The 56254-nt window shown below is 62.6% G+C and carries 53 protein-coding genes and 4 tRNA genes (2 of these 57 only partly in view); 38 read left to right on the top strand and 19 right to left on the bottom strand.

Annotated features, from left to right (window positions below; translation table 11 throughout):
• Together CAY82_RS20770 and CAY82_RS20765 are read left to right on the top strand one after the other, a co-directional pair.
• Window positions 1–1105: the 3' portion of an ATP-binding protein gene (locus CAY82_RS20770; RefSeq protein WP_087502855.1), read on the top strand. The gene continues 242 nt to the left of window position 1, outside the view; only the last 1105 of its 1347 coding nucleotides appear in the window; the start codon falls outside the window, past its left edge; it ends in the stop codon at window positions 1103–1105.
• A gap of 308 nt (window positions 1106–1413) precedes the next feature.
• The gene (locus CAY82_RS20765) at window positions 1414–2736 is read left to right on the top strand and encodes a dicarboxylate/amino acid:cation symporter (protein WP_087502854.1); all 1323 of its coding nucleotides are present in this window, start codon (window positions 1414–1416) and stop codon (window positions 2734–2736) included.
• A 103-nt stretch (window positions 2737–2839) separates the two neighbouring features.
• Here the strand turns inward: CAY82_RS20765 and tsaA are convergent, their stop codons facing one another.
• The 4 genes from tsaA to CAY82_RS20745 all read right to left on the bottom strand — a co-directional run bounded on the left by tsaA (window position 2840) and on the right by CAY82_RS20745 (window position 5290).
• Window positions 2840–3532: a tRNA (N6-threonylcarbamoyladenosine(37)-N6)-methyltransferase TrmO gene (gene tsaA / locus CAY82_RS20760; RefSeq protein ID WP_087502853.1), complete on the bottom strand. Its 693-nt coding sequence runs from the start codon at window positions 3530–3532 to the stop codon at window positions 2840–2842.
• 6 nt (window positions 3533–3538) lie between these two features.
• Window positions 3539–4000, bottom strand: coding sequence for a DUF1456 family protein (locus tag CAY82_RS20755; RefSeq protein WP_013973832.1), 462 nt, complete (start codon window positions 3998–4000; stop codon window positions 3539–3541).
• 49 nt (window positions 4001–4049) lie between these two features.
• Window positions 4050–4760, bottom strand: coding sequence for an rRNA pseudouridine synthase (locus CAY82_RS20750; RefSeq protein ID WP_087502852.1), 711 nt, complete (start codon window positions 4758–4760; stop codon window positions 4050–4052).
• Between the two features lie 77 nt (window positions 4761–4837).
• Entirely contained in the window at window positions 4838–5290 is a 453-nt protein-coding gene (locus CAY82_RS20745) for a GNAT family N-acetyltransferase (protein ID WP_087502851.1), read from the bottom strand.
• Between the two features lie 198 nt (window positions 5291–5488).
• Between CAY82_RS20745 and CAY82_RS27135 the strand changes: the two genes are divergently transcribed.
• From CAY82_RS27135 to CAY82_RS20720, 4 genes are all read left to right on the top strand, one after another.
• Complete coding sequence (locus CAY82_RS27135; protein ID WP_256576320.1) at window positions 5489–6190, top strand: hypothetical protein; 702 nt, start codon at window positions 5489–5491, stop codon at window positions 6188–6190.
• A gap of 199 nt (window positions 6191–6389) precedes the next feature.
• Window positions 6390–7235, top strand: coding sequence for a DUF6502 family protein (locus tag CAY82_RS20730; protein WP_087502849.1), 846 nt, complete (start codon window positions 6390–6392; stop codon window positions 7233–7235).
• Window positions 7232–8848: a DUF5666 domain-containing protein gene (locus tag CAY82_RS20725; RefSeq protein WP_087502848.1), complete on the top strand. Its 1617-nt coding sequence runs from the start codon at window positions 7232–7234 to the stop codon at window positions 8846–8848. The genes CAY82_RS20730 and CAY82_RS20725 overlap by 4 nt, the downstream gene beginning before the upstream one ends.
• 54 nt (window positions 8849–8902) lie before the next feature.
• Window positions 8903–9652 carry a hypothetical protein gene (locus CAY82_RS20720; protein ID WP_087502847.1) on the top strand — a complete coding sequence of 250 codons (750 nt, stop codon included), beginning with the start codon at window positions 8903–8905 and terminating at the stop codon, window positions 9650–9652.
• A 71-nt stretch (window positions 9653–9723) separates the two neighbouring features.
• Here the strand turns inward: CAY82_RS20720 and rimO are convergent, their stop codons facing one another.
• The gene (rimO, locus tag CAY82_RS20715; protein WP_087502846.1) at window positions 9724–11055 is read right to left on the bottom strand and encodes a 30S ribosomal protein S12 methylthiotransferase RimO; all 1332 of its coding nucleotides are present in this window, start codon (window positions 11053–11055) and stop codon (window positions 9724–9726) included.
• 236 nt (window positions 11056–11291) lie between these two features.
• Here rimO and CAY82_RS20710 point away from each other — a divergent pair, with 236 nt between their 5' ends.
• On the top strand, window positions 11292–13202 hold the full coding sequence (locus CAY82_RS20710) for a potassium transporter Kup (protein ID WP_087502845.1): 1911 nt from the start codon (window positions 11292–11294) through the stop codon (window positions 13200–13202).
• Between the two features lie 306 nt (window positions 13203–13508).
• On the opposite strand, the gene CAY82_RS20705 is transcribed toward CAY82_RS20710, so the two are convergent.
• The 4 genes from CAY82_RS20705 to CAY82_RS20690 all read right to left on the bottom strand — a co-directional run bounded on the left by CAY82_RS20705 (window position 13509) and on the right by CAY82_RS20690 (window position 17992).
• Window positions 13509–14801 carry a virulence factor family protein gene (locus CAY82_RS20705; protein WP_087502844.1) on the bottom strand — a complete coding sequence of 431 codons (1293 nt, stop codon included), beginning with the start codon at window positions 14799–14801 and terminating at the stop codon, window positions 13509–13511.
• A complete protein-coding gene (gene mprF, locus CAY82_RS20700) occupies window positions 14801–17443 on the bottom strand; it encodes a bifunctional lysylphosphatidylglycerol flippase/synthetase MprF (RefSeq protein ID WP_087502843.1) in 2643 nt (880 codons plus the stop codon). The genes CAY82_RS20705 and mprF overlap by 1 nt, the downstream gene beginning before the upstream one ends.
• A gap of 261 nt (window positions 17444–17704) precedes the next feature.
• Window positions 17705–17781: transfer RNA gene (locus CAY82_RS20695), tRNA-Met, on the bottom strand.
• 134 nt (window positions 17782–17915) lie between these two features.
• Window positions 17916–17992: transfer RNA gene (locus tag CAY82_RS20690), tRNA-Met, on the bottom strand.
• A 220-nt stretch (window positions 17993–18212) separates the two neighbouring features.
• Between CAY82_RS20690 and dinB the strand changes: the two genes are divergently transcribed.
• Window positions 18213–19271, top strand: coding sequence for a DNA polymerase IV (gene dinB / locus CAY82_RS20685; protein WP_170931111.1), 1059 nt, complete (start codon window positions 18213–18215; stop codon window positions 19269–19271).
• Window positions 19272–19438: 167 nt separating this feature from the next.
• Here dinB and CAY82_RS20680 read toward each other — a convergent pair whose 3' ends face one another.
• From CAY82_RS20680 to CAY82_RS20670, 3 genes are all read right to left on the bottom strand, one after another.
• Window positions 19439–20392, bottom strand: a complete 954-nt coding sequence (locus tag CAY82_RS20680) for a hypothetical protein (protein ID WP_087502841.1) — start codon at window positions 20390–20392, stop codon at window positions 19439–19441.
• Between the two features lie 20 nt (window positions 20393–20412).
• Window positions 20413–22128: a proline--tRNA ligase gene (locus CAY82_RS20675; RefSeq protein WP_087502840.1), complete on the bottom strand. Its 1716-nt coding sequence runs from the start codon at window positions 22126–22128 to the stop codon at window positions 20413–20415.
• A gap of 160 nt (window positions 22129–22288) precedes the next feature.
• Complete coding sequence (locus tag CAY82_RS20670; protein WP_087502839.1) at window positions 22289–23554, bottom strand: OprD family porin; 1266 nt, start codon at window positions 23552–23554, stop codon at window positions 22289–22291.
• 692 nt (window positions 23555–24246) lie between these two features.
• Between CAY82_RS20670 and CAY82_RS20665 the strand changes: the two genes are divergently transcribed.
• Together CAY82_RS20665 and CAY82_RS20660 are read left to right on the top strand one after the other, a co-directional pair.
• Complete coding sequence (locus CAY82_RS20665) at window positions 24247–24666, top strand: HIT domain-containing protein (RefSeq protein WP_087502838.1); 420 nt, start codon at window positions 24247–24249, stop codon at window positions 24664–24666.
• Window positions 24667–24873: a SlyX family protein gene (locus CAY82_RS20660; RefSeq protein ID WP_087502837.1), complete on the top strand. Its 207-nt coding sequence runs from the start codon at window positions 24667–24669 to the stop codon at window positions 24871–24873.
• A gap of 255 nt (window positions 24874–25128) precedes the next feature.
• Here CAY82_RS20660 and CAY82_RS27215 read toward each other — a convergent pair whose 3' ends face one another.
• On the bottom strand, window positions 25129–25722 hold the full coding sequence (locus CAY82_RS27215) for a cold shock domain-containing protein (RefSeq protein ID WP_087502836.1): 594 nt from the start codon (window positions 25720–25722) through the stop codon (window positions 25129–25131).
• 279 nt (window positions 25723–26001) lie between these two features.
• Between CAY82_RS27215 and CAY82_RS20650 the strand changes: the two genes are divergently transcribed.
• The 18 genes from CAY82_RS20650 to CAY82_RS20565 all read left to right on the top strand — a co-directional run bounded on the left by CAY82_RS20650 (window position 26002) and on the right by CAY82_RS20565 (window position 39649).
• A complete protein-coding gene (locus CAY82_RS20650) occupies window positions 26002–26475 on the top strand; it encodes a Dps family protein (protein ID WP_003254783.1) in 474 nt (157 codons plus the stop codon).
• A 163-nt stretch (window positions 26476–26638) separates the two neighbouring features.
• Window positions 26639–26968, top strand: coding sequence for a ribbon-helix-helix domain-containing protein (locus CAY82_RS20645; RefSeq protein ID WP_087502835.1), 330 nt, complete (start codon window positions 26639–26641; stop codon window positions 26966–26968).
• A gap of 94 nt (window positions 26969–27062) precedes the next feature.
• On the top strand, window positions 27063–27284 hold the full coding sequence (locus CAY82_RS20640; RefSeq protein ID WP_003254776.1) for an FmdB family zinc ribbon protein: 222 nt from the start codon (window positions 27063–27065) through the stop codon (window positions 27282–27284).
• A 93-nt stretch (window positions 27285–27377) separates the two neighbouring features.
• Complete coding sequence (aspS, locus tag CAY82_RS20635) at window positions 27378–29153, top strand: aspartate--tRNA ligase (RefSeq protein WP_015271474.1); 1776 nt, start codon at window positions 27378–27380, stop codon at window positions 29151–29153.
• A 114-nt stretch (window positions 29154–29267) separates the two neighbouring features.
• A complete protein-coding gene (locus tag CAY82_RS20630) occupies window positions 29268–30014 on the top strand; it encodes a YebC/PmpR family DNA-binding transcriptional regulator (protein ID WP_013973810.1) in 747 nt (248 codons plus the stop codon).
• 185 nt (window positions 30015–30199) lie between these two features.
• Entirely contained in the window at window positions 30200–30724 is a 525-nt protein-coding gene (gene ruvC / locus CAY82_RS20625) for a crossover junction endodeoxyribonuclease RuvC (RefSeq protein WP_004375291.1), read from the top strand.
• A gap of 109 nt (window positions 30725–30833) precedes the next feature.
• Window positions 30834–31451, top strand: coding sequence for a Holliday junction branch migration protein RuvA (gene ruvA / locus CAY82_RS20620; RefSeq protein WP_015271473.1), 618 nt, complete (start codon window positions 30834–30836; stop codon window positions 31449–31451).
• Complete coding sequence (gene ruvB / locus CAY82_RS20615; RefSeq protein WP_087502834.1) at window positions 31448–32494, top strand: Holliday junction branch migration DNA helicase RuvB; 1047 nt, start codon at window positions 31448–31450, stop codon at window positions 32492–32494. Before ruvA ends, ruvB begins: the two co-directional genes overlap by 4 nt.
• 125 nt (window positions 32495–32619) lie before the next feature.
• Window positions 32620–33072, top strand: coding sequence for a tol-pal system-associated acyl-CoA thioesterase (ybgC, locus tag CAY82_RS20610; protein ID WP_015271472.1), 453 nt, complete (start codon window positions 32620–32622; stop codon window positions 33070–33072).
• A 2-nt stretch (window positions 33073–33074) separates the two neighbouring features.
• The gene (tolQ, locus tag CAY82_RS20605; protein ID WP_087502833.1) at window positions 33075–33770 is read left to right on the top strand and encodes a protein TolQ; all 696 of its coding nucleotides are present in this window, start codon (window positions 33075–33077) and stop codon (window positions 33768–33770) included.
• Between the two features lie 14 nt (window positions 33771–33784).
• Window positions 33785–34237 carry a protein TolR gene (gene tolR / locus CAY82_RS20600; protein ID WP_003254760.1) on the top strand — a complete coding sequence of 151 codons (453 nt, stop codon included), beginning with the start codon at window positions 33785–33787 and terminating at the stop codon, window positions 34235–34237.
• Entirely contained in the window at window positions 34237–35346 is a 1110-nt protein-coding gene (tolA, locus tag CAY82_RS20595) for a cell envelope integrity protein TolA (RefSeq protein WP_063913018.1), read from the top strand. The genes tolR and tolA overlap by 1 nt, the downstream gene beginning before the upstream one ends.
• A gap of 26 nt (window positions 35347–35372) precedes the next feature.
• Window positions 35373–36644, top strand: coding sequence for a Tol-Pal system beta propeller repeat protein TolB (gene tolB / locus CAY82_RS20590; RefSeq protein WP_043935851.1), 1272 nt, complete (start codon window positions 35373–35375; stop codon window positions 36642–36644).
• A 55-nt stretch (window positions 36645–36699) separates the two neighbouring features.
• The gene (gene pal / locus CAY82_RS20585) at window positions 36700–37200 is read left to right on the top strand and encodes a peptidoglycan-associated lipoprotein Pal (protein WP_015271469.1); all 501 of its coding nucleotides are present in this window, start codon (window positions 36700–36702) and stop codon (window positions 37198–37200) included.
• Window positions 37201–37206: 6 nt separating this feature from the next.
• Window positions 37207–38013, top strand: coding sequence for a tol-pal system protein YbgF (gene ybgF, locus CAY82_RS20580; protein WP_061304911.1), 807 nt, complete (start codon window positions 37207–37209; stop codon window positions 38011–38013).
• 160 nt (window positions 38014–38173) lie between these two features.
• On the top strand, window positions 38174–38821 hold the full coding sequence (queE, locus tag CAY82_RS20575) for a 7-carboxy-7-deazaguanine synthase QueE (RefSeq protein ID WP_087502876.1): 648 nt from the start codon (window positions 38174–38176) through the stop codon (window positions 38819–38821).
• A gap of 17 nt (window positions 38822–38838) precedes the next feature.
• Complete coding sequence (gene queC, locus CAY82_RS20570) at window positions 38839–39513, top strand: 7-cyano-7-deazaguanine synthase QueC (RefSeq protein ID WP_087502832.1); 675 nt, start codon at window positions 38839–38841, stop codon at window positions 39511–39513.
• 60 nt (window positions 39514–39573) lie between these two features.
• Window positions 39574–39649: transfer RNA gene (locus tag CAY82_RS20565), tRNA-Lys, on the top strand.
• A gap of 103 nt (window positions 39650–39752) precedes the next feature.
• On the opposite strand, the gene CAY82_RS20560 is transcribed toward CAY82_RS20565, so the two are convergent.
• The 3 genes from CAY82_RS20560 to CAY82_RS20550 form a co-directional block, all read right to left on the bottom strand.
• On the bottom strand, window positions 39753–40712 hold the full coding sequence (locus tag CAY82_RS20560; protein ID WP_087502831.1) for a cation diffusion facilitator family transporter: 960 nt from the start codon (window positions 40710–40712) through the stop codon (window positions 39753–39755).
• A 155-nt stretch (window positions 40713–40867) separates the two neighbouring features.
• Window positions 40868–42931 (bottom strand): methyl-accepting chemotaxis protein, encoded by a 2064-nt coding sequence (locus CAY82_RS20555; protein WP_087502830.1) that lies wholly within the window; start codon window positions 42929–42931, stop codon window positions 40868–40870.
• Between the two features lie 66 nt (window positions 42932–42997).
• Window positions 42998–44350, bottom strand: coding sequence for an APC family permease (locus tag CAY82_RS20550; RefSeq protein WP_087502829.1), 1353 nt, complete (start codon window positions 44348–44350; stop codon window positions 42998–43000).
• Window positions 44351–44796: 446 nt separating this feature from the next.
• Between CAY82_RS20550 and CAY82_RS20545 the strand changes: the two genes are divergently transcribed.
• Together CAY82_RS20545 and nadA are read left to right on the top strand one after the other, a co-directional pair.
• On the top strand, window positions 44797–46305 hold the full coding sequence (locus CAY82_RS20545) for a YdgA family protein (RefSeq protein ID WP_087502828.1): 1509 nt from the start codon (window positions 44797–44799) through the stop codon (window positions 46303–46305).
• A gap of 276 nt (window positions 46306–46581) precedes the next feature.
• Window positions 46582–47640, top strand: a complete 1059-nt coding sequence (gene nadA / locus CAY82_RS20540) for a quinolinate synthase NadA (protein ID WP_019472564.1) — start codon at window positions 46582–46584, stop codon at window positions 47638–47640.
• A 109-nt stretch (window positions 47641–47749) separates the two neighbouring features.
• On the opposite strand, the gene CAY82_RS20535 is transcribed toward nadA, so the two are convergent.
• Entirely contained in the window at window positions 47750–49186 is a 1437-nt protein-coding gene (locus CAY82_RS20535) for a M48 family metalloprotease (protein ID WP_063913009.1), read from the bottom strand.
• A gap of 122 nt (window positions 49187–49308) precedes the next feature.
• Between CAY82_RS20535 and CAY82_RS20530 the strand changes: the two genes are divergently transcribed.
• The gene (locus CAY82_RS20530) at window positions 49309–49548 is read left to right on the top strand and encodes a sulfurtransferase TusA family protein (protein ID WP_008097503.1); all 240 of its coding nucleotides are present in this window, start codon (window positions 49309–49311) and stop codon (window positions 49546–49548) included.
• Between the two features lie 19 nt (window positions 49549–49567).
• Window positions 49568–50638 (top strand): AI-2E family transporter, encoded by a 1071-nt coding sequence (locus CAY82_RS20525; RefSeq protein WP_015271461.1) that lies wholly within the window; start codon window positions 49568–49570, stop codon window positions 50636–50638.
• A 120-nt stretch (window positions 50639–50758) separates the two neighbouring features.
• Here CAY82_RS20525 and CAY82_RS20520 read toward each other — a convergent pair whose 3' ends face one another.
• Together CAY82_RS20520 and CAY82_RS20515 are read right to left on the bottom strand one after the other, a co-directional pair.
• Window positions 50759–51232 (bottom strand): peroxiredoxin, encoded by a 474-nt coding sequence (locus CAY82_RS20520; RefSeq protein ID WP_003254742.1) that lies wholly within the window; start codon window positions 51230–51232, stop codon window positions 50759–50761.
• A gap of 11 nt (window positions 51233–51243) precedes the next feature.
• Window positions 51244–51804, bottom strand: coding sequence for a glycine cleavage system protein R (locus CAY82_RS20515; RefSeq protein ID WP_013973793.1), 561 nt, complete (start codon window positions 51802–51804; stop codon window positions 51244–51246).
• Between the two features lie 259 nt (window positions 51805–52063).
• Here CAY82_RS20515 and dapA point away from each other — a divergent pair, with 259 nt between their 5' ends.
• The 6 genes from dapA to CAY82_RS20485 form a co-directional block, all read left to right on the top strand.
• A complete protein-coding gene (dapA, locus tag CAY82_RS20510) occupies window positions 52064–52951 on the top strand; it encodes a 4-hydroxy-tetrahydrodipicolinate synthase (RefSeq protein ID WP_087502827.1) in 888 nt (295 codons plus the stop codon).
• Between the two features lie 15 nt (window positions 52952–52966).
• Window positions 52967–54088 carry an outer membrane protein assembly factor BamC gene (gene bamC / locus CAY82_RS20505; protein WP_004375223.1) on the top strand — a complete coding sequence of 374 codons (1122 nt, stop codon included), beginning with the start codon at window positions 52967–52969 and terminating at the stop codon, window positions 54086–54088.
• Window positions 54089–54847: an MBL fold metallo-hydrolase gene (locus CAY82_RS20500; protein ID WP_087502826.1), complete on the top strand. Its 759-nt coding sequence runs from the start codon at window positions 54089–54091 to the stop codon at window positions 54845–54847.
• A gap of 30 nt (window positions 54848–54877) precedes the next feature.
• Window positions 54878–55588 (top strand): phosphoribosylaminoimidazolesuccinocarboxamide synthase, encoded by a 711-nt coding sequence (purC, locus tag CAY82_RS20495; protein ID WP_004375217.1) that lies wholly within the window; start codon window positions 54878–54880, stop codon window positions 55586–55588.
• Between the two features lie 91 nt (window positions 55589–55679).
• Window positions 55680–55769: transfer RNA gene (locus tag CAY82_RS20490), tRNA-Ser, on the top strand.
• 258 nt (window positions 55770–56027) lie between these two features.
• A protein-coding gene (locus CAY82_RS20485) for an Abi family protein (RefSeq protein WP_087502825.1) crosses the window boundary here: on the top strand, window positions 56028–56254 show its 5' portion. The gene runs 697 nt beyond the window's last position; 227 of the gene's 924 nt are visible here — the first part of the coding sequence; the start codon lies at window positions 56028–56030; its stop codon lies beyond the right edge, outside the window.

Here is a 56254-nt window from a genome sequence, read left to right as displayed (position 1 = left end):
CGGCTATATCTTCGACCGCGATGGCAAGCTGGTCTGGCAGTCGCGGGCCACCGCCGCGCAGAACATCAACTACCGCCCGCGCTACGACGGCCGCGGCAACGAATTCGCCCGTATTCACCAGGCCGATGGCGAAGAGTTCTTCGTCTATGACGTCGAGATCAAGCTGCTGGGTGGTCAGAGCGCCGCCTATAGCATTGTTGCCCTGCAACCGGTGCGCGAGTACCAGCACACCCTCGACGGCCTGCGCGAAAAGCTCTACCTCGGCTTTGGTGCGGCCTTGCTGGCGCTGCTGGTGCTGCTGTGGGCCGGCCTGACCTGGGGCCTGCGCTCGTTGCGCCAGCTGAGCCTCGAGCTGGACGATGTGGAGTCGGGCGCGCGGGATGGCCTGAGCCGCGAACACCCACGTGAGCTGCTGCGCCTGACGGGCTCGCTGAACCGCCTGTTGCGCAGCGAGCGCGAGCAGCGTCAGCGCTACCGTGATTCGCTCGATGACCTGGCGCACAGCCTGAAGACGCCGCTGGCAGTGTTGCAGGGGGTGGGCGAAAGCCTGCAGCAGCGTAGCGACGAGCGTGAGCAGGCGCGCGTGCTACAGAGCCAGATCGAGCGCATGAGCCAGCAGATCGACTACCAGCTGCAGCGCGCCAGCCTGCGCAAGAGTGGCCTGGTACGCCACAGCGTGTTGCTGCGGCCGTTGCTCGACAGCCTGTGCAGCACCCTGGCCAAGGTATACCGGGACAAGCGGGTGGACGTGACCCTGCAACTGCCCGATGCGGCGCAGGTGCCGATGGAGCAGGGCGCGTTGCTGGAGCTGCTGGGCAACCTGCTGGAGAACGCCTACCGTCTGAGCCTGGGCCAGGTGCGCGTGAGCCTGGAGCAGGCGCCTGGGCGGTTGACCTTGTGCATCGAGGACGACGGGCCGGGGGTGCCGGCGGACCAGCGTGAACGCATTCTCGAGAGGGGCGAACGGCTGGACAGCCAGCACCCGGGGCAGGGGATCGGCCTGGCGGTGGTCAAGGATATCGTCGACAGCTATGACGCCGAGCTGAGCCTGGGGGATTCGCCCTTGGGCGGCGCGGCGTTCAGAATCACTTTCAAACTGGATTGATTTGTAGCCTGTGCCGGCCCAGGGTGGGCGGATTCCCGCCAACACCCCTGTACAAATCCCGCCACCGGGCGGAAATCCGCCAGCCTTTCTCCGCAGAATCGCCCCGTCGTTGGGCGTTTATCCCCCGCAAATACGCCCCTTGCACCCTTCATGGGCATTTTGGCACCCCCCTTGCTATTGATCCTCGCAGAGGCCTGCCCAGGCAGCTCGAACACAACGACAAATCCCTCCATGTGCAGGAGGGTTAGCGATTCAGGTGCCCCATCGCCCTGGGAAGGGTGAACCGGCACACTTGAGGAAAATTAGCCATGACGACACGTCAGCCGCTTTACAAATCCCTGTATGTCCAGGTGTTGGTCGCCATCACCATCGGCATCCTGCTCGGTCACTACTACCCGGAGACGGGCGTCGCCCTCAAACCCTTGGGAGACGGCTTCGTCAAACTGATCAAGATGGTCATCGCCCCGATCATCTTCTGCACCGTGGTCAGCGGCATCGCCGGCATGCAGAGCATGAAATCGGTCGGCAAGACCGGCGGCTACGCGCTGTTGTACTTTGAAATCGTCTCCACCATCGCCCTGATTATCGGCCTCGTCGTGGTAAACGTGGTCAAGCCGGGCGCTGGCATGCACATTGACGTGAGTACCCTGAACGCCAGCAGCGTGGCTGCCTACGCCGCCGCCGGCGCGCAGCAGACCACCGTCGGTTTCCTGCTCAACGTCATCCCCAACACTGTGGTCGGCGCCTTCGCCAACGGTGACATCCTGCAAGTGCTGATGTTCTCCGTGCTGTTCGGCTTCGCCCTGCACCGCCTGGGCAGCTATGGCAAGCCAGTGCTGGACATGATCGACCGTTTCGCCCACGTCATGTTCAACATCATCAACATGATCATGAAGCTGGCCCCGGTCGGTGCCTTCGGTGCAATGGCCTTCACCATCGGCCAGTACGGCGTTGGCTCGCTGGTGCAACTGGGCTACCTGATGGCCTGCTTCTACATTACCTGCCTGCTGTTCGTGCTGGTGGTACTGGGCGGTATCTGCCGCGCCCACGGTTTCAGTGTCCTCAAGCTGATCCGCTACATCCGTGAAGAACTGCTGATCGTACTGGGTACTTCCTCCTCGGAGTCGGCCCTGCCGCGCATGCTGGCCAAGATGGAGCGCCTGGGTGCGAAGAAATCGGTGGTTGGCCTGGTCATCCCGACCGGTTACTCGTTCAACCTCGACGGCACCTCGATCTACCTGACCATGGCTGCGGTGTTCATCGCTCAGGCCACCGACACCACCATGGACATCACCCACCAGATCACCCTGCTGCTGGTGCTGCTGGTCGCTTCCAAGGGGGCTGCCGGCGTTACCGGTTCGGGCTTCATCGTCCTGGCCGCCACCCTGTCGGCCGTCGGCCACCTGCCGGTTGCCGGCCTGGCGCTGATCCTCGGTATCGACCGCTTCATGTCCGAAGCCCGTGCCCTGACCAACCTGGTGGGTAACGCCGTTGCCACTGTGGTTGTGGCCAAGTGGGTGAAGGAAATGGACAACGACAAGCTGGCATCGGAGCTGGCATCCGGTGGTGCGCCGCTGATCGATACCCGTCCGACCGACGACCTGGGCGTGGCTGAAGGCCCGGCTCGCTGATCGCGGGATGATGCAATGAAAAAAGGCGACCTCTGGGTCGCCTTTTTTCATGTCCACGCGTTGCGCGCACCCACAAGGTCTGTGCACAGCCTTCAGGCCAAATTCAGGCCTGCACCACCTCCAGCACCCGGATCACCTCCGGCTGCGGGTAATGCCAGCGCACCTGCACATCCCAGAACTTCACCCCGTACACCCGCTCTGCCGGTGGTACCTGGTAGGCTGGCCGTGGGTCCTGTGCCAGGCATTGCTCGATCAGTTCCACCAGCGGTTCACCCAGGCGCAGCGCATGTTCGCGGGCCTGGGGCAGGGCGTTGTCGCCCCACTGCACGGCGATCGCGGCGGGCGCTTCACTGGCCATCTGGTTGCTGGCGCCAGCGATGCTATCGGCGTACGGCACATACGGCTTGATGTCCAGCACGGGCGTACCGTCGAGCAGGTCGATACCAGACAGCAGCAGGCGCCCTGGCTCCACGCCTTCCAGACGCACAACCGACTGGCCGATACCATTGGGCCGGTGAGTGGCGCGGGTGGCGAACACGCCCATGCTCTTGTTGCCGCCCAGGCGCGGTGGCCGCACTTTCAGGCGGGGTTTGTCTTCCAGTGCCTGGTGGAACAGGAACAGGAGCCAGACATGGCTGACCTGCTCCAGGCCCTCGACCGCATCACCCTGGTCGAACGGCGGCAGCAGCTCGAGCACACCGCGTGCGGCGGGTGCCAGTTGCGGTTGGCGCGGGATGGCGAACTTCTCCTTGAAACAGGAGCGGATGATGCCGACCGGGGTAACGGTATGCTGCATGGTCACTCAGCCACGCACGCGCAGGGTCAGGCCCTTGAGGAAGTTGCGCAGCAACTGGTCGCCGCACGGGCGGTAGTTGTCGTGGCCGGCCTTGCGGAACAGCGCACTGAGCTCGGGCTTGCTGACCGGGAAGTTGACCGACTTGAGGATCGCATGCAGGTCGTCTTCCTTGAGCTCGAAGGCCACCCGCAGCTTCTTGAGAATGAGGTTGTTGGTTACCGGCAGCTCGATCGGCTGCGGCGGGCGACTGTCATCCTTGCCGCGGCGATGGATCACCAGGCCGTCGAGAAAGTGCGCCATGACCCGTTCCGGGCAACGCACGAAGCCTTCTTCGTCTTCCTTCTTCAGGTAGGTGGCCAGCACCAGGGGGTGCACGTCGAGGCCGGATAGCCCGATGATCTCGGCCATCTTGGCGTCATTCACCTTGAGCATGTAGCGCAGGCTGCGCAGGACGTCGTTGTGGTTCATTGCTGCAGAATCCTGTTCAGGTGCCGCGCCTGCGGGCGCGGCGTATTGCTTAGAAACGTTCGGTAGTGGCCAGGTAGCGCCACTGGCCCAAGGGCAGTTTGCCCATCGACACGCCACCCAGGCGGATGCGGCGCATGCCTACCAGTTCCAGGCGCAGGTAGGCGCACAGCTCGGCAATCTGCCCTGGCTGCGGGTTTTTCAGGACCATGCGCAGGTGGGTCTCGTTCTGCCAGCTGGCCTTGGTCCTGGGCAGCTCACGGTCATTGCGGGTGGCTCCACGTGCCAGGCGTTCCAGCGCCTGGGGCGTGGTCTCGCCGCGCACTTCAACGATGAATTCCTGTTCCAGGCGGCGCAGGTCGGCGTCGATCTTGCGGGTTACCCGCCAGTCCTGGGTGAATACCTGCAGGCCGCTGGCACCGCGCTCCAGCGGCGCCACGCAGGCCTGCCGGGCAAAATGCCCGTGCAGGGCGCGTACACCTTCGCGGTGGGCCTCGCTGAGGCTGCCCATGTTCATGCTGGCGCGGGCGATTTCGCTGTCCATGTTGGCCGGCTGGTTCAGCAGCAGGGTTACCGGTTCCAGCGTTTCGGCACGAGCACCCGGCAGCAGTGCGACGCGCTGCTGCCCGACCTTGAACTGCGGCTGCTCGACCACCACGCCATCGACCGTGACCCAGCCGCCTTCGATATACAGCTCGGCCTCGCGGCGTGAGCAGCCAAGCTGCTCGATAAGGCGTTTGGACAGGCGGACGGGTTCGGACATGACGGCAATTCGCAAAGGCAGGAGAAGACCTGCATTGTACCTGCCCGCGCGACAGAGGGGCTGGGAATCTGTGTCATTTACGCCGTTTTGCGCAGGCGCATGTGCAGTAACGGGTAGGGCTGCCCCAGGCCGTCGGTTTCCGAACGACCGATCACCTCGAAGCCTTCATGCAGGTAGAAGCCCAACGCTTGCGGGTTCTGTTCGTTGACGTCCAGGCGCTCGGCATTCAGCTCGTCGATCGCATAGTGGAGCAGGCGCTTGCCAACCCCTTTGCCCCGGTAGGCAGGTGCCACGAACAGCATGTCCACACGTCCGTTGGCGACCCCGGCGAAGCCGCAGATGTGTTGGCGGTCCTTGCAGCAGATCAGCATGACTGCGTCGAGGTAGCGACGCAGCACATGTTCGCGCAGCAAGACGATGTAGCCATCCGGTAGGAAATCGTGGGTGGCGCGTACCGAGTCCTCCCATACCTGTACCAGCTCGCCGTAGTCGCTCAAGCGTGGGGTTTGCAGCGTCAGTACCGAATGCATGCCGGTGTTCCTCCATGACGATAAGGAAAACATAGCAGGCCAACCACCGGTCGGCTTTTCCCCGCGGTGCTTGAACCTCGGGATGTAGAGGTCTATTACTTTTTTGTGGGAAAAAATCCCACGCAAAAAAGCAAACACCGAACACAGGATTCCCGGCTTGATTTGGCGTTTCTCATGGCGACGACCTGGAGACGAAATATGCAAATCCATGTGCTTTTCAAAAAGGCGCTCTTGGCGGCTGCCGTTGCTGGCGTGCTGTCGACTTCCATCGTTCTGATCCCTGACTCGATATCCAATGGCTCCAGCGCCTACGCCAAGGATGGTGGAGGCGGCGGTGGCCACGGTGGCGGCGGAGGTGGTCACGGTGGTGGCGGTGGCGGTCATGGTGGCGGCGGCGGTGGTCACGGTGGTGGCGGTGGCGGTCATGGTGGTGGCGGCGGTGGTCACGGTGGTGGCGGTGGCGGCCATGGCGGCGGCGGCGGTGGTCACGGTGGTGGTGGCGGCCATGGTGGTGAAGGCGGCGGCCACGGCGGTGACGGCGATGGAGAGGGCCATGCCGGCAACAGTGGTCGCGGCCATGACGGTCCCTCTAACTCTGGGCGTAGCGGCAACCACGCTGAAGCAGGTGATGATCATGGCAATCACGTTGGCGGTGAGCCTGGGGACGATCACGGCAATCACGTTGGCGGTGAGCCCGGTGACGATCATGGCAATCACGTTGGCGGTGAGCCCGGGGACGATCATGGCAATCATGTTGGCGGTGAGCCTGGCGATGACCACGGCAATCACGTTGGTGGTGAACCTGGTGATGATCGTGGCGACCATCTGGGTGGCGAACCGGGTGATGACCGCGGTGAGCATGCCGCAGGCGAACCGGGTGATGACAACAGCAGGAGCTGACTGGCTCTGAACGGTCTCATGCAGCGCCCTTGGGGGCGGGCCTGCATGAGGCCAGGTTCGGATACACAGGCAACCCCATTCAACACGAATGCAATGAGCGCTGATGACCATTCTGCATCTCGTCCGGGACATGGTTACAGCCCGTGTGGGATGTTTTCCCGCGTCGTATACTGGGTTCATCTGTCAAGGAATGCGCTCAATGCAATCGCCTACCATCCCCCCTTCGATGTTAAGCGCACTGCGGCGTGTCATGCGTCCTCTGGTGCGCCTGATGCTGCGCAAAGGGGTCACCTATACGATGTTCGCCGACTTGCTCAAGGACGTGTTCGTCGATGTGGCACATCGCGAGTTTCGCCTGGACGGCACAGTGCCGACCGACAGCCGCGTCAGCCTGCTCACAGGCGTGCATCGCAAGGATGTCCGGCGGTTGCGCAGCGAAAGTGACCCGACGCTCGCGGCGTTGCCGGAAAACATCACGTTAGGTGCACAGTTGGTCAATATGTGGACCACTAGCAAGCCGTTCTGCTCCGAGCCTGGCCAGGCGCTGCCGTTGCCGCGCCTGGCGAGGGTCGGCGGTGATTGCTCCTTCGATGCCCTGGTGGCGAGAATCAGCACCGACATCCGCGGGCGAGTGGTGCTGGATGAGTGGTTGCGCCTGGGTATCGTCCGGCTTGACGAGCAGGACTATGTCCACCTGGAAGCCCAGGCATTCGTGCCGCAGAAGGGCTTCGATGAAAAGGCCGCGTACTTCGGTCACAACCTGCATGACCATGCCTGCGCAGCAGTGCACAACCTGAGTGGGGAGGGCCAGCCGTTCTTTGAACGCAGCGTGCACTACGATGCCTTGAGCCTGGCCAGCGTCGATCATCTGCGTGAAGTGGTGGACAAGGAGGGCATGCAAACGCTGCTTGCCTTTAGCCGGCTCGCATCAGATCTGGAAGATGCCGATGTGCCCAGCGCCGGGCAACGTCAGCGCATCACTGTCGGGCTTTATTTCTACACTGAACCCACCGACCCCGATTTGTCGAAGACACCAGACCCATGACTTTCCTCGCGCGCTGCCTCAGTGTCGTCACACTGGCCCTGGGTTTCGGGCTGAACCTGGTGGCGCCTGCCGAGGTGGTCGCAGCACCGGTGTGTGTCAGCCGTGACGAAATGGGCATGGCGGGTGCAGCGGGCTTGCAGTTTCCTGGCGGTATCGGGACCGGGGCCAGGACGGGCGGTGTCGGCGGTACTGGAGTACGCAGTGAGAACGGTGGTGTGGGTGGCACTGGTGCGCCGCTGCCGCAGCGTCCCGGCGGTACAGGCGGAACCGGTGCGGTGGCCGACGGTATGGACGGCGGGGTAGGCGGTACTGGTGCGCCGATCCTGCGCCCGGGCGGCACCGGTGGCACGGGCATCGTCGGCACTATAACCGGGTTCGCCTCGATATGCGTCAATGGCCTGGAAGTGCACTTTGGCAAAGACGTACCAGTGAGTGAAAACGGTGCGCCTGCCAGTAGCGCGCACCTGGCAATCGGGCAGGTTGTCGCGGTGGAGGCATTTGCCAGCAAGCGCGGCCTGCAAGCAGGGCGTATCTCGATCCTCAACGTTTACGAAGGGCCGCTGACGGCACTGCCCAATGCTTCGGCACCCCTGCGGGTCATGGGCCAACCTGTGCGGCTTGCGGCAGGGGCGCGGGTGGCTGAAGGGCTGCGCCCGGGCGAGCCGGTCAGGGTCAGTGGCCTGCGCGATGCCAAGGGCGAAGTGGTAGCCAGCCGTATCGAACGGGCACCGGGGCTCAGGGAAGCCAGTGCCATCGGTGCGGTTGATCGTACCGGCAGCCTCCAGGGGCTGAAGCTGGGAACCCGTGTGGCACCCGCGCGGGAAGTGCTGGTGCGTGGGCAGTGGACCGGGCGTCAGTTGGAAGTGGCGCAAACCCGTCCAGACCCAAGCCTGCCTTTTGCGGGCCGAGTGCAGACGGCGGTGATCGAGGGGCTGGTACAGCGCAGCCACGCACAACAGCTGGTGGTCGCAGGCATCGAGGTGACACTGGGGCAGGGCACCGTGATCGTCGGCAAGCGGCCCGCGGCATTGGCACTCGATCAACGTGTGCGGGTCAGTGGGGTGTTCAGTGGCAAGCACGAGCTGCGGGCCACCCGTGTGGAGTTCCATGACGACCCCATCGACAACCCGGACAGAGGGCAGTCTGGGCATGGCCGTGACCACGACACAAGTGACTCTGAAGGCTCCGGCAATAGCGGGCATGGCGGGCGCGATGCGGCCAGCGTTCGCATTGAAAGCAGTGATGATCACAGTGGACACGGCGGCGTTGACGATTCTAGTGGTCGTGACAGTACTGAAAGAGTGGACAAGTCCGGAAAGTCAGAGCATGTCGACACCGTGGAGCAACCGGAGAGCAGCAATAGTGGAAGCTCTGACCGGGTAGAGAAGGTCGAGCTTGAAAAGGTGGAAAGAGTTGAAAAAGTAGAGAAGGTTGAAAAGGCAGAAAAAGTCGAGAAGCCCGAAAAAGTCGAGAAGGTGGAGAAGGTCGAAAAAGTCGAGAAGATCGAAAAGCCCGAGAAGGTCGAAAAAGTAGAGAAAGTCGAAAAGGTCGAAAGACCCGAGACGGTAGAGAAAACCGAAAAAGTGGAGCATCCAGAGCGATCGGGGCATTAGGCAACTAGGCTGGGTAAGTGCGATCACACTTCCCGACGGGATACCGAGGTGCAGATGAGACCCACGCTCCCTCTTTTCGCCTGCTTGCTGTCATGCACCAGCGCATCGGTCCTGGGCGATACCTTCAGCGCCGCCATAGGTATGGACTATTCAAGTGGCGACTATGGCACGGGCACCACCTCGGAAATCTGGTACGTCCCCGTGGTCGGCAAGTATGAAACCGGCCCCATGACCTATAAAGTCACCGTGCCCTGGCTGCGTATCACCAACCCCGAAGTGGGTCCAAGTGGTGACCCTTTGCCCGGTGGCTGCCGGGACGTGGAAAGCGGGCTGGGAGACACGGTTACCAGTGCCGGTTATGCCCTGCTCGATGGTAGTGACGGCGGCTTGATGCTGGACCTGATCGGCAAGGTCAAATTCCCCACCGCCGATGAAGACCAATGCCTGGGCACTGGTGAATACGACTACACCGGCCAGGTCGACATCGCCAAGGCCTTTGGCCCGGTGACCGGCTTCGCGACCCTGGGCTGGAAGAAGTTCGGCGACCCGCCCGACAGCGATTTCGACGACCCGGTATTTGCCAGCCTCGGCTTCGCCATGCCTGTGGCGGTAGGCACTTCGGCGGGTGCTTCCTACGACTGGCGGCAGAAGGTCGTGTCGACGGGCGCGCAGATCAAGGAACTTACCCTGTTCCTGACACACAAGCTCAACCAGCAGTGGAAAGTGCAGCTCTACGCAGTCAAAGGCTTCTCGGATGCCAGCCCGGATGCAGAGGGCGGCCTGATGCTTTTTCATACATTCTGACGAAAAAGCCCCTGCCCCGGTGGTTCCTTGTGCGGAATACCGGGACAGGGGCTTTTCAGGTTTCACCTGCGTTAGATGGGTTCAGCCCACATGTCGTATTCGTCGGCATCCACCACGCGGCAACGCACCTTGTCACCCGGTTTGAAACCGTGGTCACCATCGATGAACACGCTGCCGTCGATCTCCGGAGCATCGAAGAAGCTGCGGCCAACCGAACCTTGCTCTTCCACCTCATCGATCAGCACGTCGATTTCCTTGCCGATGCGCAATTGCAGGCGGGCGGCGCTGATGGCCTGCTGGTGGGCCATGAAGCGGTCCCAGCGGTCCTGCTTGACGTCGTCCGGCACTTCTTCCAGGCCCAGGTCGTTGGCCGGGGCGCCTTCCACCGGTGAGTACTGGAAGCAGCCCACGCGGTCCAGCTGGGCTTCGGTCAGCCAGTCCAGCAGGTACTGGAAATCTTCCTCGGTCTCGCCCGGGAAGCCGACGATGAAGGTGGAACGAATTACCAGATCCGGGCACTGCTCGCGCCAGTTCTTGATACGCGCCAGGGTGCGGTCTTCGAAGGCCGGTCGTTTCATGGCCTTGAGCACTTTCGGGCTGGCGTGCTGGAACGGGATGTCCAGGTACGGCAGGATCTTGCCGGCGGCCATCAGCGGGATCACGTCGTCAACATTCGGGTACGGGTACACGTAGTGCAGGCGGACCCAGGCGCCCAGGCTGCTCAGTGCTTCGCACAATTCGAGCATACGGGTCTTGACCGGGCGACCGTTCCAGAAGTCGGTCTTGTACTTGACGTCGACGCCATAGGCGCTGGTGTCCTGGGAAATCACCAGGATCTCCTTGACCCCGGCCTTGACCAGGCGCTCGGCCTCGCTCAGCACTTCGCCGACCGGGCGGCTGACCAGCTTGCCGCGCATCGACGGGATGATGCAGAAGCTGCAACTGTGGTTGCAGCCTTCGGAAATCTTCAGGTAAGCATAGTGGCGCGGGGTCAGCTTGACGCCCTGCGGCGGCACCAGATCGATCAGCGGGTTGTGGTCCTGGCGTGGCGGCACCACTTCGTGCACGGCGCTGACTACCTGCTCGTACTGCTGCGGGCCGGTGACCGACAGCACGCTCGGGTGCACGTCACGGATGCTGCCTTCCTCGACACCCATGCAGCCTGTGACGATGACCTTGCCGTTTTCCTTGATCGCTTCGCCGATCACTTCCAGCGACTCGGCCTTGGCGCTGTCGATGAAGCCGCAGGTGTTGACCACCACCACGTCGGCGTCCTCGTAGGTGGGCACGACTTCATAGCCTTCCATGCGCAGCTGGGTCAGGATGCGCTCGGAATCGACCAAGGCTTTTGGGCAACCCAGGCTTACGAAACCTACCTTGGGGGTGGCGGGCGTGGTGGACATGACTAACCTCGGTATTGAATGCAGGTCGCCCGGCCGGAATCGGGGGCGATCTTGGCGGGCGCTTTTGGCGCCTCTGATCAAAAAGTGCGCAATTCTAGCGAGCGCAGTGTCGCTTGACCAGCAGAAATACGACGAACGCTGCGCTATGCTTCGCGCCATTGCGCCAGGGGTAACAGTAGCCTCTGGGCGCAGGTGGGAATTCTTCTGGTCTAACAGGCCGTCTGCGGGAGTGGTCGATGGTTCAGGCAAGCAGTCACGCCGAGGGCGGGCACGAGGGAAAGCAGGGGGCGACGCGATCGGTGAGCCTGCTCGTAGCGGCGGTCGGGGTGGTTTATGGCGATATCGGTACCAGCCCGTTGTATACCCTCAAGGAGGTCTTCAGCGGTGGATACGGGGTGCCTGTCAACCATGATGGCGTGCTGGGGATCCTGTCTCTGATCCTGTGGTCGCTGCTGTGGGTGGTGTCGTTCAAGTACGTGATGTTCATCCTGCGCGCCGACAACCAGGGCGAGGGCGGCACCATGGCGCTGACTGCGCTGGCACGGCGGGCCACGGCGGCCTACCCGAGGTTGCGTACGCTGATGGTGGTGTGCGGGTTGATTGGCGCTTCGCTGTTCTATGGCGACAGCATGATCACCCCGGCGGTGTCGGTGCTGTCGGCGGTGGAGGGCATGGGCCTGGCCTTTGACGGCATCGACCACTGGGTGGTGCCGATTTCGCTGGTGATACTGGTGGCGCTATTCCTGGTGCAGAAGCACGGCACCGAGAAGATCGGCAAGCTGTTTGGCCCGATCATGGTCACCTGGTTCGTGGCGCTGGGCGCGCTAGGGGTGCATGGCATCTCGCAGAGCCCGGAAGTGCTCAAGGCGTTCAACCCGGCCTGGGCGGTGAACTTCTTCGTGGTTCACCCCGGCATGGGAGTCGCCATTCTCGGTGCGGTGGTGCTGGCGCTGACCGGTGCCGAGGCGTTGTACGCCGACATGGGCCACTTTGGCCGCAAGCCGATCGCTCGGGCCTGGTTCGCCCTGGTACTGCCGGCGCTGGTGCTCAACTACTTTGGCCAGGGCGCGTTACTGCTGCAAAACCCTGAGGCGGCACGTAACCCGTTCTACCTGTTGGCGCCGGGCTGGGCGCTGCTGCCGATGGTCGGCTTGGCTACCTTGGCCACGGTGATCGCTTCGCAGGCGGTGATCTCGGGGGCGTTCTCCCTGACCCGCCAGGCCATTCAGCTGGGCTACATTCCACGTATGCAGATCCAGCACACCTCCAGTGACGAACAGGGGCAGATCTACATCGGCGCAATCAACTGGTCGCTGATGGTCGGCGTGGTACTGCTGGTGGTCGGTTTCGAGTCGTCCGGCGCCCTTGCGGCGGCCTACGGCGTGGCGGTGACCGGTACCATGCTGATGACCACCATCCTGGTCTCGGCTGTGATGCTGCTGCTGTGGAAATGGCCGCCCGTGCTGGCCGTGCCGATTCTGCTGGGTTTCCTGTTGGTCGACGGGCTGTTCTTTGCCGCCAACGTGCCGAAGATAGCCCAGGGCGGTGCCTTTCCGGTGCTGGCGGGGGGCGTGCTGTACCTGTTGATGAGCACCTGGAAGCGCGGCAAGCAGATCCTGATGGAGCGTATCGACGAAGGCGCGCTGCCGCTGCAGTTGTTCATCAGCAGTATCCGCATTCAACCGCCGCACCGGGTCGAAGGCACGGCAGTGTTTCTTACGGCGCGCTCCGATGCGGTGCCCCATGCGCTGTTGCACAACATGTTGCACAACCAGGTGTTGCACAGCCAGGTGGTGCTCCTGACTGTGGTCAGTGAGGACCGGCCACGGGTGCCGGAACAGGAGCGCTTTGAAGTTGAGGCCTATGGCGACGGGTTCTTCCGTGTGTTGCTGCACTTCGGCTTCATGGACGAACCGGATGTGCCGGCGGCATTGAAGCTGTGCCACCTGGAAGACCTGGACTTCAGCCCGATGCGCACCACCTACTTCCTCAGCCGCGAGACCGTGATCGCCTCACGGCTGGAGGGGATGACGCGCTGGCGGGGCAACCTGTTCGCGTTCCTGCTGAAGAATGCCAACGGCAACTTGCGCTTCTTCAACCTGCCGCTGAACCGGGTGATCGAGCTGGGGACCCAGGTCGAGATCTGAGGGGCAACACAGATTTCAAGGCAGTACTCGCTCGCTCCCGCTTGGACCGCATGGCTTGCAAGGCTTGCGCTGTACCTGTGGGAGATTGCCCGGCCCCTTTGGGCAGCGCTGTCGCGCAGAGAACAAATATCGCTCGTTTGAAGCGTCCGTTGTAGGAGCAGCCTTGTGCTGCGAAGAGGCCGGCACAAGCAATAGACAGGCTTTGTCAGTGCCGGCCTCTTCGCAGCACAAGGCTGCTCCTACAGAACCTCGCTGAACCAATGATTCATGTGTGCGGGTTTACCCGCGAATGGGCCTCAAGGGCTATCAGTTCTGTACAGCCACGCTCGACTTGCCCTGGCGCGTCTCGATCTCGCCGATCAGGCGCTTGGCCAGTGCCGGGTAGTTCTCATCGAAGTGGTGCCCCCCGGGCAGCTTCAGGCGTTCGCCCACCGCAGTCTTGTCGGTGCAACCGCTCTCGTCGGCCTCTTCAACGCCATACACACACACCACCTTGGACGCCGGCAGCCTGGCCATTTCCGGCCCGGTCGGCGCTTCCTGGCCTTCCTTGCCCAGCCAGCCCTCGACTTCGATCTCGAAGCTGCCGCTGCGGGCAAAGGCCAGCAGCATCACCGCGTCGATACGCTGCTGGTCCTCTGCCGGCAGGCGGTTGTAGATCGCCGGCAGCACGTCGGCACCGAACGAATAGCCGGTCAGCACGAAGCGCTTGGTGCCCCACTTCTGCCGGTAGTGCTGCATCAGCTCGGACAGGTCGGCGGCGCTTTGTTCCGGGGTCTTGTGCTGCCAGTAGTAGCGCAGTGTGTCGATGCCCACCACCGGGTAGCCAAGCTTGGCCATTTCCCCGGCTACATCGCGGTCCAGGTCACGCCAGCCGCCATCACCGGAAAGGAACAAGGTGACAGTGTCTTTTGTCTGGCCGGCTGGCACCTCGACCACCGGGATGGCCAGGGCGTTGCCATCGTGGCCGACCAGGGCCTGGGTGAGCTGGGCCTTGAGCACTTGCGGCAGGTGGATGTCGTAGTCACTGATGCTGGTTTCGGCGTTTGCCTGGTCGCGCACGAAGGCAGCGCTGGCGTCATCGGGGTTGTCGTTCCAGGCGACGCTCCAGTGACCGTGGGCGGCAGATTTTGGTAGCGGTGCCTGGCAGCCGGGTTGTTCCAGGCTGAAGTCCACGGAAATCGCCCGCGCCTTGTCGTTGTTCTGGGTCGCCAGCCAGCGCCAGGCCTGGGCGGCGCCAGGGCCGATACCGGCGACCAGGGTCGGCTTCTCCGGCAACTGGCCCAGGGCCTGGTCCAGGGCCTGTTGCTGCTTGCTGCAGTCGTTGGGCGGCAGAATCACTTGCACCAGTTGCGCTTCGCCGGCCTGGGCCAGGTCCAGCAGTTGTCTGTCGGTCAGCGCCTGGTCCTGGGGTACACCGATCGCCACCCGGGCCTTGGGGTGCACGCCCGGCGTCACGCGGGTGATGCGGGTGTCATTGATGCTCAGTAGCTCCAGGTGCGCCTCGGGGGCCGGGCGCGTCCACAGCCAGAATGCCAGCACCCCACCCAGGGCAGCCAACAGCAGGGGAACCAGTAGGTACAGCCAAAAGCGTCGGGTCATCAACGTTTCACCAATCCAGTCAGGCCGCCTGCAATCAGGGCGGCGGTGTCGGCCAGTGCCACCAGCGGGTCGAGCCCTGCCGGCACGGCCATGTAGCGGGGTTCCCAGTCCGGTTGGAATTTGTCCTTGAAGCGTCTAAGCCCCTGGAAGTTGTACAACTGCTCGCCACGGCGGAACACCATCGAGCCCAGGCGCTGGGTCAAGGGCGCGCCACGCCGCGGCTGCAGGCCGGAAAGCGGCACCATGCCCAAGCTGAAGCGGGCGTAGTCATGGCTTTTGTAGTGCAATATCAGGCCGATCATCATGAATTCCATGGTCAGCTTCGGGGCCTCCGGGTGCGCACGCATCAGGTCGAGGCTGGCCAGTTCGTTGCCATGGGTCTCCAGCAGGTTGGCGAAAGCCACCGGGCGGCCCTGGAAGCGGATCAGGGCAATGCGGAAGTGCTGCAGATACTCAGGGCTGAAGCGCCCCAGCGAGAAGCCCTTCTCGCGTACGTTCTTGCCGCCTAGCCAGGCATCGGAAATTTCCTTCAGCTCTGCCAGCGGGGCATGGCCGGGTTCGTGGATTTCCAGGCTCAAACCGTCACGGCCGCCACGGTTCCAGGTGTAGCGCAGGTCCTTCATCTCCTTGCCCTTGGCTTCGAGGTCGAAGCGGCGCAAGTCGACCCGGGCTTCCTCGCCCAGCTTCAGCGCGGTCAGGCCGATGTCCATGTAGAACGGCAGGTTCTCGGCGCGCACCTGATAGAACACTGGGCGGGCATGGTGCAGGTCGCACAGGTCGCGGAATTGCCAGATCATCTCGGCGCGCTCCTGGGCCGGGCCTATCGGGTCGTACAGGGCCACCAGGCTGCGGCCGCGACGGGCGTACATGAGGAAGGCGTTGTCGCGTGGGTGGAACAGCAACGCCTTGTCGCCGGTCAGGGCCAGGCCACCATCGGGCTGGTCGGAGGCCAGCAGAATACGGTGGGCACGTAGCAGCTCTTCTTCGTCGGGCAAGTGGATCACTGGCGGCGCGGTGCGCAGCAGCCAGGTAAGGGCCACGGCTGCCAGCAGCAAGGCGCTGCCCATGGCGGCGCGCAGGCCACGCGGGGCGTCGGCATCGAGGGTGAACTGCCACCACAGCTGATGGCTGTAGGGCACATCCTGGTAGGCAAACAGCAACAGCCACACAGATGCGCCGACCACACAGGCGCTGGCCACCAGAAACACCGGCGAGAACGGCAACTCGAGCAAGCGGCTGGGCCGGTAGAAGGAGCGACGGAACAGAGCGAGCAGGGCGGCAGTGAGGGTCAGCAGGCAGGCTTCTTCCCAATCGAAGCCTTTGAGCAGCGACAGCAGGGCGCCGACCAGCAACAGCACGGTGGTCAGCAGCCAGGCGGCGGACAGGCGACGGCGCAGGCCCTGGGCCAGCAGCAAACACAGCACACCGATCAGGCTGGCGCCGAAGTGCGAGGCATCGATCAGGCGGTGCGGCACCAGAAAGCCCATATGCTCCAGGCGTGTGTCGATCTCGGGCGTGGCGCCGGAGAACAGCAGCACCACCCCCGACAGAAATACCAGGATCGACAGGATCGGCGCGGCCAGCCCGGAGGCGGCCTTTATAGCCTGTTGTGCAAACAGCAGGCGCCGGGCTTCGTTGGCCAGCAGCAACACACAGGCCAGCAGCAGCGGCAGCACCACATAGATCAGCCGATACAGCAGCAGGGCCGCTGCCAACGGTGCCGCGCCGAGCTGGTCGGCAAAAGCCGCCAGCAGTATCGCTTCGAACACCCCTACGCCGCCCGGTACGTGGCTGAGCACACCTGCAGCCAGCGCCAGCAGGTACACCAGGACAAAGGCACCGAATGGCGGTGCTTCGGGCAGCAGCAGATACAGCACGGTGGCGGCAGCGGCGACATCCAGTGCGGTGATCAGCAATTGCAGGGCGGCCAGGCGTGCACCCGGCAGGCGCAGTGTGCGGCGGCCCAGTTGTACCAGCAGGCTATTGGCCAGTGGTTGTTCAGGCAGACGCCGGCGGTACAAGCCGAACACCAGCAAGCTGCACACCAGCAGCACGGCTGTGGCGATACCCGCCAGCAAGCCAGGCGCCAGACCCAGTGCGGCCGAGGCTGCTGGCAGGTCGCTCAAGGTCGCCAAGGCGGCCAGGGGCGGCAGTGCACAACCCAGTGACAGGCTGGCAAAAACGGTCATTCGTGCAACTTCACCTGCGCCAACCCCTTCGCGTGCATAAAGGCGGTAGCGCACCGAACCGCCCGAAAGCATCGACAGGCCGATGGCGTTGCCGATAGCAAAGGCGCTGAAGCCGCCCAGTACCAGGCTGTGCGCCGGCAGTTTCACTCCGGCATAGCGGCTGGCCGACCACTCGTAACCCAGCAGGATCACGAAACCGAGCACGGTTGCCAGCAAGGCGCCAAGTAGCGACTGGGCAGGCACGCTGAGCATGGCATCGTGCAAGGCATAGATGTCCAGCTCGCTCAGCAGGTGGCGGCAGGCGATCAAGGCCATGGTGAACAATACGAGGGTCACCACCAGGCTTATGGGCTGGCGGTAGCGGCTCAAGCGTTCGAGCAAGGGCAGGCGTTGTACGGCGCCGGGCAGCGCCGAGGCAAGCGGCACCGGGGGTTCGGGGGTGTGCGAAGTCATGGATTGCCCCGGGCATGCAGCGCGAGGTGAGGGGAAGGTGTGGCCAAGTGAGAGTCCCTTAGGAAAACGTATCCAATGTTACTCCGGCCTAAGGCGCTTTCAGCGGCCTGGCAGGGTTAAAGATAGTTCATCCTGGGCGCGACCTCTCAAGCCTGCGGGTTGGCTGGAGGGTGGGGGAATTTGGGGCGACGAAAAGCTGGGGGGGGAGAAGCAACAAACCCCGCGCTGCTGTTACACAGGCGGGGTTTGTTCTGACGAATATGGTTGCGGGAGCCGGATTTGAACCGACGACCTTCGGGTTATGAGCCCGACGAGCTACCAGGCTGCTCCATCCCGCGTCAGTGGTGCGAATTCTACAGTTTTTAGAATGAGTGTCAAGCGCTAGTCATTGATTTTTTTAATATTTATACGAGCGCATTATTTGACGCAAAAGAAAAAGGCCACTGTGTGAACAGTGGCCTTTTCTCGAATCTGGTTGCGGGAGCCGGATTTGAACCGACGACCTTCGGGTTATGAGCCCGACGAGCTACCAGGCTGCTCCATCCCGCGCCTGTGAGATCGAATTCTACGGATTTACCCGTGGGTGTCAAGCTTTTTTTCAAAAAAACCTTTCCTGTTCAAACTCTTAGCGTTTGAATATAGCGCGCAGCTCAGGCGCGACGGGGCTTACAGGCCGATTATCGAGCAATGCCGCGTACGGGCTGCATAGCCCGGGGGCGCATGCGATACTATCTGTATGAATTTACAGTGCTGACGATCATCCATGTCCTTGCGCAAGATCATCCACGTCGACTGCGATTGCTTTTATGCCGCGATCGAAATGCGTGACGACCCGCGCCTGGCCGGGCGGCCCATGGCGGTGGGGGGCTCGCCTGACCACCGCGGGGTGATCGCCACCTGCAACTATGAAGCGCGTGCCTACGGCGTGCGTTCGGCCATGTCGTCGCGACACGCGCTGAAACTGTGCCCGGACCTGCTGATCGTCAAACCGCGCTTCGAGGCCTACCGTGAGGCCTCGCGGGAAATCCACACCATCTTCCGCGACTACACCGAGCTGATCGAGCCGCTGTCGCTGGACGAGGCCTACCTGGATGTGAGCGACAGCCAGTGGTATTCGGGCAGCGCCACGCGCATTGCCGAGGATATCCGACGGCGCGTTGCCCGCACCTTGCATATCACCGTCTCGGCCGGTGTGGCACCGAACAAGTTCCTGGCCAAGATCGCCAGTGACTGGCGCAAGCCCAATGGCCTGTTCGTGATTACCCCGGGCGAAGTGGAGGCATTCGTCGCCGCCTTGCCGGTGGCCAGGCTGCATGGGGTGGGCAAGGTAACGGCAGACAAGCTGGCGCGCCTGGGTATCGAAACCTGCCTGGAGCTGCGCGACTGGTCGCGTTTGGCGCTGGTGCGCGAATTCGGCAGTTTTGGCGAGCGTTTGTGGGGGCTGGCGCGGGGTATCGATGAGCGTGCAGTGCACAATGACAGCCGCCGGCAGTCGGTCAGCGTGGAAAACACCTACGACACCGACTTGCCGGACCTGGCCAGTTGCCTGGCACGGCTGCCCGAACTGCTGGAAAGCCTGAACGAGCGTATCGCCCGCATGGACAGCAGTTACCGGCCGGAAAAACCCTTCGTCAAGGTCAAGTTCCATGACTTCAGCCAGACCACCATGGAGCAGGCGGGGGCGGGCAGGGACCTGGAGAGTTATCGACAGTTGCTGGGGCAGGCATTTGCCCGTGGTGGCAAGCCGGTGCGCTTGCTGGGGGTAGGCGTGAGGTTGCGCGACTTGCGCGGGGCACATGAGCAGCTGGAGCTGTTCCCGCCTAAATGAAAGGCCTGGGCCTGGCTGCATGGCCCCCTGTGGGAGCGGCCTTGTGTCGCGAAAGGGTCGCGCAGCGGCCCCAGGATTTCAGCAGTGATGCATCAATTGTTGGGGCTGCTCTGCAGCCCTTTCGCGACGCAAGGCCGCTCCCACAGGGGGATGCGTTGCCGCAGCAGTTATTGCACGCCCGGATCAGCCACCAACCGGCCAGTGGCCTTGGTCAGCGACTGCAGAAACTCCTGCTGCAACTCCGGATCGTTGCGGGTCAGTTCGATCAGGCTCTGTTCCATTTCACTGGCTTCCTCTTCCAGGCCCAGTTCGGACAAGCGTTTGACCCGGTGTACCCATTGGCCGACATCGTCATCTTCGAGGTCATCGAAGATCAGTTCATGGGCTTCGAGCAGCTTGTTGCGCAGGCTGGCGCTGACCAGCAGGCTGGCATCGCCACGTACCGCGTTGTCCTCGTCCAGCACTTGCAGATGCAGGGTACCGATGTGGTTGAGGTTCTGTTCAGAGAACGGGGTGTCGAGCAGGTTCAGGCGCAGCACGCCGTTCCTGTCGGTTGTCAGCTCGTGGGTCATCTTGCCGGCCTTGACTTCGACCAGGCGCTCGCTCCAGGGCACGCTGGTAGATTCCTCGCGCTTGCCTTTCTGCACTTCGCTGATCCCGGCCAGGTTCTGCTGGGCACGGCCGTTGGACGGCACGTTCATGAACGGGTTGAGCCCGTCCACGCCGTAGCTGAGCCAGTCGTGGGTGATGCTTTCCGGCAGATTACCCAACGCGAAGACGTTGACCACGTTGGCACCGACGCCCGCCACCACGGCCACCGCACCCAGCGGGATCTCGTAGATCTCCCGCCAGGGCTGGTAAGGCGTGTAACGGTCATAGCTGCGGGTGACTTCGAACTCGGTGACTTCGAAGCGCTTCTGCTCATGCACGCGCACACGTCGTTGCGGAAGCTCCATCACCTTCGGCTCGCCGACATCGATCTGCAGGGTGTGCTCGAGCAGTTTGCGCTCGACGCGCTCCTCATGGTCGCTGCGCTGGGACATCTGGTTGGCGCAGCCGCTGACGAGCAGGGCGCCGCACAGTGCGGCGCCCCCCAGGGGAAAGGTACTTCGCTTGAACATGATCACTCGTGCATTGGTTATCAGCGGCGAACGCGGGCCTGCAGGAAGGTCAGCACTTCATTGAGCGGCAACGGCTGGGCGTCCTGCTCGGTGCGGTGCTTGTACTCCAGGTTGCCTTCGGCCAGGCCGCGATCGCTGACGACGATGCGGTGTGGGATACCGATCAGTTCCATGTCGGCAAACTTGATGCCAGGGCTGGTCTTCTTGTCACGGTCGTCCAGCAGCACTTCATAGCCGGCAGCAGTCAGCTCGGCGTATAGCTTGTCGGTCGCCTCGCGGACCACATCGGTTTCATAGCGCAGCGGTACCAGGGCGATCTGGAACGGAGCCAGGGCGTCGTTCCAGATGATGCCCTTGTCGTCGTAACTCTGCTCGATGGCAGCGGCGACCACGCGGGACACGCCGATGCCGTAGCAGCCCATGGACAGGGTTACCGGCTTGCCGTTCTCGCCCAGCACCTGGCACTTCAGCGCCTCGCTGTACTTGGTGCCGAGCTGGAAGATGTGGCCCACTTCGATACCGCGCTTGATCACCAGGGTGCCCTGGCCGTCCGGGCTCGGGTCACCTTCGACCACGTTACGCAGGTCGGCGACTTGTGGGACCGGCAGGTCGCGCTCCCAGTTCACGCCGAAGTAGTGCTTGTCGTCGATGTTGGCGCCGATGCCGAAGTCGCTCATCAGGGCAACCGAACGGTCGATCACGACTTCCAGCGGCAGGTTCAGCGGGCCGAGCGAGCCGGCACCGGCACCGATGGCCTCGCGCAGTTCAGCGTCGGTTGCCATGACCAGTGGGTCGGCAACCTGTTCCAGCTTGGCCGCCTTGATTTCGTTCAGCTCATGGTCGCCACGTACCACCAGGGCAACCAGCTTGCCTTCCTCGGCGCCGCGCACGATCAGGGTCTTGACGGTTTTCTCGATCGGCAGGCCGTAGTTTTCCACCAGTTGGGCGATGGTCTTGGCGTTTGGCGTATCGACCAGGCGCAGTTCCTCGGTAGGGGCTGGGCGCACGGTTTCACGCGGGATGGCCTCGGCCTTCTCGATGTTGGCGGCGTAGTCGGAGCTGTCGCTGAAGATCACGTCGTCTTCGCCGGACTCGGCCAGTACATGGAACTCGTGCGAGTAGCTGCCACCGATAGAGCCGGTGTCCGCCTGCACGGGACGGAAGTCCAGGCCCAGGCGGGTGAACACGTTGCTGTACGCCTGGTGCATGCGGTCGTAGGTTTCCTGCAGGGAAGCCTGGTCGGCATGGAACGAGTAGGCGTCCTTCATGATGAACTCGCGGCCGCGCATCAGGCCGAAGCGCGGGCGGATCTCGTCACGGAACTTGGTCTGGATCTGGTACATGTTGAGCGGCAGCTGTTTATAGCTGGACAGCTCGTTGCGGGCCAGGTCGGTGATGACTTCTTCGTGGGTCGGGCCGACGCAGAAGTCGCGCTGGTGGCGGTCCTTCAGGCGCAGCAGCTCGGGGCCGTACTGTTCCCAGCGGCCGGACTCCTGCCACAGTTCGGCGGGCTGGATGCTGGGCATCAGCACTTCCAGGGCGCCGGCGGCGTTCATTTCCTCACGCACCACGGCCTCGACCTTGCGCATCACCCGCAAGCCCATCGGCAGCCAGGTGTACAGGCCGGAGGCCAGTTTGCGGATCATGCCGGCACGCAGCATGAGCTGATGGCTGATGACCACTGCGTCGGCAGGGGTTTCTTTCTGGGTGGCGAGCAAATATTGACTGGTGCGCATGGTGAGCCGTGTCGATTGCCTAAGACATTGAAATGACCCCGCATTGTACGGGGGCGAAACGAAGGCGTACAGGATGCCCCAGGGCGTGACACTTGTCAGCCAAGAAAAAGCCCGGCGTTATTGCCGGGCTTTTTCAGGTGCGGGGCACTGCAAGCCAGGCTTACAGGATGCTCAGCGGGTACTCCACGATCAGGCGCAGTTCGTCGATCGATGGGGAATCGTAGTAAACGCCATCGGAAGAGCGGTAGGTGGCCTGACGTACGCGGAAGCTCAGGTCTTTCGCCGGGCCGCTCTGCAGTACGTACTTGATATCGACGTCGCGTTCCCATTCCTTGCCGTTGCTGGTGCCGGCGACGTTGGCGTCGGTACCGCGTACATAACGGGTCATGAAGGTCAGGCCCGGGATGCCGTATTCGGCGAAGTTCAGGTCGTAGCGAGCCTGCCAGGATTTCTCGTCTTCGGCGTTGAAGTCGGAACGGGCAATGGAGTTGGCCAGGAAGATGGTGCCGCCACCGTCGATGCCATAGCCATAGTCGCCGTCGCCGGTGACTTTCTGGTAGGCCAGGGTGAAGGTGTGTGCGCCGATGTTGTAAGCGCCCGACAGGCTGAACGCGCGGTTGTCCAGCTTGTCGCCGTCGAATGCGCGGTACTCGGCCGAGCCTTCGCTCTTGGTGTCATAAATGTTGAAGTCGAACACCAGGCCCTGCTTGTCGGAGATCGGCAGCGCCCAGTTGACGTTGGCGTAGTACTTGCGCCAGTAGTCTTCGACCTTCGAGTAGTACAGGCTGGTGCTGAGGTTGTCGGTGAAGGCGTAGGTACCACCGACCACGTTGGCTTCCTTCAGGCCGAAGCTGTCGCGGTTGGTCTGCTCCTGGGCGGTCAGGCTGGTGAAATGGCCAGCATGCAGGGTCAGGCCCTCGATCTCGTTGCTGGTGATCAGGGTGCCCTGAGCGATTTCTGGCAGCAGGCGGCTGTCGTCGGTAGCGAAGACCGGCAGTGCGGTGAACTGGTCACCCACTTTCAGCACGGTGTCGGAGATACGGAACTTAACCGCACCACCGCCCTTGGAGTAATCATCCTGCGAACGGCCGTCGGAGCCGGTCGGGAACAGGCCGGTACCGGCGCGGCCCTTGCCGCTGTCCAGTTTCAGGCCGAGCATGCCGATGGCATCGACACCCACACCCACGGTGCCCTGGGTGAAGCCGGACTCGAAGGTGCCGAGGAAGCCCAGGCCGGTTTCTTCGCGACGGCTCTGGCCGCCTTCGTTGTTACGGAAGTCACGGCTGAAGTACAGCATGCGGGTCTTGACGTTCAGCTTGCTGTCTTCGATGAAACCTTTGGACTCGTCCTGGGACGAGGCCACTGCCAACTGCGAGGTCCCTGCCGCAACGGCCAGGGCGATCATGCTCCACTTCATCACGCGCATCGTGATTTGCTCCTTTGGTTTTTAGGAAGAGTACCGCTGCGTCCAAGTCTTTTAGTTATATGGGGCAGCTCTTTCTTGTTATGTCGGCGAAAATGTATAGCACGCTGACTGTTGTTGGCGATATGGCTATAAACATCCTTTACGGAACTTTTTTACCATGTCGCTTCTGGCTATTTCCATGTCGCAAATCACGCCCCGGGTCATGGGCCGTACAACGCCAGCGCTGTTCCTGTCACCGTAATGAATCTGTAACTGACGATTCCGGTTGGGGAAACTCCCTGGTAACCAATGCCGCTGTTGTTATTTGTCGCGTACACCTGTCACTGCAGATGTCGTGCCGACTTGGCGTGAAAGGAATGCAACAAGCGTGCTCAAAATTCGCAACGCTTCATGAAATTTTCACAAAACCCGCTACCGGGGGTCGGAAAGTGCCGGAAACACGGGGGTGGGAGCCATCTGGCGGGGTGTCGCGGACGAGAATCATTGAAATTTGAAAAGCTGTCATGAAAGTCAATGTGTTACCGCAACTTGTTCATGCAGCGTCACTTGTGGGGTCGCAAGTGTGGTGCGAGGTGTACGGAGGGCCTCATTTTGGTGCGAAAAGTAGCGCTGTGTTACCGGGAATGTGCAAGGTATCCTTGCAGGCCTGTTTCCGCGTGAAGCGGGTTGGTTCTGCCTGAAGGAGATTTGCCGTGTTCGTCCTCGATTCGCGTTTGCAGCAGGATTCCCTGGTGCTGGGGGAGTTTGCGCTGTGCCAGTTGCTACTGAGCAAGGACGCCAACTATCCGTGGTTCATCCTGGTGCCCAAGCGCGCCGGCATCACCGAACTGTTCGAGCTCGATGCTGCGGAGCAGCAGCAGTTGTGGCAGGAAACCACGGGTCTGGCCGAAGCACTCAAGACCAGCTACAGCGCCGACAAGATGAACGTGGCTACCCTGGGCAATGTGGTGAGCCAGTTGCACATGCACGTGATCGTGCGCCAGCGCGACGACGCCGCCTGGCCGGCACCGGTGTGGGGCAAGTGCCCGGCGGTGACCTACACCGACGACCAGGTGCGAGCCATTCGCCAGCGCCTGCGCGGGCTGCAGCTTGCCGGCTACCAGGAGGCCTGAATGTCGCTTGAATTACGAGTGGTCGAGCTGGAAACCCGCCAGGCGTTCCAGGATGACACCATCCACGCGCTGAATGACGTGGTGGTCGAGCAGGGGCGGGTGATCGAACGGCTGCAGTTGCAGATGGCCGAGCTGATCAAGCGTTACGAAGAGATGGTTGGCCAGTACGGCAGCGAAGGGGACGAGGCGCCGCCGCCTCATTATTGATACCTTTCAGGGCCCTGTCGCCGGCAAGCCAGCTCTCATGGAGCTGCGCATGACTCATTGAATTAGCAGGGCCCCTGTGGGAGCGGCTTTAGCCGCGAACACCGGCGCAGCCGGTGCCATGACCGCGTTGGATTCTTCGCGGCTAAAGCCGCTCCCACAGGATGTGCGGACCGCTTGCGAATTCAGTTCGCTGCGCGACAGCGCAGCCCGAAGGGCTGGGCTGTCCCCCACAAGGGATGGTTTCTGCAAATGGAATCAGCGGCGGGTTACCGCAACCACATCCTCGGCCTGCAGGCCCTTGTCGCGGTGCATCACGGAAAACTCCACGCGCTGGCCTTCCACCAGGATACGGTGGCCTTCACCGCGAATGGCGCGAAAGTGCACGAAGATATCATCGCCCGAGTCACGGGAGATGAAGCCAAAGCCTTTGGATGTGTTGAACCACTTCACGGTACCGGTATCACGATTGCCGGCATCCTGCGCCGCGTGCTGGCTGGAGCGTGCCTTGCGCGGGCTGCGGGCAAAGCCCGCGGCCAGGTGCACGGCCACGGCCAGCGCCGCGCAGACCAGTGCGGCCAGGTTGCCCATTTCCGGGCGGGCCAGCAGCGTCAGGGTCTGCAGCACCACGGCCACCACCAGCAGGGCGCAGGCCAGGTGCTGCAGCTGCTGCCGCGCGCCGCGGTAGTACAGTGGCACGACCGGGGCTAGCACCAGGTTGAGCAGGCCGAGCAGGGCCAGGTAGACCGCGTCGGGTTGTTGCAGGAAAGGGGCCGCATCGGTTTTCAGGCTGGGTATGAGCGATAGCAGCAAGGCTGCCACGCCCGTCACCAGATGGACGATCTTGAACATGGGGTTGGCTCACAGTTGATAAGGCAGATCACAGGAAGAGCTGGCGGCACGGTGCGCATGAGGTGTAGAGCGCGAACACGTGACAGGCCAGCCTATGCACCCGGCAATGACAATCCGCACGGGTGGCACCATGCCTATTTAACAGTAAAGCCGCAGGCTACTCAAACCGCAGGCCTTGGCGGGCGATGTGTTACGCCATGTCACATGCGGCATGCATCAAGAGTTGCTACAGTGTTCGGCGCCCGCTTGGGTCTCAAGCCTTATGGAAAGGGGAACTTCATGGCAATCGATATCGGTATCAGTGAAGAAGATCGCAAGTCCATCGTCGATGGGCTGTCCCGCCTGTTGTCGGATACCTATGTGCTGTATCTGAAAACCCATAACTTTCACTGGAATGTCACCGGTCCGTCGTTCCGCACCCTGCACCTGATGTTCGAAGAGCAGTACAACGAGCTGGCGCTGGCGGTCGACTCGATCGCCGAGCGCATCCGCGCCCTGGGCTTCCCGGCACCGGGGTCCTATGCATTCTATGCGCGGCACTCCTCGATCAAGGAGGAGGAAGGGGTTCCGCCTGCGGACGAGATGATCCGCCAGTTGGTCCAGGGGCAGGAAGCCGTGGTGCGTACCGCACGCAGCATCTTCCCGGTGGTGGACAAGGTCAGTGACGAGCCGACCGCCGACCTGCTGACCCAGCGCATGCAGGTGCATGAAAAAACCGCCTGGATGCTGCGGGTGCTGCTCGACGGCAAGTAGATACCCTGCGCTGTACCCGCCCTTGTAGGAGCGGCCTTGTGTCGCGATGGGCTGCTCCCACAGGTCCTGCGCAATTTTGTGCAGGAAGATTTTGCCACTGCTTTAAGCTCGCCCATCAGCGCTTCATAGGCCACCTGGTACCTGTGACGAGGAAGTGTGGCGCATGATGCAAGCAAGCAAACGTGTGGCTGGCCAGGGGCGTTGGCCAGGTAAACAGTGCATCGACCCGTTCAAGGCGGATTTCGACATGTTGCAGACCCAGCCGGTGTCACGCTCGGTGCGGCTCAACGGTTTTTCCACCTGCCTGCGGCTGGAGGCCGTCTACTGGGGTATCCTGGAGCGCATCGCCGCGGCCAACCGCTGCTCGGTCAGCGCGGTGCTGTCCTATGTGGACCGCGAAGTGCACCTGCGCCAGGGTGGGGTGCGCAACTTCAGCGGCCTGATCCGGGTGATCTGCGTCGCCTGGCTGCAGGACCCGCCAACTGTGCGCTGATCGCCTGGCGGGCTGCGCAGTGCTTGCTAACCATATATAATCCCGCTTTTTGCTGCCCCCCGGCAGCCAGCGTTGTGGTTGACGAGAGACACCCATGCCCCTTTATGACTATCAATGTGCATCCTGCGAGCACCGCATGGAAGTGCTGCAGAAGATCAGCGCCGCGCCGCTGACCGATTGCCCGGCCTGCCAGGCGCCGGCGCTGAAGAAGCTGCTGTCGGTGCCAGGCTTCCGCCTGAGCGGTAATGGTTGGTACGAAACCGACTTCAAGACCGGGGCGAAAAAGAATCTGGCAGGCGGCGACAAGGCCGACTGAGTTGAATGCTGTGACCGGGTCTTGCAGTATTAGCCCTCCGGGCGGCCAAGGCCTCCACCGAATACACGAATCACGAGAAGCGAAACCACCATCATGATGCGCAGCCATTATTGCGGCCAACTGAACGAGAGCCTGGACGGCCAGGAAGTCACCCTTTGCGGCTGGGTCCATCGTCGCCGCGACCACGGCGGGGTGATCTTCCTCGACATCCGTGACCGCGAAGGCATGGCCCAGGTCGTGTTCGACCCGGATCGCGCCGAAACCTTCGCCGCTGCCGATCGCGTGCGCAGCGAATACGTCGTGCAGATCACCGGCAAGGTCCGCAAGCGCCCTGAAGGTGCGGTAAATGCCAACATGGCCTCCGGCGCCATCGAGATCCTCGGCTACCAGCTGAACGTGCTCAACGAAGCGGAAACCCCGCCGTTCCCGCTGAATGAATACTCCGACGTCGGCGAGGAAACCCGCCTGCGCTACCGTTTCATCGACCTGCGTCGCCCGGAAATGGCCGACAAGCTGCGCCTGCGCTCGCGCATCACCAGCAGCATTCGTCGCTTCCTCGACGAAAACGGCTTCCTCGACGTCGAAACGCCGATCCTGACCCGTGCCACCCCGGAAGGCGCGCGCGACTACCTGGTGCCCAGCCGTACCCACGCCGGTAGCTTCTTCGCCCTGCCGCAGTCGCCACAGCTGTTCAAGCAGCTGCTGATGGTCGCCGGCTTCGACCGCTACTACCAGATCGCCAAGTGCTTCCGTGACGAAGACCTGCGTGCAGACCGCCAGCCGGAATTCACCCAGATCGACATCGAGACCAGCTTCCTCGATGAAAGCGAGATCATGGGCCTGACCGAGAGCATGATCCGCAAGCTGTTCAAGGAAGTGCTGGATCTGGAATTCGGTGAATTCCCGCACATGACCTTTGAAGAGGCCATGCGCCGCTACGGCTCCGACAAGCCGGACCTGCGTATTCCGCTGGAACTGGTCGACGTTGCCGACCAGCTCAAGGACGTCGACTTCAAGGTGTTCGCCGGCCCGGCCAACGATCCGAAGTGCCGCGTTACCGCCCTGCGCCTGCCGGGCGGTGCCAGCATGCCACGCAGCAAGATCGACGAGTACACCAAGTTCGTCGGCATCTACGGTGCCAAGGGCCTGGCCTACATCAAGGTCAACGAGCGTGCCAAGGGCGTCGAAGGCCTGCAGTCGCCGATCGTCAAGAACATCCCCGAGGCCAACCTCAACACCATCCTCGACCGCGTTGGCGCCGTTGACGGTGACATCGTGTTCTTCGGTGCCGACAAGTTCAAGGTGGTCAGCGAAGCCTTGGGCGCGCTGCGTATCCGCCTGGGCCATGACTTCGAGTTGCTGACCTGCGAGTGGGCGCCGATGTGGGTGGTCGACTTCCCGATGTTCGAAGAGAACGAGGACGGCAGCTTCACCGCGCTGCACCACCCGTTCACCGCGCCGAAGTGCACCCCGGAAGAGCTCGAGGCCAACCCGGCCGCGGCCCTGTCCCGTGCCTACGACATGGTTCTGAACGGTACCGAGCTGGGTGGCGGTTCGATCCGTATCCACCGTAAAGAGATGCAACAGGCCGTGTTCCGCCTGCTGGGCATCGAAGCGGCGGAACAGGAAGAGAAGTTCGGCTTCCTGCTCGACGCCCTGAAGTTCGGTGCACCGCCTCACGGTGGTCTGGCCTTTGGCCTGGACCGTCTGGTCATGCTGATGACCGGCGCCCAGTCGATCCGTGAAGTGATCGCCTTCCCGAAAACCCAGAGCGCCGCGTGCGTCATGACCCAGGCTCCTGGCATGGTCGACGCCAAGGCCCTGCGCGAGCTGCACATCCGACTGCGCGAACAGACCAAGGTCGAGTAAGCAGTCCCCGGGCGCATCCACATGGATGCGCCTTTGCGTTTCGGCGCAGGCAATTTCCCGTCCCGCCCCGTACAGGGGCGGGGCTGTTTGTGATTCAAAGGATTCGGAGTCGTTATGGCTGGTCATTCCAAGTGGGCGAACATCAAGCACCGCAAAGAGCGCCAGGATGCCAAAAGAGGCAAGATCTTCACCAAGTGGATCCGTGAGCTGACGGTCGCCGCCAAGCAGGGCGGTGCTGACCCGGCATCCAACCCGCGCCTGCGCCTGGCGTTGGACAAGGCCTTGGGCGCCAACATGAGCCGCGACATCATCGATCGTGCCGTGGCCCGTGGTGCCGGCACCAACGAAAGCGATAACGTCGAAGAGCTCAGCTACGAAGGTTACGGTCCGGGTGGCGTGGCGATCATGGTCGAGGCCATGACCGACAATCGCAACCGTACCGCCGCTGCGGTACGTCACGCCTTCACCAAGTGTGGTGGCAACCTGGGTACCGACGGTTCGGTGGCCTACCTGTTCGAGCGCAAGGGGCAGATCAGCTTTGCCCCGGGCGTGGAAGAAGACGCGTTGATGGAAGCGGCGATGGAAGCCGATGCCGATGACGTGGTGGCCAACGACGACGGCTCGTTCGACGTGTTCACCTCGTTCAACAGCTTCTACGCCGTGCGCAATGCCCTGGAAGAGGCTGGCTTCAAGGCCGCTGACGCGGAAATCGTCATGCAGCCGACCACCAGCGCCGAACTCGACCAGGACGGTGCCGAGAAAGTACTCAAGCTGATCGACATGCTCGAAGACCTGGATGACGTGCAGAACGTCTACTCCAATGCCCAGATTTCCGACGAGATCATGGAAAACCTCGGCTAAGGTGTCCTGGCTATCCATGCCAGTTCTTCAAGTTTGTCAGCGCCTGTACCGGCCCTTTCGCGGGTAAACCCGCTCCCACAGGTACTGCACCACATTCAGAGTCGGTGCAGTACCTGTGGGAGCGGGTTTACCCGTGAAAGGGCCGGTACAGTTTGCAGAGATGCATCAATTTTTTGACAGGCACTATGACTCTGATTCTTGGTATCGACCCCGGCTCGCGCATCACCGGATATGGCGTGGTACGCCAGACCGCCCGTGGTTGCGAATACGTGGCGTCGGGCTGCATTCGCACCGGCAGCGGCGAGCTGCACGAGCGGCTGCAGATCGTCTTTCGTGGCGTGGGTGAAATCATCGCCCAGCACGGCCCGGTAACCATGGGCATCGAGCGAGTGTTCATGGCCCGCAACGCCGACTCGGCGCTCAAGCTCGGCCAGGCCCGTGGTGCGGCCATCGTCGCCGCCGCCGAAGCCGGCCTGGAAATCGCCGAATACAGCGCCACCCAGGTCAAGCAGGCGGTAGCCGGTACCGGAGGGGCCAACAAGGAGCAGGTGATGATGATGGTCATGCACCTGCTGAAACTGACGCAGAAGCCGCAGATCGACGCCTCCGACGCCCTGGCCATCGCCTTGTGCCACGCCCATACCCGCTCCAGCCTGGTGCCGCATGGCCTGGCCACGGCGCGGCGGCGCGGAGGGCGCTTGCGTCTGTAGGCGCTTCATGCGCTGATACATATTTTGTTCGGGTGATGCGTTCACCCGCTGCATTTGCTGATAGGGTTGAGCGGTCTTTGACCGGCTCCCCGAGAGGAAGGATCGGAACGTGATTGGACGTTTGCGCGGCACCCTGGCGGAAAAACAGCCGCCGCACCTGATTATCGACGTCAACGGCGTGGGTTACGAACTGGAAGTTCCCATGACCACGCTGTACCGTCTGCCCAAGGTGGGCGAACCCGTAACCGTGCACACCCACCTGGTGGTGCGCGAGGACGCTCACCTGCTCTACGGTTTTGCCGAAAAGCGCGAGCGCGAGCTGTTCCGCGAGCTCATCCGCCTGAACGGCGTAGGGCCGAAGCTGGCCCTGGCGCTGATGTCCGGGCTGGAAGTGGACGAGTTGGTGCGCTGCGTGCAGGCCCAGGACACCTCGGCCCTGGTGCGCGTGCCCGGTGTCGGCAAGAAGACCGCCGAACGCCTGCTGGTAGAGCTCAAGGACCGCTTCAAGGCTTGGGAAACTTCCCCGGCCATGTTCACCCTGGTCTCCGACGGGCCGCTGCCGGTCGCCAGCGCATCCACAGCCGAAGCTGACGCAGTCAGCGCCCTGGTTTCGCTCGGCTACAAGCCGCAGGAAGCCAGCAAGGCGATCGCCGCGATCAAGGACAAGGCCGGCCTGAGCAGTGAAGAACTGATCCGCCGCAGCCTGAAAGGGATGATTACCAAGTGATCGAAGCCGACCGCCTGATCGCCGCCAGTGGCCGCGACCGTGAGGAAGTCCAGGACCGTGCGATCCGCCCGCTGCGGCTGGACGAGTACATCGGCCAACCGGTGGTGCGCGAGCAGATGGCGCTGTTCATCCAGGCCGCCCGTGGCCGCAGCGAATCGCTCGACCATACGCTGATCTTCGGCCCGCCCGGCCTTGGCAAGACCACCCTGGCCAACATCATCGCCCATGAAATGGGCGTGTCGGTCAAAAGTACCTCGGGGCCGATTCTCGAGCGCCCGGGCGACCTCGCGGCCATGCTGACCAATCTCGAACCGCATGACGTGCTGTTCATCGACGAGATCCACCGGCTGTCACCGGTCGTCGAAGAGGTGCTGTACCCGGCGATGGAGGACTTCCAGCTCGACATCATGATCGGCGAAGGGCCTGCGGCCCGTTCTATCAAGCTCGACCTGCCGCCATTCACCCTGGTCGGTGCCACCACCCGTGCCGGCATGCTCACCAACCCGCTACGGGACCGCTTCGGTATCGTCCAGCGCCTGGAGTTCTACAGCGACAAGGACCTGGCCACCATCGTCAGCCGTTCGGCCGGCATCCTCGGCCTGGCCATCGAAGACCAGGGGGCCTACGAGATCGCCCGCCGGGCCCGCGGCACGCCACGTATCGCCAACCGCCTGCTGCGCCGCGTGCGCGACTACGCCGAGGTGCGCGGCAAGGGCCAGATCACCAAGGCCGTGGCCGACATGGCGCTCAATCTGCTGGATGTCGACGAGCGCGGTTTCGACCACTCCGACCGCCGCCTGCTGCTGACCATGATCGAGAAGTTCGACGGTGGCCCGGTCGGCGTGGACAACCTGGCGGCAGCCATCAGCGAAGAGCGTCACACCATCGAGGACGTGCTCGAGCCGTACCTCATCCAGCAAGGCTACATCATGCGCACGCCGCGCGGCCGCGTGGTCACCCGGCATGCCTACCTGCATTTTGGCCTGAACGTACCCGGGCGCCTGGGGGAGGGTGGGGATTTTTCCGAAACGGGCGATGAGTGACAGATCGAAAGCAGCTTTTCGTGGTCCTACCGCTGGCATGCCGAGGGTGCGCTGGCAATAAGACATAAATGAAGAAAAAACAGTTGCCACAGCGGATTGGCAAGCTGAGGAGTAAGCACTAGAGTATGCGCGCGCAAAATGGCCTGGAACCGTTCGCACACCGTTGTCGTGTCTATTACGAGGATACCGATGCCGGTGGTGTGGTGTATTACGTCAATTACCTGAAATTCATGGAGCGCGCGCGTACCGAGCGGCTGCGGCACCTGGGCTTTTCCCAGGCGCAACTGGCCGAAGACAATCTGCTGTTCGTGGTCCACTCCAGCGAAGCGCGCTATCACGCGCCGGCGCGGCTGGACGACGAGCTTCGGGTTACCGCGCAAGTACTTGAACTCAATCGCGCCAGCCTGCGCTTCGTGCAGCAGGTCTGGCGGGAAAAGGATGAAACGCTGCTCTGCGAAGGGCAGTTCCTGGTGGCCGCCGTGCGCGCCGACACTTTCAAACCCCGAGCCATACCCCCGGAGCTGCGCGACGCCTTTGCGGCGGACGGCTCGGGTACTCAATCGAATGCAGGAGAATAAGCGTGGAAGCTAACGTCGTCGACCATACCTCCATGTGGAGTCTGGTCAGCAATGCCAGCGTGTTGGTACAGCTGGTAATGCTGATCCTGGTGGCCGCCTCGGTCACCTCATGGATCATGATCTTCCAGCGCAGCACCATGCTGCGCGCCGGTCGTCGTGCGCTGGATGCCTTCGAGGAGCGCTTCTGGTCGGGCATCGACCTGTCCAAGCTGTACCGACAGGCAGGCAGCAACCCGGACCCGGACTCCGGGGTCGAGCAGGTCTTCCGTGCCGGCTTCAAGGAATTCTCGCGCCTGCGTCAGCAGCCGGGCGTCGACCCGGACGCAGTCATGGAGGGTGTTGCCCGTGCCATGCGCGTAGCCATCTCGCGCGAGGAAGAAAAGCTCGAGCAGAGCCTGCCGTTCCTGGCCACCGTCGGTTCGACCAGCCCGTACATCGGCCTGTTCGGTACCGTATGGGGCATCATGAACTCCTTCCGCGGCCTGGCCAGCGCCCAGCAGGCTACCCTGGCCACGGTTGCCCCGGGTATCGCCGAAGCGCTGATCGCCACTGCCATCGGCCTGTTCGCGGCAATCCCGGCGGTCATCGCCTACAACCGCTTCTCGGCCCGCAGCGAAGTGCTGATCGGCCGTTACTACACCTTCGCCGACGAGTTCCAGGCGATCCTGCACCGCAAAGTGCACACCAGCGAAGAGTAATCAGGTAGAAGCCCATGGCCCGAGTTCGCCACAAACGCAAGCCCGTCGCCGAGATGAACGTGGTGCCCTACATCGACGTGATGCTGGTACTGCTGGTCATCTTCATGGTGACGGCGCCCATGCTCAACCAGGGCGTGAAGGTAGACCTGCCCAAGGTTTCCAGTGAAGCCTTGCCGCAGGACAACAACGTCCAGATCCTCACCATCTCCATCAAGGCCGACAAGACCTACTACTGGAACCTCGGCAGCGAAGTCGATACCGACAAGCAGATGGACAAGGCCATGACCTTGCCTGCCATGACCGACGCGGTGACCAAGATCATCGCTGCCGGCCGTGACCAGGGCAAGCAGACCCAGGTGTTCATTCGTGGCGACAAGGCTGTCGACTATGGCGCGGTCATGGGTGCCATGGGCGGGTTGCAGAAGGCCGGTGTCGGTAACGTTGGCCTGATTACCGAGGCGCCCTGATGCAACAGCGAGAGCCATCCGCCTCGGAAAGCTACTTCTGGCCCAGTGTCTGGGCCATCGGCCTGCATGTGCTGGTGTTCGCCCTGCTGTTCGTCAGTTTTGCCATGACGCCTGAGCTGCCACCATCCAAGCCGATCGTCCAGGCTACCCTGTACCAGCTCAAGTCCAAGAGCCAGGCAACCACCCAGACCAATCAGAAGATTGCGGGGGAAGCGAAGAAAACCGCTTCGCGTCAGACCGAGGTCGAGCAGCTGGAACAGAAGAAGGTCGAGCAGGAGGCCGTGAAGGCCGCGGAACAAAAGAAAGCCGACGCTGCTCAAAAGGCCGAAGAGGCCCGCGAGGCCGCCGAAGCCAAGAAAGCCGAGGCAGCTGCTGAAGCCGCCAAGGCCGCCGAGGCCAAGAAAGCAGCCGAAGCCAAGAAGGCCGAAGAGGCGAAGAAGGCTGCCGAGAAGCAGCAGGCCGACATCGCCAAGAAGAAGGCCGAGGAAGAAGCCAAGAAAAAAGCCGAGGAAGAGGCCAAGAAAGAGGCCGCTGAAGAGGCGAAGAAACAAGCCGCCGAGGATGCCAAGAAAAAGGCAGCCGAAGAGGCCAAGAAGAAAGCCGCCGAGGACGCCAAGAAGAAAGCAGCGGCCGAGGAAGCGAAGAAGAAGGCAGCTGAAGAGGCCAAGAAAAAGGCCGCTGCAGATGCCCAGAAGAAAAAGGCACAGGAAGCGGCCCGCAAGGCGGCGGAAGACAAGAAAGCCCAGGCCCTGGCCGAGCTGTTGTCCGACACCACCGAACGGCAGCAGGCGCTGGCCGACGAGCAGGGTGACCAGGTGGCCGGCGACTTCGACGACCTCATACGCTTGCGCGCGGCCGAGGGCTGGGCGCGTCCGCCTTCCGCGCGCAAGGGCATGACGGTGGTCCTGCAGATCAACATGTTGCCGGACGGTACCATCACCAACGTCAGCGTGGCCCGGTCCAGTGGTGACGGCCCGTACGACAGTTCGGCGGTGGCTGCGGTGAAGAACATTGGTCGTTTGACCGAGATGCAGGGTATGAAGCCGAGCGATTTCAACCAATATCGTTCGTTCAAGATGACATTTACACCTGAGGATCTAGCGTTGTGATTAAACGTCTGAGAGGACTGCTGGTCATGCTCTGCTGCGTGGCAGGCATGGCCGTTGCAGAGGAAAAGAACATCCTGGTCACCAGCGGCAGCGATCGGGCTACGCCCATCGCGGTAGTGCCGTTTGGTCTGCAGGGCGGCAGCGTGCTGCCGGAAGACATGGCCGATATCATCGGCAACGACCTGCGCAACTCCGGCTACTACTCGCCGATTCCGCGGCAGAACATGATCAGCCAGCCGTCGCAGGCCAGCGAAGTGATCTTCCGTGACTGGAAAGCGCTGGGCGCGCAGTACGTGATGGTCGGCAGCATCGTGCCGTCGGGCGGTCGCCTGCAGGTGCAGTACGCACTGTTCAACGTCGCCACCGAGCAGCAAGTGCTGACCGGCAGCGTGGCGGGCAGCGTCGATCAGCTGCGCGACATGGCGCACTACATTTCCGACCAGTCGTTCGAGAAGCTCACCGGCATCAAGGGGGCGTTCTCCACCCGCATGCTGTACGTGACGGCCGAGCGCTTCTCTACCAACAACACCCGCTATACCCTGCAGCGCTCGGACTACGACGGTGCACGTGCGGTCACCCTGCTGCAATCGCGTGAACCGATCCTGTCGCCACGCTTTGCGCCGGATGGCAAGCGTATCGCCTATGTCTCCTTCGAGCAGAAGCGCCCACGCATCTTTGTCCAGCACATCGATACCGGTCGCCGTGAGCAGGTCACCAACTTCGAAGGCCTGAACGGCGCGCCAGCCTGGTCGCCGGACGGCTCGCGCCTGGCGTTCGTGCTGTCGAAGGACGGCAACCCGGACATCTACGTGATGAACGTGGCTTCGCGCCAGATCACCCGCGTCACCGCTGGCCCAGGCATCAACACCGAGCCGTTCTGGGGCAAGGATGGCAACACCCTTTACTTCACCTCCGATCGTGGCGGCAAGCCGCAAATCTATAAGCAGTCGATCGGTGGCGGTGGTGCCGAGCGTGTAACTTTCGTGGGTAACTACAACGCCAACCCGAAACTGTCGGCGGACGAAAAGACCCTGGTGATGATCCATCGCCAGCAGGGCTTCACCAACTTCAAAGTTGCGGCCCAGGATTTGCAACGCGGAAGTGTAAAGATTCTCTCGGAAACGAGTCTTGATGAGTCTCCCACTGTTGCGCCAAACGGCACCATGCTAATCTACGCCACCCGCCAGCAGGGCCGGGGAGTCTTGATGCTCGTGTCGCTTAATGGCCGCGTGAGGCTCCCACTTCCTACCGCTCAAGGCGAAGTCAGAGAACCGTCCTGGTCCCCTTACCTGAACTGATTGCGGCGTAATAATTTTTTGCTTAACACACTGGGGTTTCATTAGGAGTTTCACGATGGAAATGCTGAAGTTTGGTAAATTTGCTGCGCTGGCTCTGGCCATGGCCGTAGCTGTAGGTTGCTCCTCGAAGGGCGGTGACAACGCAGGCGAAGGCGCTGCTGTAGATCCGAACGCTGGCTACGGTGCCAACGCTGGCGCTGTTGACGGCTCCCTGAGCGAAGAAGCTGCCCTGCGCGCAATCACCACCTTCTACTTCGAATACGACAGCTCGGACCTGAAGCCAGAAGCCATGCGCGCTCTGGACGTTCACGCCAAGGACCTGAAAGCCAACGGCAACCGCGTTGTCCTGGAAGGCAACACCGACGAGCGCGGCACCCGCGAGTACAACATGGCTCTGGGTGAGCGTCGTGCCAAGGCCGTTCAGCGCTACCTGGTTCTGCAGGGCGTTTCCCCTGCTCAGCTGGAACTGGTCTCCTACGGTGAAGAGCGTCCGGTTGCCACTGGCAACGACGAGCAGTCCTGGGCTCAGAACCGTCGCGTAGAACTGCGTAAGTAAGTTCTTATGCGTATGTGCCGTCGTGTAGTAACCGTCCTCGCACTCAGCCTGCCGCTCGCGGCCTGGGCTGAGGTTCCTGTAGTTGATGACAACGCAGGCAGCTATCCGCCTGCGGGTTATGGCACGAGCGGCGCCTATGCCGGGTCAGGGGCTTCGGCCCCTGCCTCTGCACAGGGCCAGCTGTTCATGCAGCTGCAACAGATGCAGGATCAGCTTTCCCGCCAGCAAGGCATCATCGAAGAGCTGCAGAACGATGTGTCGCGCATGAAGCAGGAAAACCTGGAGCGTTACCAGGACCTGGACCGTCGCATCAACAGTGGCGCCGCACCTGCCGCGACCCCTGACAATTCCTCCGGTGGTGGTGCATCCAGTACCTCCCCCGATGCAGCAGCAGGCGCTGCTGCGCAACAACCGGCCGCCAGTAGCGAGCCCGGTGATCCGGCGAAAGAAAAGCTCTACTACGATGCCGCTTTCGACTTGATCAAGCAGAAAGACTTCGACAAGGCCAGCCAGGCGTTCAACGCCTTCCTGCGCAAGTACCCCAACAGCCAGTATGCCGGCAATGCCCAGTACTGGCTGGGTGAGGTGAACCTGGCCAAGGGCGACCTGCCAGCCGCCAGCCAGGCCTTCGCCCAGGTCAGCCAGAAGTATCCGAAGCACAGCAAGGTGCCGGATTCGCTGTACAAGCTGGCCGACGTTGAGCGCCGCATGGGCCACACCGACAAGGTCAAGGGTATCCTGCAACAGGTCATCACCCAGTACCCGGGCACCTCGGCCGCGCAACTGGCCCAGCGTGACCTGCAGAAGCTCTAAGCAGTAACGTTTGAAAGAAACCCGCGCCTGTCGCGGGTTTTTTCGTTAGAATCATTGCCCTTTTTTCGTAAACACGCTGCTGCGGATAACGCTATGTCGAGTCCGCGACAGTGCCTGACGGAGGCGGGCAGCCTGTTTAGCTGTCACGCCCGTGGCGACCATGCAAGACACATTACGCATCACCGAAGTCTTTTACTCTTTGCAGGGTGAAACGCGAACGGCTGGGCTGCCCACGGTATTCGTGCGCCTCACCGGTTGCCCCCTGCGCTGCCAATACTGCGACAGTGCCTATGCCTTCAGTGGCGGAACCCTTCGCACCCTCGATTCGATCCTTGAGCAGGTCGCCGGCTACAAGCCGCGTTATGTCTGCGTTACCGGTGGCGAGCCATTGGCCCAGCCCAACGCCTTGCCGCTGTTGCAGCGCCTGTGTGACGCCGGTTACGAGGTGTCGCTGGAAACCAGCGGCGCGCTGGATATTGCCGGCACCGACACCCGCGTCAGCCGCGTGGTCGACCTGAAGACCCCTGGTTCCGAAGAGTCGCACCGTAACCGCTACGAGAACATCGAGCTGTTGACCCGCAACGACCAGGTCAAGTTCGTCATCTGTTCCCGTGAGGACTACGACTGGGCGGTCTCCAAGCTGATCCAGTACAACCTGGCCGAGCGTGCCGGCGAGGTGTTGTTCTCGCCCAGCCACCACCAAGTAAACGCCAGTGACCTGGCGGACTGGATCGTCGCCGACAACCTGCCCGTACGCTTCCAGTTGCAGTTGCACAAGCTGCTGTGGAACGACGAACCCGGACGTTGATTGAGGAGCAAGCACACATGACCGACAAACGCGCAGTAATCCTGTTGTCCGGCGGCCTGGACTCGGCCACCGTGGTTGCCATGGCCAAGGCCGAAGGCTACAGCTGCTACACCATGAGTTTCGACTACGGCCAGCGCCACCGCGCCGAACTGAACGCCGCCGCCCGCGTTGCCCGTGACCTGGGCGTGGTCGAGCACAAGGTGATTGGCCTGAACCTGAACGGTATCGGTGGCTCGGCATTGACCGACAGCAGCATCGACGTGCCTGAAACCCCGGGTGAAGGCATCCCGGTCACCTACGTGCCGGCGCGCAACACCGTGTTCCTGTCCTTGGCCCTGGGCTGGGCAGAAGTACTGGAAGCCCGCGACATCTTCATTGGCGTCAACGCCGTGGATTACTCCGGCTACCCCGATTGCCGCCCCGAGTTCGTCGAAGCCTTCGAGCGCATGGCCAACCTGGCGACCAAGGCCGGTGTCGAAGGGCAGGGCTTCCGTATCCAGGCGCCGCTGCAGAACATGAGCAAGGCGCAGATCGTACAGGCCGGCATGGCCCGCGGCGTGGACTACAGCCTGACTGTTTCCTGCTATCAGGCCGACGATGACGGCCGTGCCTGCGGCAAATGCGACAGCTGCCGCCTGCGTGCCGACGGCTTCAAGGCAGCCGGTGTCGCAGACCCGACGCGATATTTTTGAAAAAACTTTGATGGGGTATTGATTTCCCGTTAGAAATCAGTATTATACGCGCCATCCAACGGGTCGTTAGCTCAGTTGGTAGAGCAGTTGGCTTTTAACCAATTGGTCGTAGGTTCGAATCCTACACGACCCACCATATCTAGTACGTCAAAGCCCGCTACCGGCAACGGTGGCGGGCTTTTTCGTTTTCTCGGTGTGCGCAATCGCCTGTAGGAGCGGCCCTGCAGGCTTCAGATAGCTTATTCAGCCCACTCCGGATCCCCGGTAAACACCACCGTCAGCCAACGGTCCGGCCCTTCACCACCCACGGCATCACCGATCTCGTTACGCCACGCATCCCATTCATCGATGGTTTTCGCGGCCATGGCCTTCGGCACGATGAAATACAGCTCGATCTCCCGCGAGCGCCCGACCTTGGCCACATAGGCGCGGTACGACTGCAACCCATGGCGTGCGACGAAGGTTTTGGCGACCTCATCCACATGCAGCTTGAGGTCACCAGGAGTCACCAGGAAAATTTCCGAAAGGGCCTGGCGCACAACCGACATCGGCAACGGCACAATCACCAGGCAGACCAGCGCCAGCACCGCCGGGTCGATGTACGGTGAAACCCATTCCAGCGAGGTACCCTGCACTGCATAGCCAAAGCAGAAGGCGATCAGCAGCGCGGCGGTGATGCTGGCCGACATCACCCAGCCCTTGACGTCCATACGCACGAAATCCGAGCCCAGCTTGCGGTTGGCGCGGGCCTCGACAATGGCGATGGTCACGCAGGCGATCACGGTCAGCATCGCGTAGACCATGGCGATGCCGAACTCCAGGTGGCGCCCGCCTTGCAGCAGGCTGCTGATGGCGTTGATCAGCGCATAGATGGCCACACTGCTGAGCAGGATGCCGTTGAGCGCCAGCACCATCGGCTCCAGGTGCCAGAAGCCCATGGTGAAGCGCTCGCGCAGCTTGCGCGACATCTGCGCGCTGGTGGTATGCGAGGTAATCAGTTTGACCACCACCAGCGACAGCCCGCTCATGCTGGCATCGACCAGCGAATAGACGCCGTCGAACACGATGGAGAACGAGCCGGAGGCCAGGCCGAAGGCGATGCCGATGATGGCGATGAACAGGGTCACGGCAATCGAGGTGCGTAACAGGCCCTGTTCGCTGGTGATGTCGAAGAAGGTGGATCTGGTTGCGGTTTGCATGAAATGTGCTCTAGAAGAAACGGTGATGCTGTATTGCCTGTCAGGGCCTCTTCGCGGGTGAACCCGCTCCCACAGGTTGGCGTTGCCTTCGAGATCGGCGCAAAACCCTGTGGGAGCGGGTTCACCCGCGAAGAAGGCGCACTGGCCCTGACAGGTTAGACGCGGAACTGCTCCATCAGCGCCTGCTGCTGGTTGGCCAGCCGGTTCAGGGCCTGGCTGATGCGCGCGGATTCGTCGGCCTGGCCTGCCAGCGATTCGGTCACATCGCGAATGCCGGCCACATTGCGGTTCACCTCTTCGGCTACCGCGCTCTGCTCTTCGGCCGCCGAGGCAATCTGCAGGTTCATGTCGCTGATTACTGCCACTGCCTCGCCAATACGTTGTAGCGCCGGCAGCGCCTGCTCCATGCGCGCGGCGCTGTCCTGCGCCTGGCGCTGGCCTTCGTGCATGGCGCCCACCACATCCTGGGTGCCTTGCTGCAAGCCCTCGATGACCTGGCGAATTTCCTCCACCGATGTCTGTGTGCGCTGGGCCAGGCCACGCACCTCATCGGCCACGACCGCAAAACCACGCCCGGCTTCGCCTGCGCGGGCGGCTTCGATGGCGGCGTTGAGCGCCAGCAGGTTGGTTTGCTCGGCAATGGTGCGGATCACCTCCAGCACCGAACCGATCTGCCCGCTGCGGCCTTCCAGCGCCCGGGCTTCGCCCATGGCGGCGTTCATGCCGGCAGTCAGGCGGTCGATGCCCTCGCGGGTACTGTCGATCAGTTGCAGGCCTTCGCGGCTGGCCTGGTCGGCAGCGCGTGCGGCCTGGGCCGCCTGCGAGGCGTTATGGGCGACATCCAGGGCGGTGGCGCTCATCTCGTTGGCGGCGGTGGCCACCTGTTCGATTTCACGGTGCTGTTGCTGCATGCCATTGCTCGTCTGGCTGGCGATGGCTGCCGACTGGTCCGCAGTACCGCGGGCTTCCTGCAGTGACCCCTTCACTTGGGCGATGACCGGCTGCAGCTTGTCGAGAAAGCGGTTGAACCAGCCGGTGAGCTGGCCCAGTTCGTCCTGACGGGCATAGTCCAGGCGGCGGGTGAGGTCGCCTTCGCCGCTGGCGATGTCTTCCAGGCGCGCTGCCACGGCCAAGATTGGCCGGGTCACGCCGCGCGCGGTCAGCCACACCAGCAGCAAGCCAGCTACCGCAGCACCCAGGCCGACCAGCAGGCTGCTGAGGTTGGCGCTGTGGTTGTGCGTGTCCAGGCGCTGGTTGAGGGCCATGGCAGGCGCCTGCAGCACGCTTTCCGGCAACTCCAGCAATACCTGCCAGGGGGCGGCATCAGGGATTGGTGTGAACGGGTGGGCAACACGCAGCAGGCCGTCGGCTACCGCCTTGTCCATAGGCTCGCCGAGCTTGCTGTCATCGCGGCTGTTGCCGGCCAGCAGGCCGGACGCGCTGGCGATGCTGACCTGGCCCTGGCCATCGAACAGTTCCCGGCGGCCGTCCAGGCTCAACTGCTGCAGGTTGGCCAGGCCGATGTCCAGGCCGACCACGCCGACCACCTTGCCATGCTCCAGCAGCGGCAGGGCGATGCTGGTCATCAGCACCTGGCGGCCATTCACCTCGTCGAGGTATGGCTCGAGCATGCAGGTTCTGGCGGTGTCCTGCGGGCAGGTCAGCCAGCGGTTCCTTGCTGCGCCGTTGCTGCCGATGCTGGTGTCACCGAGCATCGATTCGGGCATGGCTTCAAGTTCCAGGGTGCCGGGGCGGGGTTGTGACCAGTACAGTGAGAAGCGTCCGCTCTCATTGCTGCCCATGGCATCCTGGCCGAGGTACTGGCTGTCCTGGCCCAGGGCGTTGGGCTGGAATACCAGGTACAGGCCGATTACATCCGGGTTGCCGGCCAGGCTGGCGCGGGCCTGGCGCGTCAGCTCCGCGCGCAGGTCGCTGCCGCCATGGGCCTTGAGTACCTGCACCAGGCGGGCAAAGCCATTGCCGTACTGGTAGGCGTCCATGAAATAGCGCTGAATGCGCAGGGCCTGGGTTTCGGCATGGGCCTGCAGGCGCAGGCGTGCACTGCTGTCGAGCATTTCGGTGTTGGCCTGGTTGACCAGGGCTGCGCTGCGCCGCGCCTGGGCCAGCGACGTGGTCACCAGCAAGGCGACGATGGCTAGCAGGCACAGGCCGGCGAGCAGGGTGATCTTCCACTGGATGGAGAGGCGACGCAGCGGCATGAGGGCTTTCCTTTTCGAACAAATACAACGCCCGCGATCAGGCGCGGGCGTTGCCGGCAACGTGGGTCATTCAGCGATGTAGTTGGGCGGGGAATCCCTGAAGGCTTTGGTCAGCCAGGCCAGGTACAGCAGGCCGAGCAGTGCCCAGACGCCACCGAACAACAGCGAATGCGCGTTCAGGTCCAGCCACAGCGAGACGATGATGCAGAAGCCGATGGTGGGCGCCACCAGGTACGTCAGCTGGTTGGCCAAGCCCTGGCGCATGCCTTCGCGCAGGTAGCAGTGGTTGATCACCGACAGGTTGACGAAGCTGAATGCGACCAGCGCGCCAAAGTTGATGATCGAGGTGGCAGTGACCAGGTCGAAGAAGATCGCTGACAGCGAAATCACCCCCACCACCGCGATGTTCAGCACCGGTGTCTTGTAGCGAGAGTGCAGGCGGGCGAACAGGCTGGCCGGGATCACGTTGTCGCGGCCCATCACGTACAGCAGGCGCGACACGCTGGTCTGCGAGGCCAGGCCCGAGGCGATGGTGTTGATCACGGTGCAGGCGATGAAAATCGACTGGAACAGCTTGCCGCCGACGTACAGGGCGATTTCCGGCAGTGCCGCTTCCTGGTCGTGGAAGCGGGACATGGTCGGGAAGTAGGCCTGGATGAAGTACGACACGGTGATGAACACCAGGCCGCCGATCAGTGCGGTGAGGAAGATGGCCCGGGGGATGGTCTTGCCCGGGTCGCGAGTTTCCTCGGACAGGCAGGTGACCGCGTCGAAGCCGAGGAACGAGAAGCACAGGATGGTCGCGCCGGCGGCCAGTGCGCTGAGCTGGGTCTGGTTGTCGGCGAACGGCAGCAGGCTCCACGCGGTACCCAGCCCTTCACCCTGGTCCAGGCCGCGTACGCACAGGTAGATGAACACGGCGATGATCGCCACCTGCACGGCCACGAACAGCAGGTTGAAGTGCGCTACCAGGTTCACGCTGCGCATGTTGATCAGGCTGATCAGGGTGACGAAGCCAGCCACCCACATCCACTCCGGTACTTCCGGGAACATGGCCGACAAGTACAGCTTGGCCAGCAACGCGTTGACCATTGGCAACAGCAGGTAGTCCAGCAGCGACGACCAGCCGACCAGGAAGCCCACGTGCGGGTTGATCGCACGCTGGGCGTAGGTGTAGGCCGAGCCCGACTGGGGGAAACGTCTTACCAGGGTGCCATAGCTTACGGCGGTGAACAGGATCCCGGCCAGCGCCAGGATGTAGGCGCTGGGTACGTGGCCGGCAGTAATCCCGGAAACGATGCCGAAGGTGTCGAACACGGTCATCGGGGTCAGGTAGGCCAGGCCGATGATGATCACGTGCCAGAGGCGCAGGGTTTTGCGCAGTTGGCCATTGCCGGAAACGCTGTGGTCAGGCTGCATGCTGGCATGGCTCCTGCGGCTGGGCGTGAACGGCGGGCACGGTGTACTGCGCATGCGGCAAGGGCGAGCGGGTGGGCTCCATGTTTTTCACCTTTATTGTCGGAGCGGCGGGGGCGCGGGGGAGCGCGCAAAGTGGTGAAAATAAAAAACGATGGGTAGCTGGGTGTCAAGTTAAAGATGACAAGATGTTGCTGAGCTGAAATATTTATCGGATTTCAGTGGGGTTTTGTTCGGTTTTTGTGCGCTTTTTTGCGACTGTGATCAATTTTGGTGTTCATAAAAATTAACGAGCGCCAAGTTCTCTTGGTTAGTGTGTCAGGCGCTTCCAAAAAATCGGATTTATCCAGCCTGGCCAGCGCCAGGCCTTGGCTGCGGTGGTAATCTTGGTGTCCCGTGTGGCCCTTGGCCGCCTACGAAGCCCTTATGGACAGCAATCGGTTCTATTCATGAAGAAATCAGTTGGCATCCTTTCCGGCCTGGCTATCGCCATCGCCGCCGCAATCACCGCTGGCGCCTGGTACACCGGCAAGCAGCTGCCTGCGGAGCTGGACAACGCCCTTGTGCGCAGCAACGCCGAACTCAAGAAGGCCCTGGTAAGCACCGGTGGCAGCATGAGCATCGAGCGGGTGTCACTGGAGCAGCATTTTTTCAGCAGTACCGCCCAGTACCGGCTCAAGGCCCGCGATATCAACCTGGGCGAAGGCGAAGTGGTGAATTTCGACGTGGGCGTGACCGACCAGATCGAGCACGGCCCGTTCCCTTGGTCGCGGGTAAAGGCGCTGAAGCTGATGCCGGTGCTGGCGGTCAGCAACAGCACGCTGCAGAAGGATGACACCACCGCACCGTGGTTCGCCGCCGCGGGCGAGCAGGCCCCGGTCAGCGCACAGACCAGCCTGGGCTACGATGGCAATGTGGTCAGCCAGATCCAGCTGGCGCCGGTCAAACTCGACGAAGCGGATGGCAACAGCCTCGACTTCTCGGGCATGCAACTGCAAGTCGGTGGTGACCAGGAAGGCAAGGCCTCGAGCTTTCAAGGCCAGGCCGACCGTTTCGTGCTGAAACTGGTACGCGATGACCAGCCGCCTGCCACCTTCGAGCTCAACGGCCTGAAGGTCGGCGGCAAGCTGGCGGCCACCGCGCACGAGGCCATCTATGTGGGCAACGTCGACCTGGCGTTGGCCGAAACCAAGGTCACCCTGGGGCCCAAGCAGCAGGTGCTGGTGGTCAAGGGCCTGGAGCAGAACGCCCTGCAGACCCTCGATGGCCCGGATACCGTGGGTGGCCGCGTGGAGTACAAGGTCGGGGATATCACCTGGGATGGCCGTGCGGTGGGCAAGGCGCAAATGGCGGTGAGCATCACTTCGGTCAACGCACCAGCGCTGCAGGCGCTGTCGACGTGGTACCAGGCGCACCTGCCGGAATTCGAGGCTGCCGCTGCCGCCGGCCAACCGGTGCCGGAAATCCAGATGGACGATGAGGAGAAGGCCAGGTTCCAGGGCGAGCTGCAGAAACTGCTGGCTGCCAAGCCCAGGGTGGCGGTGGAAAACCTGTCATTCAAGACCGCCAATGGCGAAAGCCGCTTTGACCTGTCGATGGGCTTCGCTGCCCCGGCCAGCTTCGACCTGCCGCCTGACCAGTTGAGCAAGCAACTGATCACCGAGGTGAAGAGCAAGCTGTCGTTGTCCAAGCCGATGATCGGTGACCTGGCAACCTTGCAGGCGTTGCTGGATGGCCAGACCGACGCCCAGGCCATTGCCATGCAATCGAGCCAGGCCGGGGAAATGGTCGGCATGATGGCGCTGCAGAGCGGCATGGCCACGGTGCAGGGCAATGATGTGGTGAGCAGCCTGCACTATGTCGATGGCATGGTCGACTTCAACGGCAAGAAGATGACCGTGGAAGAGTTCGCGATGCTCATGGCCTCGCACCTGGCGGCCCTGTCGCCGCAGGGCTGATCGAAAGCCTGTACCGGCCTCTTCGCGGGTAAACCCGCTCCCACAGGAGTTTGGCAACCCTGTGGGAGCGGGTTCACCCGCGAAAGGGCCTGCACAGGCAACACAAAAACCACTTTAGAAATCGCTGGATTGTCTGTAGCCTTCGGCCTCCGATAATAATCCGTGCCCGCAGAGGGCCGTGGCGGCCTGTGTGCCGTCCGGCGCCCCTAGCCGATCTGTCAGGGCCGGGTGATACACTCGATTTGACGCGCACAAGCGCCTGCAGGTCCAGCGATCATGACCCAGATTTCCGAACGCCTGTTGGTTCAGGCCCACCTCGACGCCAAGCAGCCCAACCCGCTGACAGCCGAGCAGGAGGCCGAATACCGTGCGGCCATTGCTGCCGAGCTCAAGGCCCAGAACGCCGTGCTGGTCGCCCACTATTACTGCGACCCGGTCATCCAGGCGCTGGCCGAAGAAACCGGCGGTTGCGTGTCCGACTCGCTGGAAATGGCCCGCTTCGGCAAGAACCACCCGGCCGAAACCGTGATCGTTGCCGGTGTGCGCTTCATGGGCGAGACGGCGAAAATCCTCACCCCGGAAAAGCGCGTGCTGATGCCCACCCTGGAGGCCACCTGCTCGCTCGACCTGGGCTGCCCGGTGGAAGAGTTCTCGGCCTTCTGTGACCAGCACCCCGAGCGTACCGTGGTGGTCTATGCCAACACTTCCGCTGCCGTGAAGGCCCGTGCCGACTGGGTTGTAACCTCGAGCTGCGCGCTGGAAATCGTCGAAAGCCTGATGGACAACGGTGAGACCATCATCTGGGGCCCGGACCAGCACCTGGGGCGTTACATTCAGAAGCAAACCGGTGCCGACATGCTGCTGTGGGACGGTGCCTGCATCGTTCACGAAGAGTTCAAGTCGCGTCAGTTGGCCGACATGAAGGCGCTGTACCCGGATGCAGCGATTCTGGTGCACCCTGAGTCGCCGGAAGCGGTGATCGAGCTGGCCGACGCAGTGGGCTCCACCAGCCAGCTGATCAAGGCTGCCCAGACCCTGCCGAACAAGACCTTCATCGTTGCCACCGACCGCGGCATCTTCTACAAGATGCAGCAACTGTGCCCGGACAAGGAATTCGTCGAAGCCCCCACCGCCGGTAACGGCGCGGCGTGCCGCAGTTGCGCGCACTGCCCGTGGATGGCGATGAACACCCTGGAGCGTGTGCTGGATTGCCTGCGTAATGGGTCTAACGAGATTTTTGTCGACCCGGCGCTGGTGCCGAAGGCGATCAAGCCGCTGAACCGGATGCTGGACTTTACCCAGGCGGCGCGCCTGAAGTTGTCCGGTAACGCCTGACGCTGTACCGCGTCGCTTTCTTCGCGGGTAAACCCGCTCCCACAGGTACAGCGCAGCGCTCACGGGCGGTGCGGTCCCTGTGGGAGCGGGTTTACCCGCGAAAGGGCCCTCAACGCCCCATCATTTCCTGAACCATGCGCTGTTGCTCCATGACCTCGCGCTGGCGCTGGTCAATCTGTGCTGCCAGCGGGAAGTTCCCGCCCGCCCGGCGCTTGGCGTAATCCAGCTGCTGGATGGCCTGGTCAAAATCGCCCACCAGGGTGAAGTACTCGGCACGCGCCCGGTGCAAACCAATGGTATTGCCCGAAAGGCCCCGCACTTCGGCCATGTCGTACCACACGTCCGGGTCATCCGGCCGGCTCTTCACCAGCTCGTTCAACACCTTCTCCGCCTCGGCGGGCTTGTTCTGCTTCACCAGCAAGTCGGCACGCACCTGCTTCAGCGGGTAGTTGCCCGGGTACAGCCCCTGCATCCGTTCGGCGCGCTGCTGCGCATCGGCCAGGCGGTTGTTGGTGATGTCCAGGTCGATCTGCGCCAGGTTGTAGGTAATGTCGTTGGGTGCTTTGGCCAGCAGCGGTTTAAGCAGTTCGCGCGCCTCGTTCAACTGGCCGCCCTTGATCTGCGCCAGGGCCAGGCCGTAACGCGCGGCGTCCAGCTTGGGGTCTTCATCTAGCTGGGCGCGGAAGCGTTTGGCCGCCAGCCCCGGGGTGCCTTCGTAGGTCAGCGCCACCCGGGCACGGATCAGCTGGTAGCGCATGCTGTCCTCGACGCCGCCCTTGGGTGCCTGTTCGGCACGGTTGCGGGTGTCGGCGATACGCGACTCGGTTACCGGGTGGGTCAGCAAGAATTCCGGCGGCTTGGCGTCGTAGCGGTACTGCCGGGCCAGGCGCTCGAACATGGTCGGCATGTTGCGCGGGTCGTAGCCGGCCTTTTCCAGGTTCTGGATGCCGATGCGGTCGGCTTCCTGTTCGTTCTGTCGTGAGAAACGTCGCTGTTCCTGGATCGCCGCCGCCTGAGTACCGGCGATCACGCCGATACCGGCATCACCGCCACCACCGGCCGCCAGCACGATACCGGCCAGCAGCGCCGCCATCATCGGCAACTGCATGCGCTGCTGGGCCTCGACGCCGCGGGCGAAGTGGCGCTGCGACAAGTGCGCCAGTTCGTGGGCCAGTACCGAGGCGTACTCGCCTTCGGTCTGGGCGTTGAGGAACAGCCCGCCGTTGACCCCGACGATGCCGCCCGGGGCGGCAAAGGCGTTGAGCTCGCGGCTATCGATGAGGATGAATTCCAGGCGGCGGTCCTGCAGCTGGCTGGTTTCGGCCAGGCGGTACACGCTGGTTTCGACGTAGTCCTTCAGCTGCGGGTCGTTGAGCTGGTTGACCTGGCCGCGCAGCAGGCTCAGCCAGGCACGGCCGAGCTGGTGCTCCTGTTGTGGCGAGACGATCGCGGAACTGGCGTCGCCCAGTGATGGCAGGTCGTCAGCATGGCCGGGAAGGGCCAACAGGCAGGCCAGCGTCAGCAGGGTAGGGCGCAGTAGATTCATGCATGAAGCTCGCGTCGGTCAAAGATACCTACTGTAGCGGGCTCACACGTTGGCGACCAGTGGCGCTATCCTAGCCGGCCAAATCAAGCTACAGCCCGGCAATGCCTTTGGAGAGCCCTGCAATGAGTGACACCCTGACCTGTGACGCCGAACTGGACGCCAGCGGGCTGAATTGCCCTTTGCCGCTGCTGAAGGCCAAGATGGAGCTCAACCGCCTGGCCAGCGGCGCGGTGCTCAAGGTAATCGCCACCGACGCCGGCTCCCAGCGTGACTTCCGCACTTTCGCCCAGTTGGCCGGTCATACCCTGCTGCGGGAAACGGCCGAGGCCGGTACCTACACTTACTGGCTGCGCAAGGCCTGAGTCTTTCCAAGGATCGTCAATGTTCAAAGTGCTTCGCGACTGGATGCAGCGCTACTTCTCCGATGAGGAAGCGGTGGTGCTGGCGGTCCTGTTGTTCCTGGCTTTTACTGCGGTACTCACCCTGGGTGGCATGCTTGCGCCGGTGCTGGCGGGCATGGTGCTGGCGTTTCTGATGCAGGGGCTGGTCAATGCCCTGGAGCGCTTGCGGGTACCCACCCGGTTGGCGGTAATGCTGGTGTTCGCCCTGTTCATGGGCGCGCTGGCGGTGTTCATGCTGGTGCTGGTGCCGCTGCTGTGGCACCAGCTGATCACCCTGTTCAACGAACTGCCGGGCATGCTCGGCAAGTGGCAGTCGTTGCTGTTGCTGTTGCCCGAGCGTTACCCGCACCTGGTGTCTGACGAGCAGGTGCTGCATGCCATCGAGTCGGTGCGCGGGGAAATCGGCAAGTTCGGCCAGTGGGCGCTGACCTTCTCGCTCTCGAGCCTGCCGTTGCTGGTGAACGCCATGATCTACCTGGTGCTGGTGCCGATCCTGGTGTTTTTCTTTCTCAAGGACCGCGAACTGATCGGCCGTTGGGTCAGCGGCTACCTGCCACGCCAGCGCAGCCTGCTGAACCGGGTGGGCAGCGAGATGAACCGGCAGATCGCCAACTACATCCGCGGCAAGGGCATCGAGATCCTGATCTGTGGCATTGCCACCTACATCGCCTTCATCAGCCTGGGGCTCAACTACGCCGCGTTGCTGGCGCTGCTGGTGGGTTTGTCGGTGGTGGTGCCTTACGTGGGCGCGGTGGTGGTGACTGTGCCGGTGACGTTGATCGCACTGTTCCAGTGGGGCTGGGGTGACCAGTTCATCTACCTGATGACGGTGTACGCGATCATCCAGGCGCTGGACGGCAACGTGCTGGTGCCGCTGCTGTTCTCCGAGGCGGTGAGCCTGCACCCGGTGGCGATCATTTGCGCAGTGCTGCTGTTTGGCGGGTTGTGGGGGTTCTGGGGGATCTTCTTCGCCATCCCGCTGGCGACGCTGATCAAGGCCGTGCTGGATGCCTGGCCGCGGCAGGAGCCTAGCGTTTCACCGATGCTCTGAATGCAAATGGGGCCGCTTTGCGGCCCATTCGCAGCACAAGGCTGCTCCTACAGATACCGCGCAAACCCTTGTAGGAGCAGCCTTGTGCTGCGAATGGGCTGCAAAGCAGCCCCATGAATCTCAAGCCTTGTTCAGGGCCTGGGCAGCAGCCAGTACTGCATCCACATGCCCGGGCACCTTCACCCCGCGCCATTCCTGGCGCAGTACACCGTCCTTGTCGATCAGGAAGGTGCTGCGGTCAACGCCCATGTATTCCTTGCCATACAGCTTCTTCAGCTTGATCACGTCGAACAGCTGACACAGGGCTTCGTCCTTGTCGCTGATGAGCTCGAACGGGAAGCCTTGCTTGGCCTTGAAGTTTTCGTGCGACTTGATGCCATCGCGCGACACGCCGAACACCACGGTGTTGGCCGCGGCAAAGGCATCATGCTGGTCGCGGAAACCCTGGCCCTCGGTGGTGCAGCCCGGGGTGCTGTCCTTGGGGTAGAAGTACACCACCACTTGCTGGCCCTTGAGCTCGGCCAGACTGACGGTTTGCCCGCTGGTGGCCTGGGCCTGGAAGTCGGCAACGGGTTGGTCGAGTGCTACAGCCATGGTCGGTTTCCTTACATTGGGTTCTGTGGACGCCATGGCTCGATCAGCGCATCGAGGTTCAGGGCATCGGCAAAGTCCAGGAACTGGTCACGCAGCCAGCTGATCTGGGTGCCGGCCGGCAGAATCACGGTGAACTGGGCGTTGAGCATGCTGCTGCCGGTCTGCGGCGCCAGGTAGGTGTCGCAGGTCATGGCTTCCAGCTCGACGCGGTGGTCGAGGAAGAACTGGCACAGCTCGTTGATGATGTCCGGGCGGTAGGCCGCGCTCACGTAGGCCACGTAGGGCAGGGCCTGCGGGCGTACTTCCTGGTCGGCGCTGCGCACCACGTCCAGGGTCAGGCCATGCTTCTTGCCCAGGCCCGGCAGCATGGCTTCGAGGCGCGCCAGGGCGTCCCAGCTGCCGCCCACCTGCAGTACCAGGGCGCTGGTCTCGCCGTGTCGGCTCAGGCGCGAGGTAACCACTGCGCAGCGGTTTTCGAAGGCAGCGCGGCTGAGGACGTTGGCCAGTTCCATGGGGTTGGGGCCCAAGGCACTGATGACAAGGAATTGTTCGCGGACAGTGGGGGTGGACATGCAGCATTCCTAAAGCGATGAGCGGTCGGTGCAGGACGGGCGAAAGCCTCCTGTCGGCAGGGCCCGGGGCTCGCATGCGAGGTCGTGGACGCTGGCGGGGAGCAAGGTCGACGGCCCGGCGGGCCGCGCTGCACCGATCAAAGCATCAAGGGTAGCGAAATAAGGCGCCGAGGGGAATGCTCCGCCTGCCTGCTTCGCTTGTGCAAGGCCGATGCCCCCAGTACCATTACCGCTCTCTTTTTCCGGCAGGAGCAGTTACATGATTGCGGGCAGTATGGTGGCATTGGTCACACCCATGGATGCACAAGGGCGTGTGGACTGGGGCAGCCTCGACAAACTTGTAGACTTCCACCTGGAAAACGGCACCCACGCGATTGTCGCTGTCGGCACAACCGGTGAGTCCGCCACGCTGGATGTCGAAGAACACATCCTGGTCATCAAGCACGTGGTCGAGCGCGTCAAGCGCAGCAACAAACCGATCCCTGTCATCGCCGGCACCGGTGCCAACTCCACTGCCGAAGCCGTGCACCTGACCCAGAACGCCAAGAATGCCGGCGCCGACGCCTGCCTGCTGGTGGTGCCGTACTACAACAAGCCGACGCAAGAAGGCCTGTACCAGCACTTCAAGCACATTGCCGAAGCCGTCGACATCCCGCAGATCCTCTACAACGTGCCCGGCCGCACCTCCTGCGACATGCAGGCCGAGACCGTGATCCGCCTGTCGAAGGTCAAGAACATCATCGGTATCAAGGAAGCCACCGGCGACCTGGTACGCGCCAAGGCGATCCTCGATGGCGTCGATAGCGACTTCATCGTCCTGTCCGGCGACGACCCGACCGCCGTCGAGCTGATCCTGATGGGCGGCAAGGGCAACATCTCCGTCACCGCCAACGTCGCCCCGCGCGAAATGGCCGATCTGTGCGAGGCCGCCCTTGCGGGCAATGCCGAGAAGGCCCGCGCAATCAACGAAAAACTCATGCCGCTGCACAAAGACCTGTTCTGCGAGTCCAACCCGATTCCGGTGAAATGGGCGCTCGTCGAAATGGGCCTGATGCAAAAGGGTATTCGCCTGCCACTGACCTGGCTGAGCGAAGGCTGCCACGAAAAAGTCCGTACTGCCTTGCGCCAGTCCGGCGTACTGGTTTAAGAGGAAGTACACCGCATGAAGCGACTGGCTGGTCTTTCCGCCCTTGCCCTGATCATCTCCAGCACCAGCGGGTGTGGCTGGCTGTGGGGCGAGGATGGCTATTTCCGCGACCGCGGCAGCGATTACCTGCAGGCGCGCCCGACTGCGCCGATGCAGTTGCCGCCGGACGCCAGCAACGTCAAGCGCCTTGACCCGCTGCTGCCAATCCCGCGTAACGTCGCCGACGACAGCGCCACCGGCGAGTTCGAGGTGCCGCGCCCGCAACCGATGACCGGTGGCGCCGCCCAGGTTACCGACTACAGCCTGCAGCGCAGCGGTAGCAGCCGTTGGGTGCTGGCCCAGCATTCGCCGGCCGAAGTATGGCCGGTGGCTCGCCAATTCTTTGAGGACAACGGCTTCCGCATCGCCGAAGAGCGCCCGCAGACCGGCGAATTCAACACGACCTGGCAGCGTTTCGACGAGCTGTCGGCTTCGCTCGGCCAGCGTCTGGCCAGCACTGCCAGCAGCGCTGACAGCGAAGTGCGGGTGCGTGTGCGCATGGAGCCTGGCGTGCAGCGCAACACCTCCGAGGTGTATGTGGTCAGCGTCGAGCGCCCGGCCGGCAGCACTGCCGAGCCCGATTTCCCGTCCACCTCCAGCAACACCGGTGCCGATGCCCTGCTGGTCGACGAAATGCTTGCCAGCATGAACCGCAGCGCCGAGAAAGGCGGTTCGGTGTCGCTGCTGGCCGCGCGCGATTTCGACGCGCCAAGCCGCGTCAGCCTGAGCGAAGACGGCAGCGGCAACCCGGTGTTGTACCTGGGGGCCGACCTGGACCGCGCCTGGTCCAGCGTGGGCCGTGCCCTGGAACAGGGTGGCGAGTGGCGTGTCGAGGACATTAACCGCAGCCTGGGCCTGTACTACATCAACCTGTCGGAAAAGCCTGAAGACAAGCAGAACCAGCCTGGCTTCTTCGGTCGCATGTTCGGCAGCGAGCCGACCAAGGAAGAGCGTGAAGCCCGTGCCGAGCGCTACCAGGTTCGTCTGAGCAAGGTGGGTGAGAGCGTGCAGGTCACGGTCGAGAAGAACATCAACACCGTGGCTCCGGCCGATGTCGCCCGCCGCGTGCTGAGCGCCATTCAGGACCACCTGGGCTAAGTGCGCTTCGCGGTACTCGGAAGCGGCAGCCAGGGAAACGGCACGCTGATCGCCAGTGGTGACACGTTCATCCTGGTCGATTGCGGGTTTTCCCTGCGCGAGACCGAGCGGCGCCTGGCGCTGCTCGGCGTGTCGGCGGCCCAGCTCAGTGCGGTACTGGTCACCCACGAACATGCCGACCACGTGCATGGGGTCGGCTTGCTGTCACGGCGCTACAATGTACCGGTCTACCTCAGCCAAGGGACCTTGCGCGGTATGCGCAAGCCGGTGGAGGTGGCCGGTTTTCTCGCTTGTGGCGACAGCCTGCGTATCGGCAGCCTGGAAGTGACTGCGGCGCGGGTCGAGCACGATGCCTATGAGCCGCTGCAGTACGTGGTCAGCGACGGCCAGCGGCGCTTCGGCATGCTGACCGACCTGGGCTCGTACGACGCGCTGCTGCTGGAGCGTTACCAGGGCCTGGATGCACTGCTGATCGAGGCCAACCACTGCCGCGACCTGCTGGCACGCGGTCACTACCCGGCCTTTTTGAAGCAACGGGTGGGTGGCATGCAAGGGCATTTGAACAATCACCAGGCTGCGCGCCTGGTGCACGAGTTGGGCTGGCGCAACCTGCAGCACCTGGTGCTGGCCCACCTCAGCAGCAAGAACAACCTGCCACACTTGGCTCGCCAGTGCTTCGTCGACACCCTTGGGTGCGACCCGGACTGGCTCCAGGTGGCGAATCAGGAACACGGGCTCGACTGGCGCGAAATCGCCTAGCCCAACACCTCAAGCAAGCGGAGCCCAATCATGGAAAAACGCGACGAACTTTACCGCGGCAAGGCCAAATCGGTTTACAAGACCGACGACGCCGACCGCTTGATCCTGCTGTTCCGTAACGACACTTCGGCGTTCGACGGCAAGCGTATCGAACAGCTCGACCGCAAAGGCATGGTGAACAACAAGTTCAACGCCTTCATCATGCAGAAACTGGAAGAAGCCGGCGTGCCGACCCAGTTCGACAAGCTGCTGGGCGACAACGAGTGCCTGGTGAAGAAGCTGGACATGATCCCGGTCGAGTGCGTGGTGCGCAACTACGCCGCCGGTAGCCTGGTCAAGCGCCTGGGCGTGGAGGAGGGCATCAAGCTGGAGCCGTCCACCTTCGAACTGTTCCTGAAGAACGACGAGAAGGGCGACCCCTTCATCAACGAGTCCCACGTTGTCGCGTTCGGCTGGGGCACCGCCGAGCAGCTGGCCGAAATGAAAAAGCTGTCGCTGAAGGTCAACGAAGTGCTGAGCAAGCTGTTCGATGACGCCGGCCTGCTGCTGGTCGACTTCAAGCTGGAATTCGGCGTGTTCCACGGCCAGATCGTGCTGGGCGACGAGTTCAGCCCGGACGGCTGCCGCCTGTGGGACAAAGAGACCCGCAAGAAGATGGACAAGGACCGCTTCCGCCAGGGCCTGGGCGATGTGATCGAAGCCTACGAAGAAGTTGCCAAGCGCCTGGGCGTGCCGCTGTAAGCGGCACGTTCACGCAAGCGCCTGATACCACGCGATTTTTTTGAAAAAAAGGTTTGCGTTTTAAAAGAACGCTGGTATGATGCGCGGCATTGGAGAGATGCCGGAGTGGTCGAACGGGACGGATTCGAAATCCGTTGTACTGGCAACAGTACCTAGGGTTCAAATCCCTATCTCTCCGCCATACATCGAGAAGCCCCGCAGATCTAGGTCTGCGGGGCTTTTTCGTTTCTGTATCCATTTTGATACATTTTCGTAAGCGCCATTGCTTGACGCTTAGTGGTGCATTCGGCAGTATTATTTCCAATCGCGCCCGATCCTCTGGTGCTGGCTTGGTCCGGCATTACGTTCGGGCCTTCTTATTTCTGGGAAATGGATTTTGCTGGCACCGAAACCTTTTCGAACCTATCCAGATTTGGTCGCTCTTCTACAACAACGCAGCATGCACGTGCCAGACCCAGCGAGGGCGGAGCGTAAGCTTGCCCAGCTGGGCTACTACCGACTGAGTGGCTATTGGTATCCGGCGCGGGAATTTGATAGAGACCCGACGACCGGGCAGCCTAAAATTTGCCCGATCACCAAAAAGCCACTTCGTCGAGACATCTTTGCTGAGGATGTCTGCTTTGATGACGTAGTTCAGCTCTATAGGTTCGATAAACACCTCCGACT

The organism is Pseudomonas sp. SID14000 (genome assembly GCF_002165135.1).
Classification (GTDB): Bacteria; Pseudomonadota; Gammaproteobacteria; order Pseudomonadales; family Pseudomonadaceae; genus Aquipseudomonas.
This window is presented reverse-complemented; position numbering and strand designations above follow the sequence as displayed.

Coding starts and splice junctions, on each gene's coding strand:
- CAY82_RS20525 (WP_015271461.1), top strand. CDS start 49,568: ATGTTCAAAGTGCTTCGCGACTGGATGCAGCGCTACTTCTCCGATGAG.
- queE (WP_087502876.1), top strand. CDS start 38,174: ATGCAAGACACATTACGCATCACCGAAGTCTTTTACTCTTTGCAGGGT.
- CAY82_RS20745 (WP_087502851.1), bottom strand. CDS start 5,290: ATGCATTCGGTACTGACGCTGCAAACCCCACGCTTGAGCGACTACGGC.
- CAY82_RS20730 (WP_087502849.1), top strand. CDS start 6,390: ATGCAATCGCCTACCATCCCCCCTTCGATGTTAAGCGCACTGCGGCGT.
- CAY82_RS20710 (WP_087502845.1), top strand. CDS start 11,292: ATGGTTCAGGCAAGCAGTCACGCCGAGGGCGGGCACGAGGGAAAGCAG.
- mprF (WP_087502843.1), bottom strand. CDS start 17,443: ATGACTTCGCACACCCCCGAACCCCCGGTGCCGCTTGCCTCGGCGCTG.
- ruvC (WP_004375291.1), top strand. CDS start 30,200: ATGACTCTGATTCTTGGTATCGACCCCGGCTCGCGCATCACCGGATAT.
- CAY82_RS20675 (WP_087502840.1), bottom strand. CDS start 22,128: ATGCGCACCAGTCAATATTTGCTCGCCACCCAGAAAGAAACCCCTGCC.
- CAY82_RS20545 (WP_087502828.1), top strand. CDS start 44,797: ATGAAGAAATCAGTTGGCATCCTTTCCGGCCTGGCTATCGCCATCGCC.
- CAY82_RS20720 (WP_087502847.1), top strand. CDS start 8,903: ATGAGACCCACGCTCCCTCTTTTCGCCTGCTTGCTGTCATGCACCAGC.
- tolR (WP_003254760.1), top strand. CDS start 33,785: ATGGCCCGAGTTCGCCACAAACGCAAGCCCGTCGCCGAGATGAACGTG.
- dapA (WP_087502827.1), top strand. CDS start 52,064: ATGATTGCGGGCAGTATGGTGGCATTGGTCACACCCATGGATGCACAA.
- CAY82_RS20640 (WP_003254776.1), top strand. CDS start 27,063: ATGCCCCTTTATGACTATCAATGTGCATCCTGCGAGCACCGCATGGAA.
- CAY82_RS20670 (WP_087502839.1), bottom strand. CDS start 23,554: ATGCGCGTGATGAAGTGGAGCATGATCGCCCTGGCCGTTGCGGCAGGG.
- tsaA (WP_087502853.1), bottom strand. CDS start 3,532: ATGCAGCATACCGTTACCCCGGTCGGCATCATCCGCTCCTGTTTCAAG.
- CAY82_RS20560 (WP_087502831.1), bottom strand. CDS start 40,712: ATGCAAACCGCAACCAGATCCACCTTCTTCGACATCACCAGCGAACAG.
- CAY82_RS20520 (WP_003254742.1), bottom strand. CDS start 51,232: ATGGCTGTAGCACTCGACCAACCCGTTGCCGACTTCCAGGCCCAGGCC.
- CAY82_RS20530 (WP_008097503.1), top strand. CDS start 49,309: ATGAGTGACACCCTGACCTGTGACGCCGAACTGGACGCCAGCGGGCTG.
- CAY82_RS20645 (WP_087502835.1), top strand. CDS start 26,639: ATGATGCAAGCAAGCAAACGTGTGGCTGGCCAGGGGCGTTGGCCAGGT.
- ybgF (WP_061304911.1), top strand. CDS start 37,207: ATGCGTATGTGCCGTCGTGTAGTAACCGTCCTCGCACTCAGCCTGCCG.
- CAY82_RS20680 (WP_087502841.1), bottom strand. CDS start 20,392: ATGTTCAAGCGAAGTACCTTTCCCCTGGGGGGCGCCGCACTGTGCGGC.
- CAY82_RS20755 (WP_013973832.1), bottom strand. CDS start 4,000: ATGAACCACAACGACGTCCTGCGCAGCCTGCGCTACATGCTCAAGGTG.
- tolB (WP_043935851.1), top strand. CDS start 35,373: ATGCTCTGCTGCGTGGCAGGCATGGCCGTTGCAGAGGAAAAGAACATC.
- CAY82_RS20705 (WP_087502844.1), bottom strand. CDS start 14,801: ATGACCCGACGCTTTTGGCTGTACCTACTGGTTCCCCTGCTGTTGGCT.
- CAY82_RS27215 (WP_087502836.1), bottom strand. CDS start 25,722: ATGTTCAAGATCGTCCATCTGGTGACGGGCGTGGCAGCCTTGCTGCTA.
- CAY82_RS20550 (WP_087502829.1), bottom strand. CDS start 44,350: ATGCAGCCTGACCACAGCGTTTCCGGCAATGGCCAACTGCGCAAAACC.
- CAY82_RS27135 (WP_256576320.1), top strand. CDS start 5,489: ATGCAAATCCATGTGCTTTTCAAAAAGGCGCTCTTGGCGGCTGCCGTT.
- CAY82_RS20660 (WP_087502837.1), top strand. CDS start 24,667: ATGTCGCTTGAATTACGAGTGGTCGAGCTGGAAACCCGCCAGGCGTTC.
- ybgC (WP_015271472.1), top strand. CDS start 32,620: ATGCGCGCGCAAAATGGCCTGGAACCGTTCGCACACCGTTGTCGTGTC.
- CAY82_RS20630 (WP_013973810.1), top strand. CDS start 29,268: ATGGCTGGTCATTCCAAGTGGGCGAACATCAAGCACCGCAAAGAGCGC.
- CAY82_RS20515 (WP_013973793.1), bottom strand. CDS start 51,804: ATGTCCACCCCCACTGTCCGCGAACAATTCCTTGTCATCAGTGCCTTG.
- CAY82_RS20650 (WP_003254783.1), top strand. CDS start 26,002: ATGGCAATCGATATCGGTATCAGTGAAGAAGATCGCAAGTCCATCGTC.
- nadA (WP_019472564.1), top strand. CDS start 46,582: ATGACCCAGATTTCCGAACGCCTGTTGGTTCAGGCCCACCTCGACGCC.
- purC (WP_004375217.1), top strand. CDS start 54,878: ATGGAAAAACGCGACGAACTTTACCGCGGCAAGGCCAAATCGGTTTAC.
- CAY82_RS20725 (WP_087502848.1), top strand. CDS start 7,232: ATGACTTTCCTCGCGCGCTGCCTCAGTGTCGTCACACTGGCCCTGGGT.
- aspS (WP_015271474.1), top strand. CDS start 27,378: ATGATGCGCAGCCATTATTGCGGCCAACTGAACGAGAGCCTGGACGGC.
- rimO (WP_087502846.1), bottom strand. CDS start 11,055: ATGTCCACCACGCCCGCCACCCCCAAGGTAGGTTTCGTAAGCCTGGGT.
- tolA (WP_063913018.1), top strand. CDS start 34,237: ATGCAACAGCGAGAGCCATCCGCCTCGGAAAGCTACTTCTGGCCCAGT.
- CAY82_RS20535 (WP_063913009.1), bottom strand. CDS start 49,186: ATGAATCTACTGCGCCCTACCCTGCTGACGCTGGCCTGCCTGTTGGCC.
- CAY82_RS20555 (WP_087502830.1), bottom strand. CDS start 42,931: ATGCCGCTGCGTCGCCTCTCCATCCAGTGGAAGATCACCCTGCTCGCC.
- pal (WP_015271469.1), top strand. CDS start 36,700: ATGGAAATGCTGAAGTTTGGTAAATTTGCTGCGCTGGCTCTGGCCATG.
- queC (WP_087502832.1), top strand. CDS start 38,839: ATGACCGACAAACGCGCAGTAATCCTGTTGTCCGGCGGCCTGGACTCG.
- bamC (WP_004375223.1), top strand. CDS start 52,967: ATGAAGCGACTGGCTGGTCTTTCCGCCCTTGCCCTGATCATCTCCAGC.
- CAY82_RS20765 (WP_087502854.1), top strand. CDS start 1,414: ATGACGACACGTCAGCCGCTTTACAAATCCCTGTATGTCCAGGTGTTG.
- CAY82_RS20750 (WP_087502852.1), bottom strand. CDS start 4,760: ATGTCCGAACCCGTCCGCCTGTCCAAACGCCTTATCGAGCAGCTTGGC.